The 57,671-nt window shown below is 65.1% G+C and carries 46 protein-coding genes and 1 pseudogene (2 of these 47 cut by a window edge); 29 read left to right on the top strand and 18 right to left on the bottom strand.

Translation table 11 applies throughout. The features are described 5' to 3' along the window. From C5B91_RS16890 to C5B91_RS16840, 11 genes are all read left to right on the top strand, one after another. A protein-coding gene (locus C5B91_RS16890) for an ABC transporter ATP-binding protein (RefSeq protein ID WP_115820028.1) crosses the window boundary here: on the top strand, positions 1-788 show its end. It extends 1,030 nt beyond the left edge of the window; the window shows 788 of its 1,818 coding nt (coding positions 1,031-1,818); its start codon lies beyond the left edge, outside the window; the stop codon is at positions 786-788. After that, positions 785-1,744, top strand: coding sequence for an energy-coupling factor transporter transmembrane protein EcfT (locus tag C5B91_RS16885; RefSeq protein WP_049968662.1), 960 nt, complete (start codon positions 785-787; stop codon positions 1,742-1,744). The genes C5B91_RS16890 and C5B91_RS16885 overlap by 4 nt, the downstream gene beginning before the upstream one ends. Positions 1,745-1,948: 204 nt before the next feature. Then, on the top strand, positions 1,949-3,238 hold the full coding sequence (locus tag C5B91_RS16880; protein ID WP_115820029.1) for a sensor histidine kinase KdpD: 1,290 nt from the start codon (positions 1,949-1,951) through the stop codon (positions 3,236-3,238). A 102-nt stretch (positions 3,239-3,340) separates the two neighbouring features. Then, positions 3,341-3,982 (top strand): rod-determining factor RdfA, encoded by a 642-nt coding sequence (gene rdfA / locus C5B91_RS16875; RefSeq protein ID WP_008096795.1) that lies wholly within the window; start codon positions 3,341-3,343, stop codon positions 3,980-3,982. Between the two features lie 204 nt (positions 3,983-4,186). After that, positions 4,187-6,130 carry an archaea-specific SMC-related protein gene (locus C5B91_RS16870; RefSeq protein WP_115820030.1) on the top strand — a complete coding sequence of 648 codons (1,944 nt, stop codon included), beginning with the start codon at positions 4,187-4,189 and terminating at the stop codon, positions 6,128-6,130. 570 nt (positions 6,131-6,700) lie between these two features. Then, entirely contained in the window at positions 6,701-7,474 is a 774-nt protein-coding gene (locus tag C5B91_RS16865) for an IclR family transcriptional regulator (RefSeq protein ID WP_008096797.1), read from the top strand. A gap of 196 nt (positions 7,475-7,670) precedes the next feature. Continuing rightward, positions 7,671-8,624: a mannonate dehydratase gene (locus C5B91_RS16860; protein ID WP_233514282.1), complete on the top strand. Its 954-nt coding sequence runs from the start codon at positions 7,671-7,673 to the stop codon at positions 8,622-8,624. A 170-nt stretch (positions 8,625-8,794) separates the two neighbouring features. Further along, complete coding sequence (locus C5B91_RS16855) at positions 8,795-9,865, top strand: TRAP transporter substrate-binding protein (RefSeq protein ID WP_233514283.1); 1,071 nt, start codon at positions 8,795-8,797, stop codon at positions 9,863-9,865. Positions 9,866-9,890: 25 nt separating this feature from the next. Beyond that, positions 9,891-10,442, top strand: coding sequence for a TRAP transporter small permease (locus tag C5B91_RS16850; RefSeq protein ID WP_008096800.1), 552 nt, complete (start codon positions 9,891-9,893; stop codon positions 10,440-10,442). A gap of 48 nt (positions 10,443-10,490) precedes the next feature. After that, positions 10,491-11,789, top strand: a complete 1,299-nt coding sequence (locus C5B91_RS16845; RefSeq protein ID WP_008096801.1) for a TRAP transporter large permease — start codon at positions 10,491-10,493, stop codon at positions 11,787-11,789. 126 nt (positions 11,790-11,915) lie between these two features. Next, the gene (locus C5B91_RS16840; protein WP_115820031.1) at positions 11,916-12,683 is read left to right on the top strand and encodes an SDR family NAD(P)-dependent oxidoreductase; all 768 of its coding nucleotides are present in this window, start codon (positions 11,916-11,918) and stop codon (positions 12,681-12,683) included. Here the strand turns inward: C5B91_RS16840 and C5B91_RS16835 are convergent. The 3 genes from C5B91_RS16835 to C5B91_RS16825 all read right to left on the bottom strand — a co-directional run bounded on the left by C5B91_RS16835 (position 12,678) and on the right by C5B91_RS16825 (position 19,665). Further along, entirely contained in the window at positions 12,678-13,718 is a 1,041-nt protein-coding gene (locus tag C5B91_RS16835; RefSeq protein WP_115820032.1) for an NAD(P)-dependent alcohol dehydrogenase, read from the bottom strand. The genes C5B91_RS16840 and C5B91_RS16835 overlap by 6 nt on opposite strands. Positions 13,719-14,205: 487 nt before the next feature. Beyond that, positions 14,206-17,379: a right-handed parallel beta-helix repeat-containing protein gene (locus C5B91_RS16830; RefSeq protein WP_115820033.1), complete on the bottom strand. Its 3,174-nt coding sequence runs from the start codon at positions 17,377-17,379 to the stop codon at positions 14,206-14,208. 717 nt (positions 17,380-18,096) lie between these two features. Continuing rightward, entirely contained in the window at positions 18,097-19,665 is a 1,569-nt protein-coding gene (locus C5B91_RS16825) for a glycoside hydrolase 43 family protein (protein ID WP_008096806.1), read from the bottom strand. 166 nt (positions 19,666-19,831) lie between these two features. Here C5B91_RS16825 and C5B91_RS16820 point away from each other — a divergent pair. Beyond that, positions 19,832-20,335: pseudogene (locus C5B91_RS16820) on the top strand (inorganic phosphate transporter); the annotation flags it as partial. Here the strand turns inward: C5B91_RS16820 and C5B91_RS16815 are convergent. Together C5B91_RS16815 and C5B91_RS16810 are read right to left on the bottom strand one after the other, a co-directional pair. After that, a complete protein-coding gene (locus C5B91_RS16815; protein WP_008096810.1) occupies positions 20,336-20,659 on the bottom strand; it encodes a hypothetical protein in 324 nt (107 codons plus the stop codon). It lies immediately after the preceding pseudogene. 155 nt (positions 20,660-20,814) lie between these two features. After that, positions 20,815-21,468, bottom strand: coding sequence for a ribonuclease HI family protein (locus tag C5B91_RS16810; RefSeq protein ID WP_115820072.1), 654 nt, complete (start codon positions 21,466-21,468; stop codon positions 20,815-20,817). Positions 21,469-22,385: 917 nt separating this feature from the next. Here C5B91_RS16810 and trkA point away from each other — a divergent pair. The 4 genes from trkA (at position 22,386) to C5B91_RS16790 (ending at position 28,155) form a co-directional block, all read left to right on the top strand. After that, positions 22,386-23,723, top strand: coding sequence for a Trk system potassium transporter TrkA (gene trkA, locus C5B91_RS16805; protein ID WP_008096857.1), 1,338 nt, complete (start codon positions 22,386-22,388; stop codon positions 23,721-23,723). After that, the gene (locus tag C5B91_RS16800) at positions 23,720-25,216 is read left to right on the top strand and encodes a TrkH family potassium uptake protein (protein WP_008096858.1); all 1,497 of its coding nucleotides are present in this window, start codon (positions 23,720-23,722) and stop codon (positions 25,214-25,216) included. Before trkA ends, C5B91_RS16800 begins: the two co-directional genes overlap by 4 nt. A gap of 188 nt (positions 25,217-25,404) precedes the next feature. Beyond that, on the top strand, positions 25,405-27,210 hold the full coding sequence (locus C5B91_RS16795) for a PAS domain S-box protein (protein ID WP_004971942.1): 1,806 nt from the start codon (positions 25,405-25,407) through the stop codon (positions 27,208-27,210). A gap of 90 nt (positions 27,211-27,300) precedes the next feature. After that, the gene (locus C5B91_RS16790; protein WP_004971943.1) at positions 27,301-28,155 is read left to right on the top strand and encodes an MBL fold metallo-hydrolase; all 855 of its coding nucleotides are present in this window, start codon (positions 27,301-27,303) and stop codon (positions 28,153-28,155) included. A 101-nt stretch (positions 28,156-28,256) separates the two neighbouring features. On the opposite strand, the gene C5B91_RS16785 is transcribed toward C5B91_RS16790, so the two are convergent. From C5B91_RS16785 to C5B91_RS16775, 3 genes are all read right to left on the bottom strand, one after another. Beyond that, positions 28,257-29,303, bottom strand: coding sequence for a PAS domain-containing sensor histidine kinase (locus tag C5B91_RS16785; RefSeq protein ID WP_008096861.1), 1,047 nt, complete (start codon positions 29,301-29,303; stop codon positions 28,257-28,259). A gap of 234 nt (positions 29,304-29,537) precedes the next feature. Beyond that, positions 29,538-30,602 carry a TrmB family transcriptional regulator gene (locus C5B91_RS16780; protein WP_008096863.1) on the bottom strand — a complete coding sequence of 355 codons (1,065 nt, stop codon included), beginning with the start codon at positions 30,600-30,602 and terminating at the stop codon, positions 29,538-29,540. A 204-nt stretch (positions 30,603-30,806) separates the two neighbouring features. Continuing rightward, entirely contained in the window at positions 30,807-32,816 is a 2,010-nt protein-coding gene (locus tag C5B91_RS16775) for a glycoside hydrolase family 15 protein (protein ID WP_199519541.1), read from the bottom strand. Between the two features lie 97 nt (positions 32,817-32,913). On the opposite strand from C5B91_RS16775, the gene C5B91_RS16770 reads away from it, so the two are divergent. The 4 genes from C5B91_RS16770 (at position 32,914) to C5B91_RS16755 (ending at position 37,639) form a co-directional block, all read left to right on the top strand. Further along, entirely contained in the window at positions 32,914-34,404 is a 1,491-nt protein-coding gene (locus C5B91_RS16770) for an extracellular solute-binding protein (RefSeq protein WP_115820034.1), read from the top strand. Positions 34,405-34,467: 63 nt separating this feature from the next. Continuing rightward, positions 34,468-35,460: a carbohydrate ABC transporter permease gene (locus tag C5B91_RS16765; RefSeq protein WP_008096891.1), complete on the top strand. Its 993-nt coding sequence runs from the start codon at positions 34,468-34,470 to the stop codon at positions 35,458-35,460. Then, positions 35,460-36,458, top strand: coding sequence for a carbohydrate ABC transporter permease (locus C5B91_RS16760; protein WP_049968680.1), 999 nt, complete (start codon positions 35,460-35,462; stop codon positions 36,456-36,458). Before C5B91_RS16765 ends, C5B91_RS16760 begins: the two co-directional genes overlap by 1 nt. A gap of 2 nt (positions 36,459-36,460) precedes the next feature. Continuing rightward, entirely contained in the window at positions 36,461-37,639 is a 1,179-nt protein-coding gene (locus C5B91_RS16755) for an ABC transporter ATP-binding protein (protein ID WP_115820035.1), read from the top strand. Between the two features lie 80 nt (positions 37,640-37,719). On the opposite strand, the gene C5B91_RS16750 is transcribed toward C5B91_RS16755, so the two are convergent. Beyond that, the gene (locus C5B91_RS16750) at positions 37,720-38,730 is read right to left on the bottom strand and encodes a HEAT repeat domain-containing protein (protein WP_115820036.1); all 1,011 of its coding nucleotides are present in this window, start codon (positions 38,728-38,730) and stop codon (positions 37,720-37,722) included. 124 nt (positions 38,731-38,854) lie between these two features. On the opposite strand from C5B91_RS16750, the gene C5B91_RS16745 reads away from it, so the two are divergent. Beyond that, the gene (locus C5B91_RS16745) at positions 38,855-39,169 is read left to right on the top strand and encodes a hypothetical protein (protein ID WP_233514284.1); all 315 of its coding nucleotides are present in this window, start codon (positions 38,855-38,857) and stop codon (positions 39,167-39,169) included. Between the two features lie 45 nt (positions 39,170-39,214). Here C5B91_RS16745 and C5B91_RS16740 read toward each other — a convergent pair whose 3' ends face one another. Then, positions 39,215-40,471: a PQQ-binding-like beta-propeller repeat protein gene (locus C5B91_RS16740; RefSeq protein ID WP_115820037.1), complete on the bottom strand. Its 1,257-nt coding sequence runs from the start codon at positions 40,469-40,471 to the stop codon at positions 39,215-39,217. Beyond that, a complete protein-coding gene (locus tag C5B91_RS16735) occupies positions 40,461-41,651 on the bottom strand; it encodes a PQQ-binding-like beta-propeller repeat protein (protein ID WP_049968684.1) in 1,191 nt (396 codons plus the stop codon). Before C5B91_RS16735 ends, C5B91_RS16740 begins: the two co-directional genes overlap by 11 nt. A 127-nt stretch (positions 41,652-41,778) precedes the next feature. On the opposite strand from C5B91_RS16735, the gene C5B91_RS16730 reads away from it, so the two are divergent. Continuing rightward, positions 41,779-43,068: a PQQ-binding-like beta-propeller repeat protein gene (locus C5B91_RS16730; RefSeq protein WP_115820038.1), complete on the top strand. Its 1,290-nt coding sequence runs from the start codon at positions 41,779-41,781 to the stop codon at positions 43,066-43,068. Then, entirely contained in the window at positions 43,065-44,285 is a 1,221-nt protein-coding gene (locus tag C5B91_RS16725) for a PQQ-binding-like beta-propeller repeat protein (RefSeq protein ID WP_115820039.1), read from the top strand. The genes C5B91_RS16730 and C5B91_RS16725 overlap by 4 nt, the downstream gene beginning before the upstream one ends. 80 nt (positions 44,286-44,365) lie before the next feature. On the opposite strand, the gene C5B91_RS16720 is transcribed toward C5B91_RS16725, so the two are convergent. Then, positions 44,366-45,052, bottom strand: a complete 687-nt coding sequence (locus C5B91_RS16720) for a helix-turn-helix domain-containing protein (RefSeq protein ID WP_115820074.1) — start codon at positions 45,050-45,052, stop codon at positions 44,366-44,368. Positions 45,053-45,185: 133 nt separating this feature from the next. On the opposite strand from C5B91_RS16720, the gene C5B91_RS16715 reads away from it, so the two are divergent. The 4 genes from C5B91_RS16715 (at position 45,186) to C5B91_RS16700 (ending at position 49,511) form a co-directional block, all read left to right on the top strand. Next, complete coding sequence (locus C5B91_RS16715) at positions 45,186-46,004, top strand: alpha/beta fold hydrolase (protein WP_115805507.1); 819 nt, start codon at positions 45,186-45,188, stop codon at positions 46,002-46,004. A 152-nt stretch (positions 46,005-46,156) separates the two neighbouring features. Continuing rightward, on the top strand, positions 46,157-47,023 hold the full coding sequence (locus C5B91_RS16710; protein WP_008096903.1) for a hypothetical protein: 867 nt from the start codon (positions 46,157-46,159) through the stop codon (positions 47,021-47,023). An 86-nt stretch (positions 47,024-47,109) separates the two neighbouring features. Beyond that, on the top strand, positions 47,110-47,886 hold the full coding sequence (locus C5B91_RS16705; protein ID WP_008096905.1) for an ABC transporter ATP-binding protein: 777 nt from the start codon (positions 47,110-47,112) through the stop codon (positions 47,884-47,886). Beyond that, positions 47,883-49,511: a hypothetical protein gene (locus C5B91_RS16700; protein WP_115820040.1), complete on the top strand. Its 1,629-nt coding sequence runs from the start codon at positions 47,883-47,885 to the stop codon at positions 49,509-49,511. Before C5B91_RS16705 ends, C5B91_RS16700 begins: the two co-directional genes overlap by 4 nt. A 66-nt stretch (positions 49,512-49,577) precedes the next feature. Here C5B91_RS16700 and C5B91_RS16695 read toward each other — a convergent pair whose 3' ends face one another. The 5 genes from C5B91_RS16695 to C5B91_RS16680 all read right to left on the bottom strand — a co-directional run bounded on the left by C5B91_RS16695 (position 49,578) and on the right by C5B91_RS16680 (position 54,043). Beyond that, positions 49,578-50,807, bottom strand: coding sequence for a PQQ-binding-like beta-propeller repeat protein (locus C5B91_RS16695; RefSeq protein WP_115820041.1), 1,230 nt, complete (start codon positions 50,805-50,807; stop codon positions 49,578-49,580). Between the two features lie 101 nt (positions 50,808-50,908). Then, positions 50,909-51,772 carry a DUF6293 family protein gene (locus C5B91_RS16690; protein WP_115805504.1) on the bottom strand — a complete coding sequence of 288 codons (864 nt, stop codon included), beginning with the start codon at positions 51,770-51,772 and terminating at the stop codon, positions 50,909-50,911. Between the two features lie 170 nt (positions 51,773-51,942). Next, a complete protein-coding gene (locus C5B91_RS21950; protein ID WP_147374888.1) occupies positions 51,943-52,146 on the bottom strand; it encodes a hypothetical protein in 204 nt (67 codons plus the stop codon). A 159-nt stretch (positions 52,147-52,305) separates the two neighbouring features. After that, positions 52,306-52,713 carry a PPC domain-containing DNA-binding protein gene (locus C5B91_RS16685; RefSeq protein WP_004971991.1) on the bottom strand — a complete coding sequence of 136 codons (408 nt, stop codon included), beginning with the start codon at positions 52,711-52,713 and terminating at the stop codon, positions 52,306-52,308. A gap of 604 nt (positions 52,714-53,317) precedes the next feature. Further along, the gene (locus C5B91_RS16680; protein ID WP_008096918.1) at positions 53,318-54,043 is read right to left on the bottom strand and encodes an SDR family NAD(P)-dependent oxidoreductase; all 726 of its coding nucleotides are present in this window, start codon (positions 54,041-54,043) and stop codon (positions 53,318-53,320) included. A gap of 138 nt (positions 54,044-54,181) precedes the next feature. On the opposite strand from C5B91_RS16680, the gene C5B91_RS16675 reads away from it, so the two are divergent. Together C5B91_RS16675 and C5B91_RS16670 are read left to right on the top strand one after the other, a co-directional pair. After that, positions 54,182-55,135 (top strand): TIGR03560 family F420-dependent LLM class oxidoreductase, encoded by a 954-nt coding sequence (locus tag C5B91_RS16675; protein WP_008096920.1) that lies wholly within the window; start codon positions 54,182-54,184, stop codon positions 55,133-55,135. A 96-nt stretch (positions 55,136-55,231) separates the two neighbouring features. Then, positions 55,232-56,056, top strand: coding sequence for a polysaccharide deacetylase (locus C5B91_RS16670; protein ID WP_115820042.1), 825 nt, complete (start codon positions 55,232-55,234; stop codon positions 56,054-56,056). Between the two features lie 27 nt (positions 56,057-56,083). On the opposite strand, the gene C5B91_RS23025 is transcribed toward C5B91_RS16670, so the two are convergent. Further along, a protein-coding gene (locus C5B91_RS23025) for an ABC transporter ATP-binding protein (protein WP_008096924.1) crosses the window boundary here: on the bottom strand, positions 56,084-57,671 show its 3' portion. Its footprint extends 884 nt past the window's final position; the window shows 1,588 of its 2,472 coding nt (coding positions 885-2,472); its start codon lies beyond the right edge, outside the window; it ends in the stop codon at positions 56,084-56,086.

Raw genomic sequence — 57,671 nt, 5'->3', positions numbered from 1 at the left:
AGGGCGACCGGGTCGCATTGGTCGGTGCCAACGGGTCCGGGAAGTCGACGCTGTTGCGGTTGATTACGGGGTTAGCGTCCCCGGACCGAGGGACGGTGACGGTCCTCGGGCGCGACACGAGCGAGACGCTCCCCGAGCAACTGGCCGACGACACCGTCTACATCCACCAGAACCCCGAGGAGATGTTCGTCGAGGACACCGTCCGCAAGGACGTCGCCTACTACCTCGAGAACCGCGACGCCCCGAACGTGGACGAACGCGTCGACGAGATTCTCGCGTATCTGGACCTCGAACACCTCGCGGACCGCGACGGCCGCCTGATGAGCCTCGGCCAACAGCGCCGCGCGTCGCTGGGAATCGGGCTTGCGACCGACCCGACGGTCGTCCTCTTGGACGAGCCCACGGGCAGTCTCGACCTCCAGAGCCGCCGCGAGGTGACCGGAATGCTCCGGAAGGCCGAGAGCCGCGTCGAAACTGTCGTCGTCGCCTCCCACGACCTGCAACTGGTCGCGGCGTGGGCCAATCGCGTCCTCGTCATGGGCGAGGGCGAAGTGCTCGCGGACGCACCGCCGGAGGCTGTGTTCTCCGACCCGAACCTCCTCGCAGCGACCGATTTGCGACAGCCGCAGGTGGTCGAACTGAGCCGGCGACTCGGGCTGAAATCCCCCGCGCTTAGCACCGAATCGATGTGTGAGACGCTAGCCCGGTCGTTCGAGGACGACGCACTCGCCGACGGCGGTGTCGCCGATGTCAGCCCCGGAGGCGAGTCGAGCGGAGGGACGCGATGAAGTACGTCGACGCGCTCACCGACATCTCGGTCGCCGACATCAAGGTCGACTTGATGCGGACCGCCTACGACAACGAGGACGCGCTGTTGAACAGCTTCGACCCGCGAGTCGTCCTGCTGTGGACCGTACTGTTCATGATTATCCCGTGGCTGTTCTACGACACGCTTCCGCTGGCCATCCTGCTCGCGGCGGCCTTCGTGCTCGCCGCGCTCTCGCAGGTCAGCAAGTACCTGCTCGCGTTGCTCCTGTTCGGCCAAGTCACCAACGTCGGCTTTTTCGTGGTGTTGGTCCCGCTCATCGGCGGGACGATTCGGGCGGTCGGTCACTTGGGTGAGAACGCCGGTCGGGTCGTCGCGGGCGTCATGGCGGGCGACGCGAGCGTGTTCGCCGAGACCGGGACCATCGTCGCGGCCGCGGTCGGCCGGGGTATCCATACCGCCACGACCAGCCAGGAGGTCGGCATCGACGCCGTCGGGGCGCTCGTCCCGTTCTTCCTCAAGCTCACGATTATCTCGGTCATCAGCCTCGCCGTCTTCTCGGCGATGAGCCCGCAGAAACTCAGCAAGGGGATGTTGCGCTTGGGCGTCCCCCGACAGCTCACGTTCGCAATCGCGTACGGCTACCGGATGATGCCGCTTCTCGTCGAGGAGTACCACGCGCTCATCAACTCCTTCCGCCTTCGAAGTAAGGTACCCGAAAAGCAGGGGCTGTTCAGGTGGCGCTACTTCTACTACCTGCTGACGCTCTCCGTCAAGGCGTTCTACCCGCTGATTTTCAACGTGGCGAAGCGCGCGCGGGTCACCGTGGAGGCGATGGAGACGAAGGGGTTCTCGCGCTCGCTGGGCGACGAACAGAGTCAGTCCCTCCGGACCGAGGGCATGATGGTTCGGACGCGAGACGTCACCTTCGTCTTCGGATCGCTGCTGTTCGTCGCCGCAGTCTGGGTGTTTACCTGACCGACGCTCGGCGACCCCGGACTATTTTCGACTCTGTACGGCTCCGTACGACTACCGAACACAGTGTGTCGCTACCGAACGGAAAGTGAGGCAGACAATCCACATAGCAACCACTTCGTCGGTCATCGCCGTCGACGAGAGTATGCGAACGAAACAGAAGCCGACGGTCGTCCGCGGGAGGCGCTCGGGGCGTGGTGTCCCGAGATGAACTCCGAAGCTCGGACGGAGAGAATACCCGCTACCGAACCGGAATCGACGGGCGAGAAACCCATCGGAGCAGCACAGCGATTCCTCCCGTGGGTAGTCGCCGTCGGGTCGGTTATCCCGGTCGGCGCGCAGGTCGTGGTGCTCCCGCCGGACCCGACGACGACAGCGCTCGACCTCGTCGGCGAGGGCGTCGTCGTCGCCGTCCTCTTCGCGTGCCTATTCGTGGTCCGACGAGTACACGCACCGTCTGTCTTCTACCCGCTGGCGGGCGGCGTCGCGGCCTCGTACCTGTTCGCGCTGACCGACTTCCTCGACGAGTTCGTCGAACAGCCCGTCTGGTTCAGCTATCTGTTCGAAGACGGTGCACAGGCGGTCGGCGCGGCGCTCCTCGTGTTCGGCATCTACCGGTGGACCGTCGCGCGTCAGCGACGGGAGACCGAACTCCGCCAACAGCGCGAACAGCTCGCCGTCCTCAACCGTGTCCTCCACCACGACATCCGAAACGACGCGCTGGTCATCCGCGGGTGGGCGTCGGTCGTTCGGAAGGAGGCGGGGTCGGCGGCCGACGAGCGGCTGGAGAACATCGTCGCCGCGAGCAACGGCATCATCGACCTCACCGAGAGTACGGCGCAGTTCACCGACGTGCTCACCTCGGAGCGGACCGCCGACCTCGAACCGAAGCCGCTGGCTGAGACCATCGAGACGGAGCTTCGGAAGGCTCGCGCCGCGCACGACGCCGACGTGGTCGTCTCCGGAGACCTCCCCGACGTGGACGTCCTCGCCCACAGCATGCTCTCCGCGGTCTTCCGAAACCTCCTCGTCACGGCCGTTGAGCGGGCGGACGCCGAGCGTCCGCGAATCCGCCTGCGCGCCGAGCGCGGCGCGGAGACCGTGACTGTTCGCATCTCCGACGACGGCCCGCCGTTCCCGGAAGACGCCTTCCCGGACGCGGGCGAGACCGTCGCGGGCTCTCCCGAGTCTCGGTCCGGTCTCTCGCTCGTCGCCGCGCTCGTCGAGCAGTTCGACGGAACCGTCGCGGTCGAAAACGACCCCGACGGCGGTGTCACCGTCGCCGTCAGGCTCAAACTCGCCGAACACGCCGCGACCTCCCCCGCCGACCGAGTCACTGAGGGGGTCAGTGACACCGAATCCTCGTCCTCGGCGTCGCGCCCGGTGACGGACGTCGACGCGGACGACCGAGAGGACTTCGCCGCCGTGCACTCGGACCGCGAATCGCCGGCCGGTCGGGGGGCGTCGACCGGCCGCGGCGACGCCGCTAACTACTGACCACCCATCTCAACTCGCCGTTGTACCCTCTTTAGGCCCTCATCCGGTACCCCGTCTCACCGCGCGTCAAGCATATGTGTACTCCCCGAATAGCAGTCGGCAGTGAGCGACTCACACGACTCCCCGGGTGGAAAGCGCGGCCCCGAGAGCAAGGTCAGCCGACTACTCCGCGAGCGCGACCTCGACGGGTTCGGCGCGGAGCTCGAACGGCGGTGGACCGCCGAGGCGGACGCGCGGTCGAGCCTCCGTGACCTCGCCGACGCGTTCAACCGACGGCTCCTCCGCGCGGCGCTCGACGAGCGGAACGAGCGCGTCATCGACGGCGAGGTCGAGAATCTGTACCGCGTGCTCACCGACGACGGCGTTTCGAGCGGGGCGCGAACGGAGGCGGTCCGCCGACTCGAACGCGCCGGCGTCGACGTAGAGCGACTCGAGACCGATTTCGTCTCGCACCGGGCGATGCGGACGTATCTCACCTCGTACCGCGGCGTGACGCCGCCGTCGGAGACCGACCGCGACAACGGTGACCTCAGCGAGCGCCGGTCCCAAACCATTCGACGCCTGCTGGGTCGCGTCGAGCGCGTCACCGACAGGTCGCTGTCCGACCTCGCGGCCGCCGGCGAACTCGACGTCGACCCCGAGACCGCCGAGGTGTACGTCGACGTTCGCGTCCATTGCCCGGGCTGTAACTCCCAGTACACGGTCGACGACCTCATCGACCGGGGCGGTTGCGACTGCGAGTAGTCCGTTTCGCGCTTTCCGAACCGCGGTATGGAGCGACCAGTGACGACCGAACTCTCGCGAGCTCTCGGGTCGAAAAGCGTTCCATCGATAGCTTTGGAACGTGTTTGTGGCACCCGGGACAAGAGACACGTTCCAATGATAGTAATGGAACGAGTTTTGGAAGCGTCACCAACTGTTTTCACGGACCCCCGTGTCGAACATCGTATGGCCACGACGAACGGACCGGCCCGCCTGACCGTCACGCGATTCGCCGGTCTCGACGACGCGACCGTCGAGTTCGAGCCCGGCGTCTCCGTCGTCGCGGGACGGAACGCGGCCGACCGAACACCGCTCATGTGGGGTCTCGCGGCCGCGCTGGGAAGCGATGAACCTCCGTTCGAGGAGAGTGCTGACGGCGGTCGGGTCGAACTCGCCGTCGGGAGCGAGGTGTGCACGCGGGCGTTCGTGAGGGAGGGAGACCGCGTCGTCGCGTCCGGCGACCCGTATCTCGAAGACTCGACGACCGCAGACCTGTTCGCGTTCCTGCTCGGTTCCAACGAGACCCGGCAGGCGGTGACCGGCGACCGCGACCTGCGGGAGTTCGTCACGCACTCGGTCGACACCGACGCCGTCAGCGAGGAAATCGCCGACCTCCGCGCCGAGCGCGCCGAGTTAGACGACCGAATCGCGGAGCTGTCCGCGCTCGAATCCGAGCGCCCGCGACTCCGCGAGCGCCGCGACGAACTGAACGCGGCTGTCGAGCGCTTGGAAGCCGAGTTGGCAGACCGACGAGAAGCGCTCGCTCGCATCGAGCCGTCGGCGGTCGACGCCGACGCTGACGCGCGGAGGGAAACCGACACCGATACGCCGGACGCGGAGGCGCGAGCGGACCGATTACGGGAGTTGAACGCGACGCTCGACAACGCCCAGTTCGAACTCGAGGCCCAGCGGGAGTCACTTGACGCGCTCGACGCCGAACTCGGCGAGGTCGAATCGGAACTCGCGTCGTGTCCCGCCGACCCCGCCGGCGAACTCGACGGTCTGACCGACGAACTCTCCGAGTCGCGCGTGCGAAAACGACGGTTAGACGCGGATATCACCGACGTTCAGCGAACGCTACGGTTCAACGAGCAGTTCCTCACGTCGGGGACATCGCCCGTCGCCACGAGCGCGGGCGAAGACGGCGGGCCCGACGGCGACGGCCGGGTCGTCTGCTGGACGTGCGGGACCTCCGTCCCCGAAGCGAGCATCGAATCGACGCTCGACCAACTCCGGACGCTCCGCGACGACCGTCGCGAGGAGCGCGCCGAACTCACCGAGCGTCTCGAACGACTGCAAGAACGCCGGTCGGAACTCGAAGACCAGCGACGACGGCGACGCGACCTCGAAACACGACGCGAGGAGTTACGCCGCGAGCGCACCGAGCGCCGGGCGCGAGTCGAGGACCTCGAAGCCCGACGCGACGACCTCGAATCGGATATCGCCGACCTGAGACGTGACGCCGGGGCCGCGGAGGCGGACGACCGCGCCGCGGTCCTCGCTGCCCACCGGGAGGTCACCCGGGTCGAGTTCGAGTTGGAACGGCGACGCGAGGAGCGCGCCGCCGTCGTCGATGACCTCGATTCCCTCGAAGCCCAACTCGACCGACGGGCGGACCTCGAAGCGCGGCAGGACGGAATTGACGACCGAATCGGCGAGCTTCGCGGTCGTATCGAACGACTCGAACGCGCGGCCGTCTCGGCGTTCAACGACCGAATGGCGGACGTTCTCGACGCCCTCGAATACGACCGCCTCGCCCGTCTCTGGATCGAGCGACGGAACGACGGAGACTCTCTCGATGACGCGGACGCGGCTCCCGCGGGGCGGTTCGTCCCGCACATCGAGCGCCGGACGGACGATGGTACCGTCTACGAGGACGTTATCGACCACCTCCCGGCCTCCGAGCGCGAGCTTATCGGTCTCGTGTTCGCCGTCGCCGGCTACCTCGTCCACGAGGTGTCCGACGAGGTCCCGTTCTTCGTTCTCGACTCGGTCGAGGCCATCGACGCCGAGCACGTTCGCAGGCTCCTCGCCTACGTCGGTCGGGATGCCGACTACGTCGTCGTCGGCCTGTCCGGAGAGAACGCGCAGGGTCTCCCGGACTCGTACCGACGACTTCGGGCTCCGTGACCACGAGTTGCGGTCCGAAACGACCCGTCTGTGACAGACATAGCTCTGTAATTACAATCCGATAAAACCGAATTGCTCGAGGAGGTACCCGAGCCCACCAAGAGTTACACGGGTAGGCCTGTTATGCACGGCAGGTCCCCATCCGAAGCAACATCACAGGGACCGCATGTAGCCGGGACGCGAGCGGCGGAGTTCGCGCGCCCCGTCGGCTCGTTTCGTGCTGGTGAACCCGTCCGAAACGGGAATCGGCGACAGAGCCTGGTTGTTCGCGACGGATCGCGATTCTACTAATAGTAGAGTCAAGTGACGCGGACGAGCGCCTCTGTTCTCGGTGTGGCGCGTGGGCACACGTGACTAATTGAACGGGAATCGAACCTCACGTATCGAATCACTCACCGATTTGGATTAATTATGAACATTCGTCAATCGCCAGAGAGCCACCCCACGGTATCGGTACGACGGCAGCGAGGGCAAACCCGCGTGCGACGGCGTCGGTCGCGGTCGCTCCCGACTTCGTGGGACGCTTCCACCATCAGTAGAATTTATCTGTCCCGCTCCGAAAGGCGAACCATGGCACCTAACGAAAGCGAAGGCGGCGGCAAGCGCGTGAAGGCGGTCATGCGCTCGTACCGGGTAATCGGCGTTCTGCGAGAGCAGGGAACGGTGCGGATTAACGACGTCGCGGACGCGCTCGGGGTGCCGACCAGTACCGCGCACGTGCATCTGAAAACGCTCGAGGCGGCGGGGTACGTCGTCAAGGACGAACACGGGTACCGACTCGGCCTTCGGTTCCTCCGCGACGGAAGCATCACCCGGGGGCGCTTGGACGTGTACGGCGCGTCGCGGTCCGAAATCAAGGACCTCGCGGAGTCGACCGGTGAGGTGGCGAATCTCGGCGTCGAGGAGAACGGACAGCGGGTCATCGTCTACCAGGCTGAGGGCGACAAGGCGGTGTACGACAACGCGCCGATCGGTGAGTTCACCCACATGCATTGGACCGCGCTCGGAAAGGCGATTCTCGCGGAACTCCCCGGCGAGCGGGTGACCGAAATCGTCGACGAGTACGGGCTCCCGACGAAGACCGACCACACGATCAGCGACCGGGACGCGCTCCTCGAAGAACTCGAGACGATACGGGAGCGAGGGTACGCGCTCGAAGACGAAGAGCGGAGAGACGGGATTCGGTCCATCGCGGTTCCGCTGGTCAGCGACGGGTCGGTCATCGGCGCGGTGTCGCTTTCCGGACCGAAAGAGCGGTTCAACGACGACCGAATCGTAGACGAACTGTTCCCGGCACTCAGAGACCGGAAGAACGTCATCGAGGTCAAGTACGCGTACGACTGAGCGCCATCCCCCGGTCGTTTCATCGAGTCGAACGAAACCGTTCCACTATGAGTGGATTACAACTTCACGAAGATACGTTATGGATTCGAAACTGGCTATAGAGTGGCTCTAGAGGCTGATTCGGTGGTTCGCCGGACGACGACGCCGACATCTGTGCGAAACGCTTTTACTTGGAGTGAGTCTGGGATGTGAGTGTATGAATCCAGCAGTGATGCTGCCTCCCTCCCCGGACAGACGGTGGACCCTCGCCAAGCAACTCGGCGTCGAAAGCGCCGTCGTACGGTTCTGGGGCGTCGACGACTGGTGGGAGTACGAGACGTTACTCGAAACCCGAAACCGGTTCGCAGACCACGGATTCTCACTGGACGTCGTCGAGGACCGCCCGCCCATGGAGCGAACGGTCCTCGGTCAGGAGGGTCGAGACGAGGAGATCGAGACGGTGAAACGGCTGCTTCGGAACATGGGACGCCTCGGCATCGACGTGTACTGCTGGGTGTGGACCGAAAACCCCGTCGGCGTCCTCAGAACCTCCGATTCGATTCCGGACCGCGGTGACTCGCTCGTCACCGGGTACGACCACGAGTGGATAGAGCGCGCCGAGGACCACCCTGCGGCGGGTATCACCGAGGAGGAACTGTGGGACAACCTCCAGTACTTCCTGGACGAGGTCGTGCCGGTCGCCGAGGAGGCGGGCGTCAAGATGGCGCTCCACCCGGACGACCCGCCGGTCGAGGAGCTTCGGGGAGTTCCCCGCCTCGTCACATCGCTCGAACGGTACGAGCGCGTCTTGGAACTCCACGAGAGCCCCAACCACGGCGTCACGTTCTGCCAGGGGAACTTCGCCGCGATGGGCGAAGACGTCCCGTCGGCGATTCGACGTCTCGGAGAGCGGATTCACTTCGTCCACTTCCGCGACGTCGAAGGGACGCCCGAGTCGTTCGTGGAGACGTGGCACGACGACGGGCCCACCGACATGGCGGCGGCGATGGAAGCGTACCAAGACATCGGCTTCGACGGGGCGATTCGCCCCGACCACGTCCCCAAGATGCTCGGCGAGGAGGACCGAGCGGAAGCCCACGCGGGGTACACCGACATGGGCCGGCTGTTCGCAATCGGCTACATGAAGGGCCTCATCGAACGCGGACAGTAACGCTGTAGCCCGACCGGTCGGCCTCGCCTCGACTCGATCGGTGACTGCCGGCGACTGCGGCGAGTGACGAGTCGAACTACCCGGAGCAGATGACATCTACCCTATGATATATTATTAAAATGAATTATTGCGATAGATATAAGTGCCAGTGTAGAATCGTTGTGAATGGTATGCGTAGACAAAGCCGACGGAGCTTCATGGAACAGCTCGGGCTACTCACTGGCACCGGGGCAATCGCATCGATGGCTGGCTGCATGGGCGGCGGTTCCGGCTCCGGAACCGACGGCACGACCGGTTCGGACGACTCAGACACCGATACGACGGAGAGCGGTGGCGGCGGTCAGAGCCAATCGCTCATCATCGGGAGCGTCTTCCCCAGCGGGCACGTCATCAACGAGATGGCCAAGGAGTGGGCCTCTTCCGTCGAAGCGGAGACCGAGGGGCGAGTGGCGATCACCATCGAGGAGTCCTTCGGTGGCGAAAAGGAGGTCATGGAACAGACGCAAATCGGCTCCATCGACGGGACCATCATCGGGACGCGCTGGGTCATCGACTACGACCCCAAGAACTTCTGGGTCGAGTCGCCGTTCGTCTTCGAGGGCTGGGAACAGCAGCGGCGCGCCTTCCAGACGGAGTTCTTCGACGACGGCCGACAGCGCCTCCGCGAGCAGGGTAAACAGATGCTCGTGAACGAACCGGTGTACCGCGGCTACCGACACACGACCGGGAACAAGGCCTTCGAGACGCCCGAGGACATTCAGGGAACCAACCTGCGGGTGCCCGACCTCACCCCGTGGGTGAACATCTGGAGCGGCATCGGCGCGAGTCCGACCACCGTCGCCTTCGACGAACTCTACAGCGCGCTGCAGCAGGGCGTCGTCGACGCTCAAGAGAACCCCGCCGAGACCGTCCGGTCGTCCTCGCTGTACGAGGTGCAGGACTACTACACGCTGACCAAGCACCTCGCGTCGACGGGGTGGTTCACGCTCGGCACCCAGGCGCTGTCGAACATCTCCGACGAGGACCAGACGACGATGGTCGACTCGTTGACGTCCAGCATCCAAGAGCTCAGCAGCAGCATCGCTGAATCGGAGTCACAGGCCATCGAAGCGCTGAAAGAACAGGGAATGAACGTGGTCGAACCCGACCGAGACGCGTGGTTAGAGGCGGCGAAAGAGCCGCTCCAAACGCAGTTCGAGGAGAACTGGGAACCGTCGCTCGAAGAAGTGCGAAACATTTGAGCGGACGCTTACTCGTAGAGCACCCATGGAAGAAGTAAATCTCGCAACGAAACTCGGCCGGCTTTTCGACGGGTTGGTCACATCCATCGCGTTAGCACTCTACGTGCTGATGATACTCGTCGTCGGGTTACAGATTCTGACCCGCTGGGTCCTGGGTTCGATACTCGGGTCGAGTCTCCCGTGGACGGTCAATCTCTCGCAGATGCTGCTCGTGTACATCACGTTCTTCGGCGCGGCGGTCGCCAGTCGAAAGCGACAGCACATCTCGCTCGACCTCCTCGTCTCGCGGCTCTCCGACGGCGTCATCCGGGTGCTAACCGGTCTTCGGACGCTCCTCATCCTCGCGTTCGTCGGCGTCATGGTCTCCGGAGCGTACCCGTTGTACCTACAGAACCGGGGATTCGGGATGGGAGCGCTCCCGTCGCACCCGCCGTTCACCGAAGCGTGGCTGTACGTTCCCGCCGTCGTCGGCGGTGTCTGTATCGCGATCTACGCGCTTCGCGACCTGTGGCTCGTCGCCGTCGCGCCAGAAACGATTATCGAGGACATCAAAGGAGAAGACGAAAATGCAGAGTGAGCACCGCCTCCGCGCCGAGACGCGTCCGCTTCAGGGAGGGACCCGATAATGGCCGATGTCGTTCTGCTCGGACTGTTCATCGGCGTCCTGCTCGTCCTGTACCTGTTCGAAGTCCCCGTCGTGTACGCGCTGGGGCTGACGAGTCTCATCCTCATGTGGACCACGTCGATTCCGTTCGAGCCGCTTCTGGTCGCCCAGACGATGGTCTCCGGGACCAACTCGTTCGTGCTGTTGGCGATTCCGCTGTTCCTCCAGACGGGGCTGTTGATGAACAAGCTCGGCCTGACGGACGTCATCTTCGACTTCGCGAAGGCCATCGTCGGCCCGATTCGCGGCGGGCTCGCTCACGTCAACATCGTCGCCAGTATCATCTTCTCCGGAATGACGGGGACCGCCGCAGCGGACGCCGCGGGCCTCGGCGCTATCGAGTACCGCGCGATGCGCGAGGAAGGATACGACCAGGGATTCAGCGTCGCCGTCACCGGGTCGTCGTCCATCATCGGCCCGATTATCCCGCCGAGCGTCCCGCTCATCATCTACGGGATTCTCGCGCAGGTCTCCATTGGCACGCTGTTCATCGCCGGACTCGTCCCGGGGCTGGTGATGGGCGTCGGACTGATGGCGCTGTGTAGTTTCTACGCCCATCGGAACGGCTACGAGAAGGGCGACTGGTGGTCGCTCGGCGAACTCGGCCGGACCTGTTACCGGGCGCTGCCCGCGCTCGGCACCCCGGCGCTCATCATCGGCGGGATTCTGGGCGGCTGGTTCACCGCGACCGAGGCGGGCGCAGTCGCGCTGTTCTACACGCTCATCATCGGGACCGTCTTCTACGACGGCCTCTCTCGGGAGGAACTCGTCGCGTCGTTCGACGAGGGGATGACCCACACCGCGACGCTCACGTTCATCGTCGCGGCGGCGTCCCTGTACGGCTTTCTCATCCGTCGCGCACAGCTCCCGGAGATTCTCGCACAGGCCATCACGGGCGTCTCGACGGACCCGCTCGTGCTCATGTTGCTCATCGCGGGCGTTCTGTTCATCGTCGGGCTGATGTTGGAGACGATTGCGGCGATAACCATCCTCACGCCGGTGTTCCTCCCCATCGTCGAGCAGACCGCTATCAGCCCGATTCACTTCGGCGTCGTGATGATCGTCACGCTGATGATCGGCCTGCTCACGCCGCCGTTCGGCGTCATCCTGTTCGTGCTCAACGCCGTCACCGGCGTCTCGCTCGAACGGATTACTCGGCACATGGTCCCGTTCTACCTGCCGCTTCTGTTGACCCTCCTGTCGATTATCGTCTTCCCGGAGCTCGTCCTCTGGCTGCCGCGCGCGATAGGGCTCGCCTGAGCGGCGCTCCAATCTCTTTTTACAACGGCTACCGCCGGCGCGTAGATGACGGTCCGGGAGCGATTCGCTTCGCGAGTTCGTCTGTCGACCGCAAGAGTTAGCATGTCGTAGTCGGTGGAATCGGATATGGTGGAGAAATCACCCACGGTTACCGTATCGGATAGCGCTGCGGTCGTCATCGGCGGCACGAGCGGCATCGGTCGGGCCATCGCGCTCGCCTTCGCCGACGACGGTGCCGACGTTGTGGCGACGAGTCGCAGCGCGGACGCCGTCGAGGAGACCGCCGAGGAGCTCCGCGACCGCGGCGCGAAGACCGCCGAGGTGACGTGTGACGTCCGAGACGACGAGTCGATAGAGAACCTCTACGAGGTCGCCAGCGACGCCATCGGAGACGTCGACATCCTCGTGAACTCGGCGGGGTCGGTCGCGAGAGCGTCCGTCTCGGAGATGAGCGACGACCAGTGGAGTCAAGACATCGACGTGAACCTGTCGGGCGTCTTTCGGGCGTGCCGCGTCTTCGGCCGCGAGATGGAGTCCGGGAGCATCGTGAACATCTCCTCGATGTCAGCACGGCAGGCCCGCGAGGAGCGCCCGGCCTACTGCGCCGCGAAGAGCGGCGTGAACGGGCTCACGCGCGCCGCGGCGGCCGACCTCGCGCCCGACGTGCGCGTCAACGCAATCGAGCCGGGGTTCGTCAATACCCCGCTCGCGGGCGACGGCTTCAACGAGGGAACCGAACTGCGAAAGAAGATAGACGAGGGAACGCCGATGGAACGCGTCGCGACGCCGGACGAAATCGCGGGCGCGGCCGTCTACCTCGCCAGCGACGCGGCGTCGTTCACGACGGGCGCGGTCATCACCGTCGACGGCGGCTACAACGACAACGCGTTATAGCTCGTCGCTGACGCGGATTACGCCTTTTACTTCTTCGGGCTCGGCCGCGCGGTCAAACGCGGCCTGCGTGTCCTCGAACGACGACTCGAAGGTCACGATACTGTCGACGTCGAACCGACCCGTCTCGATTCCCTCGATGGCCTTCGGGTACGTGTTACTGAATCTGAACGAGCCCTTCAGGTCGTACTCTTGCCCGATGGTCTCGACGATGTCGGTGGGGAACTCGGGTTCGAGGGGGATACCGACGAAGACGACGGTGCCGCCGCGTTTGACGGCCTCGGTCGTCGTCTCGATGGCGCCGCCGAAGCCGGAACTCTCGAGGACCACGTCGACGCCGCGTTCGTCGACGTGTTCGCGAATCGTCTCGACGGGGTCGGACTCCGTCACGTCGACCGCGTAGTCGACGCCGCGGGACTCGGCCAGTGCGAGCTTTTCGGGGACGACGTCGGTCAGGACGACCGTCTCGGCCCCGCGGGCCATCGCGACTTCCGAGACGAGCTGACCGATGGGGCCGCCGCCGGTGACCAACACCGTGTCCCCGTCGGAGACGCCGCCGCGCTGACAGGCGTGCATCGCGACGCTCAGCGGTTCCGCGAGCGCCCCTTCGCGGAGCGACACCGAGTCCGGAAGCGCGTACAGGTATTCGGCGGGCCACGCGACGTACTCGGTCAGCGCGCCCTCGACCGGCGGCGAAGACATGTACTCCATATCCTCACAGAGGTGGTAGGTGTCGTCGCCGGCGCAGTACCCGCACTCTCCGCACGGGAGACCGGGTTCGATTGCCACGCGGTCGTCGGGACCGACGCGGGAGACCCCGTCGCCAACCTCGACGACGGTACCGGCGGCCTCGTGACCGAGGACGTGGGGGAACTCGACGACGTTGCCCCCGTTTTCCCCGTGTTGGTAGTAGTGTAAGTCGGACCCGCAGATGCCGACGCGGTCGATTCGAACCAGAACTTCGTCGGGGGCGATTGTCGGGAGGTCTCGCTCGACAAGTGTGAATTCACTAACAGCTGTGAGCTCGCAGGTTCGCATGCTTGTACCGAAGAGAATTACGGTTATATTCCTTTTGCCGCGTGGGTCACGATGGGCGATAGCGTGGAGCGTATTCACCGCGCTCGACCGGTGAGTTCGCCCTCTCAGAGGATAGTTAACAGAGACAGACTAATCCTGCTATCGTTCTATAAACGCACATCTTCACGTAGAGACTATAATCTGAATTATTTGAGTTATTTATTATTCATATACTATATCCGACTTTGAGGACTATACCTCCACAAAATAGCAGATATGAATTTCAAACAGAATTAGTTCTAACAACCCAACGAGGACCCGAGTGTCAGAATTGTTCAATTTGAACACTAATATCGGCCCATTACCGCTACGGTTTTACACTGATAGAGGTGGAACACACGACAGAACCACGGCGCGACACGCCCTCGGCCGCGGGGCCGAACGTCACGATACGCCGTCGCGTGGCGGGACTCTCCCCGCGGCGGTCGTCGTGGGGCGCGTTGGGCGTTCATCCTCGCATCGCCAAGACGTACGCGACGCCGGTGAGGCCGGCCCACGCGACACCCGCGGCGAGGCCGACGCCGATCAGCGAAGCGGTGCCGACGAGGCCGCCGATGAGCCAGACGAGGACGGCCGCGCCCGCCAACAGCTGTATTCGAAGGCCGCTCACCGGGGGCGACCGACGCTGAAGGGTCAGCGCCATCCCGTAGCCGCCGAGACCCAGCGCACCCACGTAGAGCCCGCTTCCGAGAAGCCCCCACACCGAGGCCAGTCCGCCGAGGAACCCGTCGTCGGTCGAATCGTTCGTCGGCGAGTGAGACGTGGTCGTCGCCCCCGCCGTGTTCGGCGAGGTCGCTGTCGTCACCGATGGAGTCGCTTCGGGCGGCGCGACACCAACCGTCGCCCTGACGGTGTCGCTGTCGATACCGAGCCGACTCTCGACGGCTAACCCGACGTCGAGAGGCTGTTCGCTCATCGTGACGCTGAGTTCGGGGGTCGACTGCACCGCTCGCTCGGTCCCGTTCACGAAGAAGTGATAGCGACCGACTGGGGAGGTGTCGCTCGTCGAGCCGGCCCCGGACAGTCGGAGTTCGTCCGCGGCTGTCGCTGTCGCCGGGGCGTCGATTCGGGCAGTCGGCCGAGTGTACAACTCGTCGGGTGCTGCGGTTCGGAACGGCGTGAAATCGACCCAGCCGCGCTCGGTGACGACGGGGTTCCCCTCTCCGGACGGAAGAATCGACGAGTGATACGGACCGCTGGCAGCGCCCCAGTAGTTGGACTCGGCGTCGACGGTCCGAATCGGGTCCACCACGATTCGGGCGGTCGCGTTCGCGCTGACCAGCCGCTCGATGTCGACCGTCAGACCCCGGTCTTGGCCGTAGATACTGTTGTTGACGACGTGGTGGGTCCTGGTTCCCTCGCCGGCCGTTTGGACCCCGATGCCGGTCGGAAGCGCGCCGCTCACGCGACGAATCGTCAGGGCGCTGGCTTCCGCGCTCCGCGTCTCACTCTCGCCGTCCGTCCGTAGGACGACGACCGTGTCGTCCCAGAGCCGAGCGACCGTGAGCCGCTGTGTCAACTCGGGATTGGCGACGAGTTCTTCCAGCGGAACCGTCGACTCTGCTTGGTTGATGATCGCACCGGACGCCCCCTCCGCGACGTACACCCCCGTTCCCGGCGTCACTCCCGAAACGGGAACCGGGTCCGCAAAGGCGTTCGTGTTGAACACGATGTCGTTGTCTCGAACGTCGGTCTCGACGACCCCGCGGACGACGACGCCGTAGGAGTTGGCGGCGATAGTGTTGTTGGCGACCGAAAGCTCGCCGCGGTGCGTTATCGGGCTGGCGACGAGCAGCCCCGCGCCGGCGTTGTTCGCCAGTCGGTTCTCGCTGACGTTCGTCCGGTGAATAATCAGGTCCGAGCGGACCGAAACGGCGTGGCCCCCGTTATCGCGGACGGTGTTATTCCGGACGGCGACCCCGCGTGCCGCCGCTCCCGTCCGGAGCTCCAGTCCCGCTCCTCCGTTGTCCCGGACAGCGTTATCCGCCAGTGTGAGACCCGATACGACGGTCCCATCGAGGGCGAAGCCGTCGCCGCCGTTCTCGACGAGGCGGTTCCCGCGAACGTCGCTCCCCCGCGTCAGCCAGTTATCGACGTGGACGGCGTCCCCGCCGTTACCGCGAATCGCGTTGTCGGTGAGTTGCAGATTCAGTTCGAGACTGCGAGCGGTGAGGTCGACGCCGTGGCCGACGTTGTCCGCCAGCGTGTTGTCACGGATGGTGACCGCGCCGGGTTGCGGGAGTTGGGTCCCAGACTGGCGGATACGGATGCCGGTCTGAGCGCCGCGAACCTCGTTTCCGACCACGGTCGCCGTCGTTTCGTCGCGAGCGTCGAGTTGGATGCCGGCGTCACCGGCGGTGATTTCGTTGTGCAGCAGCGTCGTGTCGCTCCGGGCCGCACGAACCGCGATTCCGCTGCCCGCGGTCGCCGAAATCTCGTTGTTCAACAGCCAGAGCCGGCCGATACCGTCGGCGGCGACGAAGACCCCGTTCCCGTTGATATCGCGGAACGACGACTCGCGAACGGTGAGCTGTCGCACGCGCGTCGTAGACGCGGCGCGCTCGTCGACCGGCGACGTGACGTTTCCGACGGTGAGCGAGCCCCGAACGCCGTCCGAGAGCTGTGAGACTGTCCCCTTGCGGAGGTCGACCGCAACGGGATAGAACCCGCGTGTCTCCGGGTTGACGACGTCCTCGTACTCCACGAGGAGTCGGCCGTCGCTCGGAATGCTGACCGGCCTCGACAGCGAGATTCGCACGCGACCGTCCCGCGCCGAGACGTCCGTGACGAACGAGTCGAACGACCGCTCTATCGTTCCGTTTCGGTTGCTATCGAGACCGATGCGTTCGATGCTCTCCGCGTCGACGTCGTCGACGGAGCCGGCATCGGCGTACCGGAGTTCCACCGCGTCGAAGGTCACACCGACGCCGGCATCGAGCGACAGCGTGTGGACCGACCGCTCTTCGCGCTCCGCGGGTGACGCCGTAATCGAGGTCTCGCCGGTCGCGCCCGACAGGGGCGTCGCCCGAATCGCGTGCCCGTCGATGCGTCGGAACGCCGACCGCTCGATGGTGATCCGCGGCGTCTCCGCGGCGTCGTCGACAGACAGCCCGGCCTTCGAGAAGTCTCGGAACGTCGAGTCGGTAATCGTAATCGACCCGTCTGCGCGGGACACGGTGACGCCGCTCGTCCCGCCCTGCAGGGTCGTGTTGCGCACGACGAGTCGGGACTCACTCGTCCCGTTGTAGCGGATGCTCGCCCACCGGCGGTCGGCCGCGGCACCCGCGGACCGCGAAACCGTCACCGGTCGGGCCGCCGTGCCGTCGACGACGAGTGAGCCGTCGACGGAGAGCGTGATTCCCTCGGCGAGTTGAACGTCGGTCCCGGGTCGTATCGTCAGCGTCGTCCCGGGGTCGATGTGGACGCTCTGGATGATTCGGTAGGGGCCATCCTCCGGCGTCCACGTCGTGTCCGCGGCGATGTCCGATTCCACGAACGTCGTGCTGGTCTCGTTTTCGACGGCCGCGACCGGGCCGGCGAGGGGGACGAACAGCGCCGCGACGACGAGTACGACGAGCGCCTGTCGAGTCCGAGTGAGATGGGAGGGAGTAGAGAACGTCATGCGTCGGTCGAAGATACGGTATAAGTGCCTTCCGCGTGGTATAAATGAAGTGGTACTCGGCTCTGAAATCGACGGCGGTCTGCCAGCGGGCGTCACGACCTAACGTTCACGCGACGAGACGCCGACCGTGACTCGAATCATTGGCTGAGTAGATAATAAAATAATATTGAACTTACCTCGTAAGTATAAGAATAACAACCTATTTTCGAGACCACCGGCGAGACAGCGAACGCGAACAGTACCAGGCGCTTGGTGACGAGCGCACGCAGACAAGAACGCTCTCAGCTTGCGAGTGAGATCGCATGGCGAGCGAAGAAGTAGTGGGCGAGAAATAGGGATAGTATAGAATAGAAGGCATATATCGTCCCAATCGCCTATTATGAACGTAGAACGTACAAAATACGAAATCTATAATCTGTCGTAGAGCACGTCTCAACGATATATGAGAGAGTGTGAGGGAACGGCCCGGGATGTCTTAGAGTAACTGCCTTATATCACAAAATATTTATAAATTTAACAGAATGAATCTATTTCGTATATGTTATTTAAATCAACATGAAATGGGTTCCAAGACACCAGAACGCTGTGCGTTCTGGGAGCGCCTATCAGGTGTTCGCGGTCCAGCACTACGTGACCGGGTGTCCACTCGCAAAGCGTCTCGTCAACGCTGTACAGTTCTCGTACACAATTCGGTAGCAAGCCTACAAGCCCACGACTTCAGTCGTGGGTCGCTGACTCGCTGACCTCGAAGTACTCGAAGTCGCAGTACCCACCGTCGACCGCAGATTCGCTCGACTGCGCGACGAACAAACCGATTTTGGCACCGATCCAGCGTCCCTGCTGGGCTTGGAACGGCTCTCCAATCGACTCGAAGCCGGCATCGTCGGTCGCGTACGCGAACTGGACGCGCCCCCCGTCTTCGACAGTCGCCCGCAGTCGTGCGGACGAGCCCCGGAGGGGTACTCGTTCAACGACCGTGTCAAGGTCACCCTCTGATGGGCTGGTGTTACGAGCCTGTATCAGATTGACTCCGTCCGTGGTCTTACGGACACTGAGGTAGGCGTACTCGGAGCCCATGACGAGAAGCCCTCCGTGTCCGGTTCCTTCTTCGAGGCCGCACCGGACTTCCGTCGTCGCCGTGAACGCCGGGGCGGGGAACTTCTGGAGGAGGAGGCTCGGGACGGACCACAGATTCTCAGACGCATCGACACGCTGTTGGAATAAACGGAGTGCGTCGGGGCGGTCAGTAAGCGAGTGCCAACCGAACTTCGGGTTCCCGTGCCACTGCCACTGGAGCCCTAAGCGGGCCGCTTCGAAGTCGTCGGAGGTCTGCGGGACCATCGTCGGAAGCGTCTCAGCGGCGACGTCGGGCTTTTCGTGCGTTCGGACCGGCTCGCCGGTCCCATCGCCGTCCTCGTCACGACCGATGACGGGCCACCCGTCGGCCCAAGCGACCGGCTGGAGGTGGACGATGCGGCCGTACGGGTCGACCTCTTGGAAGTGGACGAACCAGTCCTCGCCGCTGTCCAAGCCCACCAGTGCTCCCTGGTGCGGCCCGTTAATCGGTGTCTCCCCCTGGGCGAGGACGATTCGGTCGTCGTACGGGCCGTAGATGTCGTCCGAGCGCAGGACCGTCTGCCACCCATCGCTAACGCCGCCGGCGGGCGCGAAGATGTAATAACTCCCGCCCCGCTTGTACAGCTTCGGCCCCTCGATTGTCGGGTGGTCGTCGTGGCCGTCGAACACCTGTCGGCTTTCGCCGGTGATGTGTGTCCCGTCGGGTGCCATCGGGGCGATGTTGAGCACGCTGTTGAATCCGGCACGGCTCTTCGCGAACGCGTGAGCGAGATACGCGTTCCCGTCGTCGTCCCACAGCGGTGCCGTGTCGATCCACCCCTCGACCTCGTGCACGAGCGTCAGATCGGACCACCGACCCCGGGGGTCGTCGGTCTTGGTCATGTAGACGCCGCGGTCGGGGTCGCCGTAGAAGATGTAGAACGTCCCCTCGTGGTAGTTGATCGAGGGCGCCCAGACACCGTTCCCGTGCTGCGGACGGTCGAAATCTGGTGGTAACTCGTCGATGGCGTGATTGATGAGTCGCCAGTTCACGAGGTCGCGCGAGTGGAGTATCGGAAGCCCCGGGACGGCGTTGAAGCTCGAAGCGGTCATGAAGAAGTCATCACCCACGCGAACCACGTCGGGGTCGGAGTAATCCGCGTAGATGATCGGGTTCCGATACCGGCCGTCGTCGAGGGTCGGTCCCCAGACTGCTGCGGTGTGTTTCATGATAGCTGACAACAAGTAACGCATGAATAAACGTTGTGTTCAGGTCTCTCGATTGCACGGCGTTGAACGCTCTCACCAGACATTCGGTACTGGGGGCATCGGGTGGTTGACGACGGACGCGTCCCGCGTGAGACGAACCATATCGAGTTGCAGTCGACGAACCCGCCGCGACGAGACCGCCGGTATCAATCAGTTTCTGGTCACGCTGGGACTCATCGTCGTGTTCACGAGCGGTGGCACGCAGATCGGCTTGGCGACCGGCCCGCTAGAGGCCGTGTTCGAAACGGACCTCCAGCTCTCGTCGATTTCCCTGCTCGCACTCGGCGGCGGTGGGATTCTCCTCGGGGCGTGGATCAGAGGGCCGCGGCTCGTCCGAGCCGTCTCGAACGAATACGCCACGCTCGGGGCGAGACGGTCGATCGCCGCCCTGATTCCCACCTTCCTGATCGCACAGCTCGCAATCGTACTGGGAATCCCGATCTCGTTCAACAAAGTGATGATCGCGAGCATCGTCGGGAGTGGTCTCGCCGCCAGCTCGTCGGACGGAAGCGGCGTCTCACCGCGGAAAGTCGGCATCGCGCTCGGGTCGTGGCTCGGGTCGATACCGGGTGCAGGCGTCATCAGCTACGGCCTGTACAATCTGTTGAACGCGGTTCCGGGCGTGGGGTGATCAGGAGACGATTTGGTCGATAATCTCTTCTTCGGCGGCCCGAGTCTTCATCTCCTCCCACGTCTCGAAATCAGTTCTGTCGGCGACGTACTCGTCGAGTCGGGCACGCGAGATGTCCCGTGCGTCGGCAACGTCGTCGAACGCCCACGGGCTCTGATCGCAGAACGCGGCAAACGAGTCGAACTCGGTGTGGTCGCGCATGAACGGTTGCGAGAAGAAGACGTCCGAGTGGACCCGGGTACCCGCTTGCAGTTCGCCGATTCGGTTGAGGGCGTTCCCGACTCGTTCCTCGAGATCCTCCAGTCCAGCAATCTGAAGGTCCATACCGGAGGTGATGTCTCGATGCGGGTAAAAGCCACGACCACCCACTGGCGTCGGTTCGAAACGAGATGGCACACGGTGACCGGATGGGTTGCGACTCGCACGAGCGGAATGGACACGTCACCGACGGGAATTCGGCACACCCGCGACGAGACGAGCTATCCCGGCCCCAAGGCTGCGATGTCGGCACCGACTGTCGCCAGCGCATCGGCGGGGTTCGGGTCGCAGTCAGCCAGATGCGTGTACCGGTGGTTCGGAACGCTCGATAGCGCTGCGGCGATAGCCTCGCTGTACGTCTCGACGCCCGGTTCTGTCGGGTCGTTACCTCCCCAAACATCGCGAATGACTGTCATCGAGTCGATTCGGACTTCGAGGCTGTGTGGCTCGTAGCGTGACACCAGTTCGGATAGTCCGAGTTGGAGGGCGCCGTACTCGGCGGTGTTGTTCCCCGTCCGAGACCCGACGGGACGGCCGAGCCGTGCGAGTTGGTTCTCTTCTGCGTCCATGATGACCGCGCCCGCGCCCGCCGGACCGGGGTTGCCGCGCGAACTGCCATCGACGTACAGGATGAACGAATCGTCGGTCGGTGCGAGGACTGGCGGGTGAGTGAGTTCCGACGACAGTAGATCATCGAGCGCACGCCGCAACTCGCCCGAGGTCGTCGCGGGGTCGAACAGGCCGCCGTAGCCGGGGACGGCGTCGTCGATGATGTCGGTGGCGGCTGCCATCTCGTAACCGACGCCCGCGAGAACCTCGTCGACGAGCGTGGCGAGCGGTGAGAGGTGCCCGGCGGGACGCGGCTCTTCGGTCACGTCGCCGACACCTTCCTCGGGTTCTCGCTCCGGTCCCTCACCACGTCGCACCTCGCTGCTCTCGCAAGCTCGTCGAACAGCTGCATATCAGCACTCGGTCGTTGAACGAGATAATTCCTTCAGGTTGGTTGGCGAGGGACGTCGGTAAGACACCCTCCTCGGGTGGAACAGCGATGGCACTTCACCAGACGGCACTGTCTAGTTAAAGAAGAAGCCTCACGTCTGGTTCGCACCTCGCCGGACCGAAGGGCCCGCGGACTCGTCGGGGTCGGACAGCTTCCGAGACACCGAAATGCACTACGTTCTGTGGACACCGCTCGGGGCGTTTGTCGTCCACCTCTACGGGATCGCGTATCTACTAAGAGAAACAACACAACTGCCTCGAACTCTCGACATAGGACACTCTCATCAAGCAGTCTATCGATAGCATTCGTTCTGTCAGAAACATATCTCAAACCGCCTGAGCAAACGCCAAATTGGGTTGTGTCGAGGAGGCTGCTGTCGGAATCGATCACAGTTCAGAGACCGCATCAAGCGCTCGATGGACGAACGCCAGTCGAGGAGGTTACTAACTAGACAGTGCCGAATGGACATAAATACTGACCGTTGATATGTGACCGGTCTACGTAGCCAACCCGACCGGTCAACGATAATCGAAAGAATGCAGTCCGATAACCAGAGACATCAGCCAGAAGCACAGTCGCCGGAACAGCCCCGTAGTGCTTGAACAGCGCGACGTCGACACTCACTTTTGTGAGAGGCCTATTGTGTCTCACAACCAAGACTACTCGCCCATTCCTTATCTGGACAGTACCCAAGAATGTTCCATCTCAGAAGACCAGACCCGAAATGTCGTGAACGGCTTTTAGTAGGCCCCATCCGTTAGGTATCCCAATGGTTACGTCGAGAGGACAGCCATGCGCGTGATCGTCGTCGGGGCCGGTGAAGTCGGAGCGAACATTGCGGTCAGTCTCGCTGAGAGTCACGACGTCATCGTCATCGATATTGATCCAGAGAAAGTCGAGGACCTCACGTATTCGAGTGATATATTGGCGATTAAAGGGGATGGGACCTCGCTGAGAATACTCGAAGAGGCAGGCATCGCCGAGGCAGATATGCTCATCGCCAGCACGGACGACGACGAGACGAACTTAGTCACCTGCGGGACGGCGAAGACAACGGGCGATGTCTTCACTATTGCTCGGGTCCGGAACGCGAACTTCCTCGATACGTGGACGCGATCAGAGAGGGCGTTCGGGGTTGATTTCATGGTCTCGACGAACCTACTGACGGCCAACGATATCGTCCGCGTCGTCGGGCTTCCGGCCGCCGTCGACGTCGACCCGTTCGCCGGTGGACTCGTCCAGATGGCCGAGTTCGAGGTGGCGGCAGATTGTGAAATCGTAGGACAGACCGTCGAAGAGGCGGACAAGTTCGATGCGCTCACGTTCGCAGCACTAGTTCAGGAGGGCGATGTCGTAATCGCCCGTGGACAGACACGAATCGAAGCCGGAAACAGAGTGATCGTCATCGGCAGTCCAGAGAGCGTCCAAGCGTTTTCGAAAACTGTTGCCTCAGCTGAAACCTCAGATGAGGCTCGTGATATCGTCGTCGTTGGTGGGAGTGACATCGGGTACCACACGGCTAGGTTGCTCGAAGAGCGCGGCCTCGAACCTCGTCTGATCGAACAAGACGCGGATCGCGGCCGTCAACTCGCCGAAGACCTTCCCGGAACAATCGTGATGGTACACGACGCGACGGACGTGGACTTCCTTGTCGGTGAACACATCGACCGGGCGGACGCAGTCATCGCAGCGACCGACAGCGACGAAAAGAATCTCTTGGTCTCGTTGCTCGCAAAGAACATCGGTGTCGCTCGTACGGTCGCCGTCGTCGAACAAGGGCAGTACGCAAGCTTATTCGAAGCGGTCGGAACCGACGTCGCGATCAACCCCCGTGAAGCGACCGCGGAGGAAATCGTCCGCTTCACACAGGAGGGACAGGTCGAAAACCTCTCGCTCATCGAAGGTCGCCAGGCAGAAGTGCTAGAGATCGAGGTCGACGAGGCAAGCGTCCTCGCAGGACGCCCCATCCACGAGAGCATTACTGAGCTTCCATCCGGTGTGGTTATCGGTGCGATCACTCGCAATCAGGAGTTCATCGTTCCCCGTGGCGAGACCGTGATCAAAGCAGGTGACCACGTCGTTCTCTTCGTAGCTGCAGATGTCCTCTCTCCCGTTATGGAGCTCGTATGAGAATTCGCGTCGATTGGCGGGTTAGCTGTCGACTGGTCGGGACGATTCTCAAATGGCTGTGGGTACCACTCCTCCTTCCGCTTGGAATCGCCCTCTACGACGGAACGGCGCTGCTCCCGTTCATCTTCCCGATACTTGGGACAGCACTCCTCGGGGTCGGGCTCGAACAGCTCACCGACAAGCGTGACCTCCGAGCGCGGGAAGCGTTTCTGATGGTCTCGCTGACGTGGTTGAGCATTGCGCTCGTCGGTGCGGTCCCATTTGTTCTTGCCGGCGAGGGAATGCTTGTAACGCCGGTGAACGCCCTATTCGAGAGTATGAGCGGAATCACGACGACCGGAGCGACGGTCATCGTGGATTTCGAACGCCACTCACGGGCCATCCTCATGTGGCGAGCGGTCCTGCAATGGCTCGGTGGACTCGGAATTCTGGTTCTGGCGACGGCTGTCCTCTCCCAACTGTCCGTCGGTGGTGCACAGCTCATGGAGACCGAAACCCAGATTCAGGACGTCAACAAGCTCACGCCCCGAATTTCGGAAACAGCAGCCCTTCTCTGGAAGATCTATATCGGCCTGACCGGGCTCCAGGTGGCAGTTCTCTACGGACTCCATTTGATCGGATACGCGCCGGAGATGACGCTGTACGACGCTGTAGCGCATGCGTTTACGACCATCTCGACGAGTGGCTTTTCACCCCGTGGCGACAGCATCGCTGCCTTCTCGCCCGCCGTTCAGTGGGCGATTATCCCGTTCATGGCAATCGGTGCCACGAGTTTCATTCTACTGTACTTCGCCTTTCAGGGGAACTTCGACCGACTCCGCAATAGTGACGAATTCCGCTTTTACGTCGGACTGCTCGGGTTCTTCACGGTCGGTGTCGGGGGGGTGTTGTTGGTTGACGGTGCTCCCTATACAAGCCTCGAACAGATAGCTCGGCACGCACTCTTTCAGGTCGTTTCGATAATGACGACGACAGGTTACGCGAGTACGGATTTCAACCTCTGGTCGGCAGCGGCCAAACATCTCCTGTTCGTCTGTATGTTCATCGGTGGGATGGCCGGTAGTACGACCTGTTCGATCAAGACGCTCCGGTGGCTCGTCGTTGTGAAAGCGTTCAGTCGAGACCTGTTTACCGCCTCGAATCCGAGCGCGGTCCGACCAGTCCGCCACAGTGGGAACGTCGTCGACGAAGAGACGGTTCGGGACATCTACGCCTACACACTGGTTAGTCTCGTGTTCTTCATCGTCGCGACAATCTTCGTCGTCGTCGACGCATCCCGAGTACAGCTGTCAGTCACCGAATTCGAGGCCATGAGCGCTGCGGCAGCCACGTTCTTCAATGTCGGGCCGGCGTTCGGAATCGCGGGACCACTCGAGAGCTACGAGCCGTTCCCGCAGTCGACGAAGATCGTGATGACCTTCCTCATGTGGGTCGGTCGGATCGAAATCATTCCGGTGCTGGTGTTACTGACGCCGTCCTACTGGCGGTCGTGAAAAGCGAGGTGAAATGACACTAGTTTACTTGCGTTCCACTTCTCGATGTCCGGGCGCTCATCACCCTCTTGGGACTCGTCGGGTCACGCTGAGCGTGGAGGTCAACTACTCCGACACGGGAGAGTCGTGTTCCTCCGACCGCGCCCACCCTTAAGTATCTACTTAGCGAACATTCAAGCGGGATAGATATGAGCGAGTTAGTGGATGAGGTGGTCGTCTTGTACGTCGACGACGACGAGGACTTCACCGAACTAACGGCGACGTTCCTCGAACGGGAACACGACCGGTTCCGGGTCGAGACGGCCACCTCGGTCGCCGAGGGGCTCGACCGCGTGGCAGACACGGAGTTCGACTGCGTCGTCTCGGACTACGACATGCCCGAGCGCGACGGATTGGATTTCCTCGAAGCCCTCCGCGAGGACGCGCCGGACCTCCCCTTCATCCTCTTTACTGGCAAGGGAAGCGAGGAGGTCGCGAGCGACGCAATCTCCGCGGGCGTCACCGAGTACCTCCAGAAGGAACACGGGACCAGCCAGTACACCGTACTCGCCAACCGTATCGAAAACGCGGTCGAGCAGTACCGCTCACAGCGCGCGCTCGAGACGAGCGAACAACGCCTCTCCCTGTTCATCGAACAGTCTCCGCTCGGCGTCCTCGAGTACGACAGCGACTTCCAAATCGTCGGGCTCAACGAGCGCGGCGAGGAGATTCTGGGCTATACCGAAGCGGAACTCCGCGGCCACAGCTGGGAACTCATCGTCGCGGACGATAGTTACGACAACGTCGACGCCGTGACAGACCAGCTTGCAGTCGCGGAGGGCGGCTACCACAGCATCGACGAGAACGTCCGAAAGGACGGCGAACACATCCGCTGTGAGTGGCACAACCGAACCATCACTAACGACGACGGTGCGGTCGTCGGCATCATCTCGTTGTTCCAGGACGTGACCGAACGAACCCACCGTGAGGACGAACTCGAACGGACCAACGCCCTGCTCTCGACGCTCATTCGGTCGCTCCCGGTCGGCGTCCTCGCCGAAAACAGCGACCGAACCGTCCTCGCCATTAACGAGCGACTGCTCGAACTGTTCGATGTCTCGGAACCGTCGACGGAACTCATCGGCGCAGACTGTCGGGAACTGGCGCAGATGGCCAGCGAACTCGCGGTTGACTCGGAGGGCTTCGTCGAGCGCGTCGACGAACTGATCGCCGGGACAGAGTCGATCCACAACGAGACAGTCGCTCTGACGAACGGTCGGACGCTCAACCGAAGCTACGAACCGATCGAACTCCCCGAGGGGACCGGCCACCTCTGGATGTATCGCGACACGACCGAACAGCGAAAGCGAGAGCAACAGCTCCAGCGCCAAAACGAGCGGCTGAGCGAGTTTGCGAGCGTCGTCAGCCACGACCTCCGGAACCCGCTGAACGTGGCTGCTGGGAACGTGGAACTGGCCCGCCAAGACCACGAAAGCGACCGTCTTGCGACCGCCGCGCGGGCGTTGAACCGCATCGACGACCTCATCGAAGACCTGCTCACGCTCGCCCGAAAGGGCGACAACGTCGGTGAACTGGAACCGGTGTCCTTGGGTCCGCTCGTCTCCGACTGCTGGGAGACCATCGAAACGGCCGGCGCTGAACTCCAGACGGACGTGACGGCGACGGTCATCGCTGACCGAAGTCGGCTCCAACAGCTCGTCGAGAACCTCGTCAGGAACAGCATCGAACACGGTGGAGACGGCGTGGCGGTGACAGTTGGTGAACTTCCGGACGGCTTCTACGTCGAGGACGACGGTGTCGGCATCCCAGCCGAGCGCCGCGACACCATCTTCGAAGCCGGCCGCACAACCTCGCGTACGGGTACCGGATTCGGGCTCGCAATCGTCAAGCAGGTCGCCGAGGCCCACGGATGGGACGTTAGCGTCGCCGACTCTGACGCCGGCGGGGCACGATTCGAGATTACGGGAGTCACGTTCGCTGATGTCGACGACTGAGCCCCACGCCGGAAGCTTTTACAGGCCCCGTGCGGACCGCTGTCACATGTACTATCACGGCGAATCCGGCAGCGCGGCGCGGAGCGTACGATGACGATTACGAGCGATTGGGGCGAATGGTGGGCCCGGGAGGAACTCAACGGCGTCGACGTCGAGGAGGGAGTCTCGCTGTGGTATCTCGGCGTCGCCGGCTGGGCGATACGGACGCCGGAGACCGCCATCTACATCGACCCCTACTTCAGTACCGAGCGGGACCGCGAGTACGTCGCTCGGATGTCGCCGGTGCCGATGGAGCCGCAGTGGGCGGACGCCTGCGACGCGGTCTTCTGCACCCACGACCACCGCGACCACTTCTGGCCGCCCTCGTTCGGCCCGCTTCTCGACCACGGCGGCGACGTCCACGCGCCCGTCGAGTGCTACGAGAACTTCGACGTGAGCGCGATCGACGAGGACAAGCGGACGGCCGTCGAACCCGGCGACAGCTACGAGGTCGGCGACCTCACCGTCCACGTCAGAGGCGGGTACGACCCGGACGCGACCGGCACGGTGACGTACGTTATCGAGCACGAGACGGGAACCATCTTCCACGGCGGCGACAACCGGCCCTGCGAGGCGTTCCACGAGATCGGTGCGGAGTTCGACATCGACCTCGGGATGCTCTCCTACGGAACCGACGCCCGCGTCGTCCAAGACGGCGAGGTCATCACGCGCAAGCTCTACAACGACGCGGACGAAATCATCGAGGCCACGAACGCGCTCGGCATCGACCGCCTGATTCCCGAGCACTGGCGGCGCTGGCGGTCGATTCACGCGGACCCCGGCGCGCTCTCGAAGGCCGCGACGACGTTCGAGTACCCGCACGTGATCGAGGAGGTCGAAGTCGGCGACCGCTTCCGACTCGGCCGGCCGGGCGTCGTCCCACCGGCGCGCCTCGGCGGTGAGTAACTCTCCAACTCGTCACCGAACTCTTCTGCCCCACAGGCGACGTCGCGCGGCGCTCCCATTCAACGGCGATGTCGTACTGTACCACAGAAACCGCAGTCGAGTCAGTCGGTGCGCGGGAGTTCGACGACGAAGACGGCACCCGTCGGTTCGTTGTCTTCGACCCGGACCGAACCGCCGTACCGCGTGACCAGGGTGTCGACGAGGTAGAGTCCGATACCCGTGCCGGGGCTCCCGAGACCTCGCTCACCTTTTCCGAACGCGAGTTCTTTCCTGTCGTCCGGGATGCCCGGCCCGTTGTCGGCGATTCGAATCTCGACATCGTCGTCTCGGGCCGTACACGAGATCTCGACGCGAGGCGCGTCCTTGTCGTTGTGTTGGACGGCGTTGTTCAGGAGGTTCCGAAACACCGAACTGAGCATGCTATTTCCGGCGACCTCGACATCGGGGAGCGCTCCCGCCACCACGAACGCGGCCTCCGGGAAAGACTCCTTGCGAATCGATAGCTCGGTTTCGAGAATCGAGCGAATCGGTACCGACGCGATAGTGACACTCTCGTTCGATGCAATCGTCTCCACGTAGTCGCGTGCGACCTCGGTCAGTTCGACGACGTGCTCACCGCTGTCGAGGATTTTCTGGAGGTACTCGCTCCTGTCATCATCGACGTGGTCTTCGAGCATCTCTGCCCACCCGAGTACGACCCCCATATCGTTGCGGATATCGTGGCGGACGATTCGGTTCAGCAGTTCGAGTTCTCGCTCCCGGCGTTTCTGCTCCGTGATGTCCGTACAGATACCGACGACCTCCGAGACGTCACCGTCGTCATCGCGGAGGAGCACCTGCCGCGTCAGCACCCAGCGAACCGACCCATCGGGTCGGACGACGCGACCCTCGTACGCCTCGTCGTGGGCCCCCTGGGCTGAGGCCTCGATATTCTGTCGCACCCGGTCGCGGTCTTCGGGATGGATGGCGTCGAGCAGCCGTGTGATGTCGTCCATGACCGCCTCGGGGGGAATCCCCCAGATGTCTTCGAAGCCAGCGCTAATGTAGTCGAACTCGCCGGGCGCGGATACCGTCCAAAGCGCGACCCCATCAAGCTGGTCGAACAGGTCCTGGAAATCGGGCCGTTGGCCAAGCGAGCTGTTACTCATACGGGGGTGTTTCGAGGCGAGTGAGATAAGTACCAGTCCCGGAGTCCGACGGCGGAGCAGCCGGCGTCAAAGCTGCGTTCTGAAGGGTGAGTCTCGTTCGTGGACGAGCAAACCGGACGTTAGTGCTAATCGAGTGACGTCGAAGGAGGTCGGCTCGAGCCGACGGAAGGATAACCGAGGAGTCCCACGCGGGGCAGTCCACTGCGACTGGTCGGTGAGTACGTGCAGGAAACGCTATTCCTGTTCTGTATCGCTGACCGACCGGAAGACGACGCGCCGGGCCTCGAAATCCTCCAAGAACGCCTTCGAGCCACCGACGGTAAACGTGTCGTCAGGCGTCTCAACGACGAACGACTCCTGGGTCGGGAAGTCGTTCGAGAAGGGCCGAACGAGGCTCTGTTTCACCGCCACGATCGTCCCAGTCGTCGTCTCGAACGCCGCGTTACTCTGGGTGGGACGGATGTCCATCTCGGCCGTGACGACAGATCCGTCCATCAGATGTAGCGTCGCGTCGAACACCGCGTGGCGGAAACTCGTGAACGTCGCCGGAAGTTGACTTTTTGACCCGACATGCACCTGCTCGCCCATCGGCCAGTAGTTCGCGATAAACGAGTCGAACAACGAGGAGACGATATGCTCCTCAGCGTGGTAGATGGCATATTCATCGGAGTTCGAGTTCAGTATCGCATCTGCCGAGGCGATGATACCGTCACCCCGGTCAACAGTAAGCGTCACCGGGGCCGGGGCGCTCCACGTCTGGATGATACTCGCGGTCGCACCGTCGATCGAACTCGTGCCGTCATACTCCGTGACGAGAAGCATACAAAATACGCCCCGACTCCGCGCCTCTCTGAGCGAGTCTTCGACCCGATGAAGCACCGATGCGGGAAGTGCGAGAACGAGTTCCGATTCGGCGGCGTCGATCAGCTTATTGAGCTGAGCGAGTATCGTCCGTCGAGATTTGATGATACTGAACTTCTGCTGTTCGTAGCTCTCGGAGTCAAACAGGTCCTCTAACTGGGACTCGACGGTCTGTAGTTGGGAAACGAGGTTGTCGATGCCCTCTGCGGGCGGAATCGCTCGCAACTGCGTCGGTTGGACGTGGTCGTCGATTTCGATGAGGTCGCGCTCCTCGAGTTTTCCGACGATATCGTACGCGTAACTCTTAGAGATGTCAGCCTCTTCAGAGACGACTCGGATTGTCGTCGCCCCGTTACGGAGTATCGTCACGTACGCCCGCGACTCCTTGTCCGAGAGCCCAATCCGCATGAGGCTGTCCACCACCTCGTCTTCCACCATATCCAAGTGTTCGGCCAAGGCGGGGGATAAATCTTAGTAAAGCGTTGGACACCGAGAGGCCATTGTAGGCCGACAGACCAGTATGATGAACGTGATTCCTCCCCGGCGTAAACGGCGGGGTCCCCTCACTACAGAAAGATGAGAGGACAGGCAGGGAGCTGTCCGACGCGTGACCGCCCCGAACCCGTTTCGAACGATAACTCTCTACTCGGTGCAAGTACCTCGGGTGACACGGGACGCGTGCGTGGCTAGTCGAATGGCGTGAGACCAACCCAACGGCGTTGCGCTGTCCGGCGCACCGGTGTCGAAGAACTGCTCTGGGAGGTAGCCCGATGGAAGGCACAGACTACCGTCGAGATCTATTTCGTCGAACAACCGATCCGCCCACGTTTCGGGGTCGTACTCGTCAGTCGACGAGAAGAGTCGAATCGACTTCTCGGCCGCGTACGCGCCCCAGCCAGTCGAGACGGTCCAAACCTTCTCGCTTCCCTGCCCCCGCCGCCGCCACGTATCGCCCTCGAATCGCGTGAGTCCGGAGATGTCGCCGGTCTCTTTCCAGAGCCTGGAGAACGCGGTTTGGAGGTGACACTCGAGTCGCCGCAATCGCGTGTCGCCGATATCCTCGATGGCTCGGTAGGCGAGGTAGGCGTCGACGAGCGAGAACGTCGTGCTGTCGACTCGGTCGTCCAAGTCACCGTCCCCGTCGTCTAATCGGAGCGCGTAGATACCCTTGTCGGCGGCCCACGCCATGTCGAGCGCGTCAAAGACCTCCGTTGCCCGCGTCGCTGCGCGCTCGCTGGTGGCGGTATCGTACGTGACCGACGCAATCGTACTGTAGGCCTGAACGAACTTCGCGGCGGTGTGCGTGAAACGACCATTCGTATTCTCCCACGCGTTTTCGCATACCGTCGGAAAGCCATCGTCTTTCAGCGAACTGTCGAGCCCATCGACTCCCGACTGTAACGCGTTCTCGATGGCCTCGACCGTGACGTTTCGGAGCGACTGTCGGTATGTCGAGAGGTACTCGGCGAGGAAGACGAGGACACTCGCAGTCTGGTCGGCTTGGTACTGCGTTTCCGTGCCCTCGATGTGGCCGTTCGCCCACCCCGGCGCAAGCCGGCCGTTCATCGGCCACACCCGATGAGGCCACCGGCCGTCAGGTAACTGCGTCTGCAAGTAAAACTCGGCGCTCTGTCGGTGTGCCTCGGCTGCGCCGAACCCGAGCGATTCGTCGGCTTCCAAGAGAAACGTCGAAACTTCTCCGTCGTCTCGAAACCACGTGTAGCCATAGCCGCCGGAGTACTGGTAGTATGGGTCGAAATCCGGCCCCGCAATTCGGGCCCCAGTCGGTGCGGAGAGCAACTCAAGGACCGAAAGGTCAGTCGCGACGAGTCGGTCCGTGACCGTGGGATACTGTCCTGCCTGCCGTGCCGTCGCGAGGAGCGCGGCTGAAGCGCTGTTGGTTCGTCGCGTCCGGGTCGCGACCGCAGAGAGCGCATCCGAGCGCGACTGCGTTTCGATGTCCGACAGCAGGGTGACGAGACTGGTCTCACCGTCCTCGAAAGCGACGCGGACGCCAACACCACCGGTGAGGCGACTCTCCTCGTACTCTTCGGACGCACCGAACTCCGGAAACGACCGCGATTCCGCGGCGAGTATCTCGTCGAACCGCTCGAGTACTTGGGGCGTACACTCCACGAACTCAGTCGAGGCGCCGAGGTAGTCGTGTTCTCGGTTGTGGTACACCTCGATGGCGTCGTCGTGGACTAGCTGCCCGACGCGCCCATCTCGCCCCTCCGGGCTGATCTCGATGAACGCGGCCAGTTCGATATCCTCCGGTGCACCGTCGCCAAGCTCAAACGCCGTCGTGTGGGCGAGCCCGTCGGTAACGTCGCGTTGTACCACGTCGAACCCATCGAGACGGTGCGTCGTCTCGACGAGCGACCGACCCGCTCGGTACGTCTGAATCCCCGTGTCGAGCGCATCGAACCACTCGATGGTGTCACCGAAACGGATGCCGAAACGCGAGGACACGATGCCGCCGAATCCCGAAAGTGGGTACGAGTAGTCCCGTAGTGACCCGGCCGGTGACACGTGAACGAGGCGTTGGTCCGACCCGCTGAATCTGCCTCGCCGCGTGCGCCGTTCGCCCGGAAATACGTCGGTCGCGTCTTCGTTCTGCTTGTAATCGTCGAGTGACCGTCGGAGTCCCATACACCTACTGGCCACAGAGTCCAGATAAAGTTCTTGTGATATCTCAAAGCTAATCCCTAAATTATAAGTGACCCTATTTTGATGAACAATTTGGACGATGACAGCGAACCCAGAGACGAGCAAGACGGCGAAGAAGAGCGTCTCACGACGGCGGTTTATCGCCGCTGCAGGTGCGACGGGAGTCACAGCGGGCCTCTCCGGCTGTGCGAGTATGTTCGGCAACGGCTCCGACACCGGTGGACAGGTCGGTGAGTCCGAAAGCGGCGGAACGACCGTCGTCTGGGGCTTTGACGCGACTGTCGCACAGGACCACGCGGACCAGCTCCGTACTGCGCTACACGAGAAAGGGGGACTCTCGGACGACATCCGCGTCGAGTTCCAGCCGGGCCAGCCGGACAGCGGGAAGCGTCGCTCGACGTACAACCGGCTCTTGAGCTCTCAGGAGACGACGCCGGACATGTTCATGATGGACAACGGCTGGGTGAACATCTTCATCCAGCGGGGACAGCTCGCTAACCTCTCGGAGGTGCTCCCCGAGAGTGCGCTTTCGACCATCGAAAGCGAGTACTTCGGCGGGTTCACTGAGACGGCCATCGACCCCGCCAGCGGGGACCTGTTCGGTGTTCCGCTGTACCCCGACTACCCGACGATGTTGTACCGGAAAGACCTCGTCGAAGAGGCCGGCTACAATCCGACCGAGGAGAACTGGGCCACCGAGCCGATGACGTGGAAACGGTGGTCGAACATCGCCGCCGAAACACAGGACGTCTCGGGCGTCGATTACGGCTTCACCACCCAGTGGGATATCTACGTCGGCACCGCCTGCTGTACCTTCAACGAGGTGCTGTCCTCGTGGGGCGGCGCCTACTTCGGTGGTCGAGAGAACCTATTCGGCCCCGTCGGCGAACGACCCGTCACCGTCGACTCGGACCCGGTCGTCAACTCGTTGAATATGATGCGAAAGTTCGTCCACGACGAGAGCTTCGACGGGCAGTTTAGCGACTACGGCGGCGGCTTCACGCCGACGAACATCCTCGGGTGGATCGAAGACAGTTCACTCGCACCGTTCGTCGACGGGAACGCCGTGTTCCACCGCAACTGGCCGTACGCGATTAATCAAGCAGCGTCGGAGTTCGGCGACGACCTCGGGACGATGCCGCTTCCCTACGGTGTCCCTGAAAGCGAGGCGCAGTTCCCCGGGACCGGTGGGTCCACCTCCGCACTCGGTGGCTGGCACATTACTGTCAACCCGAACAGTCAGAAGCTCGACGCAGTCACACAGGTCATCCAAGCGTCGATGCGCGAGGAATTCCAATTGTTCCTTCTGGAGGTCGAGGGGTGGCTACCGCCGCGGGCGAGTCTGTTTAACTCCGAGACGGCTGCGGAGCTCGAACCGGCCGGTGACTACATGGACACGCTCCGCGTCGCCGGTGAGAACACAATGGCTCGACCGGTGACGGCAGTCTGGAACAACCAATCGAGTAAAATCGCGGAGCAGGCCAATCGCGCGGTCGGACAAGAGGTGTCTTCGTCCGAGGCGATGGCGACGCTCCAGTCCAGTCTCGAAGAGACTGAGAGAGACAACTGACGAGCTGAGAGCTTTACACTCAACAGATCAAATCATGAGTTCCACACCTCTCAGAGGGGTAGTATGAGCGCCGATACGACTGCAAAGTCGGTACGCGAGTCACGGCAGTCGGGGCCAGTCGTCGCCTTCTTGCGGTGGCTGGAGAACCTGAGCGACACGCAGTACGCGTACCTGCTGTTGACCCCGGTATTCGTCCTGCTCGGTATCGTGGCCATCTACCCGCTCTTGCGGACGTTCGAGCTGTCACTATACGCCGTCTCGACCGACCTCTCTAGTGTCCGTTTCGTCGGTCTCGACAACTACGTCGCGCTGTTCACCGGGGAGAAAAACCGGTTCCTTCCCGGTGGGACGACGTTCCTCCCGACTGGGTTCGACGCCGCGAGTCTCCTCGATAGCGCCCTCGTAATTACCCTCATCTTCGCCGTGGCCAGCGTACTGTTCGAGACCCTCATCGGACTGGGGCAAGCGCTCGTCTTAGATCAAGACTTCTATGGCCGGCGGTGGGTCCGTGCGGCGATTATCATTCCGTGGGCCGTCCCAATCGTCATTCAGGGGATGATGTTCTTTTTAATGTTCGACTCAAACGTCGGGTTCGCCACGCCGATTCTCGCCGACCTCGGAGTAGTGGCGCCGACCAACACATTGAACGACACGGTCAGCGCGACGTTCATCATTATCGTCGCCGACATCTGGAAGACCTCGGCGTTCATGGCGCTACTCATCCTTGCCGGGCTCCAGAGCATCAATCGTAGCCTGTACGACGTGGCTCGTGTCGCCGGTGCGAGCAAGTGGCAGCAGTTCAGATACATCACGCTCCCGCTCATCCTGCCGACCATCGGGGTTGCGGTGTTATTCCGCTCGGTGCAGGCGATGCGCGTGTACGGTATCATCGATACTGTCTCGAGTTGTACCGTCGTCCCCTCACTCTCCTGCATGGTCGTCTCGACGTTCAACACGCACGAGGGGACGTCGGCCGCCATCGCGTTCGTTACGGCGGCCATCATCGGCGTCGTCGTGATGGGAATCATCCTGTGGCAGGGGGAGGACGCGATATAATGTCCAGCGAAATCGAGGATACGTCAGACGATACCGGGCCGCTCGCACGGTGGGCGCGGAATGCGATCCACAACCCACGACGCGTGTACCGAGCGTTGTTCTACGTCGCGATGGCGTTTTTTATGGTCACGACAGTGTTCCCGTTCTACTGGTTACTCGTCCTCGCGGTGACACCACAAGAGAATCTACTTTCCGGGAGTTTCCTCCCAACTGTCGACCTGTTCGGCGTCAGCGGTACGTTTCCGCTCCCCGTTCCGAAGGGATTCAATCCGACAGCGTTCGTTACCGTCTTCGAGCAGGTTCCGTTCCATCTGTACGTGCTGAATAGCTTCGTGCTAGCTGCCACGACGACAGTTATCGTCCTCGTCGTCGCGAGCCTCGCAGGTTACGTGTTCGGACGGATCGAGTTTCCCGGGCGCGCGCTGTTGATGCTCGGTATCCTCGCCATCAGTTACTTCCCGCCGGCAGCGTTCGTCATCCCGCTGTTTCAGGCGTTCGCCGGTAACGCCCCGATAACGATTCCGTTCGTGGGTATCCCGCTCTTCACACCACCCCGACTGCTGAACACCCCGGGGTCGATGGTCATGCCGTTCAGCGCGCTGTTCCTGCCGCTGTCGATATTCATCCTCACGACCTTCTACGGGCAGATTCCCGACGGGTTGGAGGACGCGGCGCGGGTGGAGGGAACGACCCGACTGGGCGCGCTGTTCCGCGTCATCGTGCCGCTTTCGGCACCCGGCGTGGCGACCGCGGGCGTCCTCACGTTCATCAGCGTCTACAACGAGTACTTTTTCAGCTCGATTATGGCGACGTCGCCCGAAGCGTCCAAGTGGTCGCCAATCGTCGGCGGGATTCTCAGCTACCAGACCCAGTACACGACGCAGTACAACCTCATGGCCGCAGCGAGCGTTGTGGGGGTCATCCCGGTCGTCGTCCTCGTCATCATCGCACAGGAACGCATCGTCAGCGGACTGACCGCAGGAGCACTTAAAGAATAACAATGGCACGACTACGACTCGAACACGTAAGCAAGCACTACGACGACGTAACGGCGGTCGACGACATGAACCTCGACATCGACCACGGCGAATTCATCTGCTTTGTCGGCCCATCGGGGTGTGGGAAGTCGACGACGATGGAAAGCATCGCTGGACTTACGAAGCCGAGTGAGGGCGAAATCCACATCGGCGACCGCGAGGTGACGAACCTCCCGCCGAAGGACCGCGGGGTCGCGATGGTGTTCCAGAACATCGCGCTGTTTCCCCACATGGACGTCTACGACAACATTTCCTTCGGGCTTCGCCTCCGCAACTACGACAAGGAGGAAATCGAGCGCCGCGTCGAGCGCGCCGCCGAAATCGTCCAACTGGAGGGAATGCTCGAACGCATGCCCGACGAGATGTCCGGCGGGCAGCGACAGCGCGTCGCCATCGCCCGCGCCATCGTCCGTGAGCCCGATGTCTTCCTCATGGACGAGCCGCTAGCGAACCTCGACGCGAAGCTCAAGGTGCACATGCGGACTGAACTCCAGCGCCTGCACAAGGAACTGGACACGACCATCATCTACGTCACCCACGACCAGGAGGAAGCGATGACGCTCTCGGACCGTATCGCGGTCATCGACGCCGGCCAGCTCCAGCAGATCGACCCGCCGCTCGTCTGTTACAACGAGCCGGCGAACCTGTTCGTCGCCGGCTTCATCGGCTCGCCGTCGATGAACTTCGCTGAGGCGACAGTCACAGAAGACTCGCTTTCGACGGCGAACTTCTCGCTCGCGTTCGATCCGGCGTCTGTCGAGGCTGTGGACGTGGGTGACGAGGTAACCATCGGGATTCGTCCCGAAGACATCTATCCCAGCGGAGCGCGCGTCGAAGTCGAAGACCCCTCTTCGCTCATCGCCACGCGCGTCGATATTCTCGAACCGATGGGCGACGAGATATTCGCGTACATGCTGTTGGGCGAAGGCCGAACCTCGATGGACCAGTCAGGGGCTGATGACCAGTTGCTGATGAGCGTTGAGCCCGACTCGACGATTCGAGAAGACACGGCCGTCGAAGTGGTGATAGACCGGGGGAACGTCCACCTCTTCGATACGGCGTCAGGAAACGCACTCGTCCACGGCCTCCCCCCCGTTTCAGCCGAGTTAGAGACCGAGACGACGGCCGACGCAGACGACTGAAGCGACCCGGCAACCTCGCCGTCGGCGACGGCGAGACGCAGTAACTCCCGGAGGCTACCGGAAGTAACCGCGCGCTCGACTCAGTACGGAGCGCCACAGCTCGGACACATCGGCGGCGCGCCCTCGGGAAGGTCGATACCGCAATGGGGGCACTCCCCGTCCACGTCTGGCGACGTCATCTCGTCGACTGCGTCGTCGGTCGTGCTCCGAACGCCGGCCAGCGACCCAACGCCTTCGGCCGGTGACTCCAGTGATTCTCCCTCCGACGCCGCCCGGAGAAATCGGACCCGTTCGGCGACGAACTCGGCCGCTTCGTCGGATTCCGCGTCGAGAACCGAATCCGGTACGCGAACCGCCTCGCCGCTCCCGCGGGCCGACAGTCCGAGCGCCTCGGCGGCGCGGCCCCGGACGAAGGCGTTCTCGTCGGCGAGTCGAGCCGAGAGCGCCGCCCGAGCCTCGGCGAGCGAATCCGGCGCGTCGCAGCCGACGACCGCCACCGCCGTACAGAGGTGGTAGCGAACGAGTTCGTCCCGGTCGTCGAGGTGGTCTGCGAGCGTCGAGACGCGGTGGCGAAGTCGACCGGGGTCGCCGAGCGCCACGCATTCGAGCGCCTTGGCCAGCTTCTGTTTCACCTCGGGTTCGTCGAACGAGAGACCGACGCGGAGGTCCGCGAGCACCTCCGGCGAGGCGACCGCATCGGAGTGTTCGAGCGCGACGTAGCCCAGCGCCTCGGCCGACCGGGCGCGGACGTAGTAGAACTCGTCCTCGTCGGCGAGTCGCTCGGCGAGCGACGGAACGGCGGGAGCGACCGCGTCGGGAGCGGCCTCCGCGACCGCGACGAGCGCTTTCGCGGTCAACAGCCGGGCGGCGCGGTCGTCGTCGGTGAGAAACGGCGTGACAGCGGGGAGGAGCGACCCGAACGCAGTCGGCCGGTCGTCGGCGAGGCGTCGAAGCTCTCGGAGCGCCCGTTTTCGGTCCTCGGTCGACGCCGTTCGGAGCTCCCCGAGCGACCCGCTCACCGCCTCGTAGGCGCGGTTTTCGACTGCTTCGACGAGGCGCTCCAGCGGGGGCGCGTGACGTGTGTCGTCCATCGGTTCGTGCTCCTCGTTAGCGAAGTATCTCCTCGGTACGTCAATAAGTTGGTGGGAGACCGCGTCGTCGACACCGAACAGAACAGACAAAAAGACTACATTTTCGCGGAGCGACGACAGAACCGTGAGCCCGATTACGCTTGCCGCGGCGGCGCTCCTTGGGAGTGTGGCCGCGGCCGCGACGTATCGACACGCGAGACGCCGCGACCGAAACCCGACGAGGTGGAGCGCGGAGGTCGGAGCGACGTTCCTGCTCGCGCCACTTCTCGCGGCCGAAGTGGGACTCGACGCCGTCCGAACAACGCTGGTCGCCACGTCCTCGGCTGGGGTCGTCGAGGCGGTCCCTCCGGTGGCGTTCCACGGCGTGACTATCGCTGTTGGGCTGGTCGCCGGTGCGGCGGCACTCGTCCACTACCGGCGTGCCGCGGTGGCCGGGTAGTCGAGTCGAAGCGACGCGAGGCAACGAACCACGTCGTCCTCGCGGTCACTCCAGCGGGAACCGCGCGACTGCGCCGTCGTCGACGTACGAGACGAACACCGACGCCGGCTCGACGCGGAGGGAAAGCCGGCTGTGCGATTCGGGTTCGTACGACCACCGCGTCTCGCCCGTCTTCCGGGAAAGCACCTCGAAGCCCCGGTCCCAGACGGCGACGACGCGGGAACCCGTGACGGCGAGCGAGTCCAGCGACGGGAGTCCGGTTACGGTCTGCCACCGCCGCGTGCCGTCGAGGTCGAATCGGTCGATTCGGCCGAGAATCCCGCCGTCGGGGTCGTCGACACGGCTCCCGACGAACACCGCGTCGTCCGTGGCCTCGACCGCCCGAATCTGATAGCCCACGGGGTTCGCCCACCGCTTCTTGCCCGTCTCGCGGTCGAACGCGAGCAGTCCCTGACGGCCGTCCGGTCGGTCGTGGGAGAGATACACCTGCGACCCGAGGACAAGCGTACGTCCCACGTCACCGATGGAAATTCGCCACCGAACACTCCCGTCCGACGGTCCGTAGGCCGTCAGCGTCCCGTCCCACGCGGCGACGACGAGCTGGGAGTCCGCGACGGCCCTCGGGTACCACCGCTGGGTGTCGGTCCGCCACCGGACGCTCCCGTCCGCCGGCGAGAGCGAGACGACGCGCGATTCGGTCTCGCTCACCGGTACGCGAACCACGACCGAGTCGTCGGCGACACCGTCGAGGGAGTACGACGAAACCGCCCGTTCGAAGCGTCGGTCGCCAGTCTGTGGGTCGTATCCGGTGAGCGTGCTCTCGGGGCCGGCGAAGTCGAGTTCGGCGACGAGTGACCCGGTGCGGACGAGTCTCGCTCGATGGGCCGTACCCTCGTCGCGCCACAGTTCGTCGCCCGAAGAATCGACCGCGTAGAGGTCGCCGTCGGTGCTGTGGACGTGGTACGGGCCGCCGGACGCCGGGGCGACGGGTCGCGTCTCTATCGGGCCGCCGGTCTCGAACCGGACGGCGGTCGACCCGTCCTCGCGCCGCAGGCCGTACAACGCCTTGTCCTGCATCCCGGCGAGGACCAGTCCGTCGGTGACGGCGGGCGGGCCGGCCATGAACGCCCCGTCGATATCGCGTCGCCAGACCGGTCGTGGCCCGCCGAGCCCCGGAATCGAGCTACAGCCGGCGACGGAGAGCGAGCTGACGGCCGCGAGCGTCCCGAGCACCTCGCGGCGGGTGACGGTTTGCTCCCGGCTTCCGGCCGAACCCGTCCGCTCCGGAGGCTCACTCGGCATCGAGCACCTCCGCGTCGAGGCGAGCGAGTTGCCATTCCTGTCCGACGTAGACGCCGTCGCCCGCGGCGACGACCCAGTTCACCGTGCCGCCGTCGAGGTAGCCCTCGAACCGGTATTCACCGAGGAGAGCGCCGTCGGTCGCGTGGACGTACAGCGCGGTCGGGTCGAACGGGACGGTCCCGCTGTGCCCCCGGACGAGGATGTCCGCCCCCACGACGGTCACCAGTCGGTCGCCGACGCGGGTCGGTCCGCAGGTCACGGGGCCAGCCAGTTCGCGCCGCCACAGTCGGGTTCCCGTCTCGGCGTCGAAGGCGTACAGGAAGTAGTCCGCACCCCCGACGTACACGCGGCCGTCGGAGACGAGCGGCCGGGCGAACACGGTGTTTCGGAGCGACCCACGCCAGCGAACCTCGCCGGTCGCCGCGTCGAGCGCCAGTAGCTCCTCGGTCGCGCTCCCGACGAAGACGGTGTCCCCGGCGACTGCCACCGACGACGGCGACGGACCCACGTCGACGCGCCACGATTCGGAGCCATCCGTGGCGAACCGGCGAAGCGTTCCGTCGAGGACGGGCGCGACGACGCCGGCTTGGGAACCGTCTCCGGCGGGTACGGAGGCGGGCGCGCCGGCGAGCGACGCCGGAAGTTCGGCGCGAAAACGCCGCTCGCCGTCCTCGCGGGACAGCCCGAGCAGTCGGTCTACAACGTCGTTTTCGGTGCCCGAGATGGGGAAGACGACAGTGTCGTCGGCGACGACCGGCGGGTACTGAACGACGCCCGGGTCGGCTCTGTCGACGCCCGTCAGTCCGGTGTCCCACACTCGCTCGCCCGCCTCGTAATCGACCGCCGTGGCTCGCCCCGCCTTCGAGAACAGGTACGCGTGCCGGTCGTCGACGCCGAGGGGTGAGCGGTAGCCCTTCCGGCCGGTCACCGTCCAGCGCTCCTCGCCGGTCTCGGGGTCGAGCGCGGACACCATCGGGTCGGCGTGAAACGGACTTCCAGTCCCGACGAGCAAGGGGCCGGACGACGGGCGCAGGGCGCGGGTCGGAGTTCGCACGCCCGCCGTCCACGCGGTCGGCATCGGGAGCGAGTCGTCGTGGCCCGTGAGGCTCGCACAGCCGGCGAGGCCGGCGGCGAGCGCCGGAATCGTCTTCAGCGCGTCGCGTCGCGAATAGGAGGGCATCAGCGAGGACGTGTGGTCCGGCTGATAATACTCCTGTTGGTTCGGACGGAGGCGGGACCGGTCGCGAGGGCGGGTCTCCGAGCGGGGAGCCACGAAGGTTTTTATCTCGCGCCGAGACGGCGGTCGTATGCTCTCCAGACGCGAGGTACTGGCCGCCGGCGGAGTCGCACTCGCGGGCGGAGTCGCCGGGTGCGGCGGCTCCCCACCGGCTCCGGACGCGACGTTCGACGCGCCGACGACGGCGTGGCCGACCACCGGCTACGACCCACAGGCGACGGGCCACGCACCGGCCGGCCCGTCCGAGGGAACCGTCTCGTGGAGCGTCTCGCGGGGGAGCCTCGACCCGCCGCTCTACGGCGCGCTCGTCCCGCCGGTCGTCGCCGACGGCACCGTCTACGTCACCGGAGTCGCTACCCACTATTACAGGCCGGACGACTTCGTGAGCCCGCTGGCCGCGATTGACGCCGCGTCCGGGTCGGTCCGCTGGGTCGAAGGCTTCGCGGACGGGCTCGGCGGCGGCCCCGCGGTCGTCGGCGACGACCACGAAACCGTCGTCGTCGGCAGTTACGACGGCACGCTCCACGCCGTCGGTGCCGACGGGTCGAGCGAGTGGACTGCGGACCTCGGCGGCCGGCTGGGAACCCCGACGGCGTACGGGAACAGACTGTACGTCGAAAGCGGGAGCGGCCGCCTGCACGCCGTCGGAAGCGACGGGAGTCGGCTGTGGGCCGCCGACCGGCCGGGGGCGCTCGAACTCCTCGTCGGCCCGGACGAGCCGGTCGAGACGACGATGCCCGTCGCCGACGACCGCGGCGTCTACGCCGCCTTCACGCCGTTCGAGCGGGAGCGCGAGGCGGTCGTCGTCCTCGGCTACGACCACGGCGGCGGGCGGCGCTGGCGGACGGTGCTCGACGGTCGGTACGGCCGGTCGCCCAACGGCCTCGCCGTCACCGACGACGCGCTGTACGCGACCGTCGGCGGAACCGTCTACGCGCTCGCCCCCGACACCGGCAAGGAGCGCTGGCGGTTCGTGACCGGCTCAGAGGCCGCCGGCCCGCCGACGGTCGACGGCGAGCGAGTCTACGTCGGCGCGAAGAACCTCTACGCGCTCTCCCGGACCGATGGCGTCGAGCGCTGGCGCGTGGTGAACGAAGCGCCGCCGAGCCACGACCGCGACCCGACGACCCTCCCGTATCTCGCTCGCCCGCCCGTCGCCGACGGGCGAGTCTACCTCCGAACCGGAGCCGTCGACGCCGCCGACGGGACGCGGCTGTGGGGCGGCGACGCCGACGAGTGGCTCCAGTCGGGGAACTACTTCGCCGAACCGTACTACAGGCGGCCGATGGCGTCGCCGGTCATCACCGAGGAGGCGATGTATCTGACCCACGCGCACCGCGGGGTGGTGAAGGTCGCATGACCGACACCGGCCAGCGACCGACTCGGCGGCGACTCTTGGCGAGTCTCGGAAGCGCCGCCGTCGGCGCGGCGGGCTGTCTCGGAACGCGGTCGGAGCACAACCCGACGAGCGGGGAGTGTCCCGAGTACGACCCCGTCGAGCCGGCGACCGCGGACTGGCGCGGCGTAATGGGTCCGACGACGAACACCGGGGCCGTCGCGTCCGAGGCTGTCCCCGAAGGTGACCTCACTGTCGATTGGACGGTGCCCGTGGAGACCCACGTGGGCCACCACGTCCCGGTTGTCGCCGACGGCACCGTCTACGTCCACGACATGGACGACGAACTCTCCGCGGTCGACGCCGACACGGGCGAGCGAGTGTGGACCAGACCGCTCACCGACCCCGAACCCGCGCCCGCAGTCGGCGACGGAACGCTCGTCGTCGTGACCCGCGAGGAGACCCACGCCTTCGACGCGGCGACGGGTGACCGACGCTGGAAACGGGAGGGACTCGGCGGCGGCATCTTCGGTGCGAGCCCCATCGTCGCGGGCGACACCGTCTACGTCCAAGCGGGCGTCGCGACTCACGCGCTGTCACGTTCGACCGGCGAGACCCGCTGGCGGGCCGCGACCGGGTTCCCCTCCGACTCGACGCCTGCCGTCGCCGACGACACCGTCTACACCGCCGGCGACGACACCTACGTCCGGGCACTGGCGGCGGCCGATGGGACGGAGCGCTGGCGTGCGAAGACGAGCGCCCGAATCGCGTGCAACGTCTCGGTGGTCGAGGGGACCGTCCTCGTCGGGACCGGTGCCGGGAGCGTGCTCGGACTCGACGCCGAGACGGGTGAGGAGCGCTGGCGCTATCGACTCGAACCGCAGCGAGCGGGCGGCGAGAGTCGACCGAGGCAGCCCGAGACCATCGCGACCGACGGTAGCCGGGTGTACGTCGCGACCGACGACCGGTTGGTCACGCTCGCGTTGGCCGACGGGACCCGCTGCTGGGACAACCGAAACTACGCCGGAAGCTACGCGAGCGGCATCGCCGTCGGCGCGGGGAACGTGTTCGTCCCGACGCACGACGACAGCGGGGGAGCGGTAACCGTCCTCGACGCCCCCACCGGAAACACGCGACAAGAGCTGGCCGCGGGCAAACGCCAGCGCTTCGACATCGGTCCGTGCATCGCCGAAGGCGGCGTCTACTTCGCCGGCCGGAGCGCCGTCGTCCGACTCAGTTAGGGCGGTCTTCGGGCGTGACCGACCCGAGTGGTTCGTCGAGTTCGTCAGTTCCGGCTCGTCAGTTCCGGTTCGTCGACCCGTCAGTTCGGAAGCGGCGGCCACGTCGTCGCCACCGTCTCGGCGATGAGCCGGGTCTGCGCCCGTCGGAGTCGCTCGGAGGTCGAAGAAGCGGCGATGCCGAGTTCGTCGGCGACCTCCCGCAGGGTTGCCCCGCGGGGGATGTCGAAGTAGCCAAGTTCGTACGCCGTCCGGAGCGCTTCGTCCTGTCGGTCGGTGAGCCCCTCCCCCGGTGGTTCGGGGTCGCCGTCGCGGGCGAGGCGCCGGAGTCCGAAGCCGGCGTTCCGCCGCCAGAACGATGCGAATCGCCCGAATGCGTCGCGGTCCGCGAACCAGCCGGTCTGCCGCCAACCACCCGGTTGGGCCTCGATGCGCTCGATGATGGCGTCGGCGGTGGCGAGGGCCTCCAGTCCGGCGAGGTCGTCGAGGCTGTCCCCGAGCTGTTCTTCGAAGCTCAGCGCCGGGACGGCCTGATACCGGCGGGTCTCGCCCGACTCGCCGATTCGTGTCCAGTCGGCCACGTCGACGGCGTCGTCCATAGCGGTTTCGAGTGCCTGGTGTGCCCCGCCGGTGGCCGTCACGATGAACATCGGCCGCTCGCCGTGGTTGTACTGGAGTTCCAACGCGAGCGTCGCCTCCGGAACCGCCGCCGCGACCCCTGTCAGCGGGAGCGCGTCGCAGTCGATGTCGAACTCGGCGATGAGACCCATACGTCCGCCGTCTCGGCGGTCGGTCATGGGCGTGTCGAAGCGGCCGAGACGGTCGCCCGCCCTCGGAGGCCACTTAAACGACCGCACGCCTGAGAGTGCGACTTAGCTGCCGCCGGCGACAAGCGAGGCCGCGATGCAACCGATTCGATTCGAACGCGGAACAGAACTGTCCGACGAACGATTCGGGAGCGGCGCGCCGCTTCTGTGCTGCCACGGCGGGATGGCACCGCCGGCGTACTGGGACGCGGTCGTCCCGCACCTCGACGGCTACGAGGTCGTCGTCCCGGAGCGACCCGGCTTCGGTACCTGCCTGGACGACGCCGAGACGACGCCCGCCGAGGCGGTGCTGGAGCGCGAGGTCGAGTACGTCCGGGAAGTCGTCGACGAGATTCGCGAGGCGACCGGACGCGACCCGGCGCTGTTCGGTCACTCCTACGGCGCGCTCACGGCTCTCGAAGCGGCGACCGACGCGCGGGTGGCCGCCGTCGCCGCCTACGAGCCGGCGGTGCTCCCGGAGGCGTACCGGAGAGAGGCGGACCTCTCGGAGCGCATGGCCGCGCTCGTCGAGGCGGGAGAGCGGCGCGAGGCGGTCAAACGCTACGTCGAGCAGGTACTCCACCCCGACGGCATCGACGACCTCGACGCGTGGCTCGACGAGTGGCCCGTCTGGCCCGACTGCGTGGCCCTCGCCGAGGAGGTCGTCCGGATGAACCGCGCCGTCGAACGCTACCGGCTTCCGGCCCGCTTGGACGTTGACGCACCCACCGTGGTCATGGCCGGCACCGGGGGTCCGGACTTCCTCCGCGAGAGCGCCCGAAACGTCCACGACGCTCTGCCGACCAGCCGGTTCGTCGAGTTCGACGCGCTCGGCCACGGCGGCCCCGGTGACGACCCCAAACGGGTCGCGGCCGCGGTCGATTCGTTCCTCCGAGACAGGGGCAGTCACGCGTGAAAACATCGATTACACGGGTACAGGTGTAATCACAGTCTCGGCGATACGAGCCGTCTCGCGTTCGTTCGCGACCGAATCTCGGGTCTGAGACCGGACGCGCGAGACGACCTGTCAACCCAACATTCTTTGCTCGGTGCGGAGACGTGGTCGGTATGGCAGCCCTCCAATCCATCGGCACAGCCGCCGGGTCCCTCAGACGGAACCCGATACTGTTCGTCGTCGCCGCGGCGTTCAGCCTCGTCCAACTCCCGTCGCTGTTCGCGCAGACGGTCAGCCCGCTCATCGGAAGCATCGTCTCGCTGGGATTCAGCGGCCTCACCGTGTTCGTCGTCCCGTTCTTCCTCGGTGGCGTCCTCGGCATGGCCAACGAGGCCATCGACGGTCACACCTCGCTCGGGACGCTCGTCAACGAGGGGAAGTCGCACTACGTCTCGCTGCTCGCGGTCTACTTCAGCCTGCTCGCGGTCAACCTCGTGTTGGCATTCATCGGCGTCTTCGCAACGCTGTTCTTTGGCCTCCTCGTCATCGGGAGTGGCAGCCAACCGGGGACCGCCACGCTCGCGATTCTGGGCGTCATCGTCCTCGCCGTGACTCTCACCTACCTCGCCGTGGTGTTCGTCTCGCAGTTCTTCGGCCACGCCATCGTTATCGACGACCTCGGCGCGGTCGACGGCGTCAAGCGCAGCATCTCATGCGTCAGGAACAACCTCGTGTCGGTCTTCGGCTACTCGGTCATCGTCGGACTCGGGGGCCTTCTGGCCGGCGTGGTCGGCGGCGTGGCCTCGCTCCTACTCACCCCGTCGCTCCAGCATCAGGGGGCCGCAGTGGCAGGGTCGGAACCCGGCGCGACCGCCGCGTCGGCGTTTTCGGGACTCCCGACCGTCGGCGTCGTCGGCATGGTCGCCATCGCGGTCGGACTCGTGCTCGTCAGTGGTCTCGTCGGCGGTTTCTTCGCCGCCTACTCGACCGCGTTCTACCGGTCGATTCGACCGGCGAACTCCGAGGGAGTAAACGCCTGACGACGCTGCGAACCGCCGCCATTTCTGTCGGTCGTGTATCAATTCGCAACCGTTAGGCGTCCGGGGGGCGAAACGCGGGCCGTCCCATGCCCTCCACCAACGCGGACGTCGCCGTCGAAGCGACTGACCTCAGGAAGTCCTACGGCTCCGAGGTCGCGCTCGACGGCGTTTCGCTGTCGATTCCGAGCGGAACGGTGTACGGATTCCTCGGGCCGAACGGCGCGGGGAAGACGACGACGATGCGCATCCTGACGGGGCTCTCACAGCCCACCTCGGGGTCGGTCCGCATCTGCGGGCTCGACGTGAGCGACCGCAGGAAACTCGCGCCGCACGTCGGCTACCTCCCGGAGACGCCGCCGCTGTACGACGAGTTCAGCGCCCGCGAGCAGCTCGATTACGTCGCCGATCTCCGCGACATCCCGTCGGAGACCGCCGAGGCGCGCATCGACGACCTGCTCGACCGGTTCGGCCTCGTCGGCGACGCGAACAAGCGCATCGGCACGTACTCGAAGGGGATGAAACAGAAGACCGCGTTCATCCAGAGCGTGCTCCACGAGCCGGACGTGCTGTTTCTCGACGAGCCGACCTCCGGGCTCGACCCCCGCGCGGCGAGACAGATTCGGACCTCCATCGGCGACGTGGCCGACTCGGGGGCGACGGTCTTCCTCTCGACGCACATCCTCCCCGTGGTCGAGGCCGTCGCCGACGAGGTCGGCGTCCTGTTCGACGGCCGCGTCGTCGCCGAAGGGACGCCCGACGAGGTGAAATCGCGCGCCCAGACGGGCGGCGAGGGCTCGCTCGAAGACGCGTTCCTCGCGGTCACGAGCGACGAGACGCAACTGTCGGGTGTCGCCGACGAATGAGCCTCCGACGAGACGTTCGCCACGGCCTGCGAATCGGGCGCGCCGAGTTCGTGCGAAGCCTCCGAGGGTACGCCTCCGAGACGCGCCGAATCATCGGTCTTCTGTTGCTCTTGCTGTTCTTCGGCGGCAGCCTCCTGTTTTCGCTCCCGGCCGTCTACGTCGTCGGCCGGGGCGCGCAGTCCGTGACCGAGATTCCCTTCTTCGACCTCGTCGCCACCGCGATACCGGTGGGGCTCGCGCTCCTCGCGACGTTCCGAACGCTCGAACGCATCGGCCGCGTCGAAAACGAGTCGCTCGTGCTCACGACGGTCCATCCGCAGGCTGTCGTTATCGGGCTCATTACCGCCGAGATCGCTCGAATTGGACTCTGGTTCGGGCTCCCGCTCGCGGTCGTCGCCGCGACGTTCACGGCCGGCCTCGGCGCGCCGTCGCTGTTGTTCACGACGGCCGTCGTCGTGGCCCCGCTGGCGTGCTGTACGACCGTCTGGGGCTACGCGGCCGGCGTCGCCGTACTCCGCGCGTTCAAGCGCCTGCCCGGCGTCCGGCGCACGCTCAAGGTCGTCGGCTTCGTCGCGATGGTTGGACTCGTCCTCGTCTCGCAGTCGTTCGGTCGGTTGCTGGCCGAGGGGTCGCTCCCGCTCGAGTGGCTGGCGGCGACGCTGACGTTCGGCCCGCTCGCAGACTACCTCGCGCTCGCATTCGTCGGGACCCCGCTCGCCCGACCGTTCTCGGCGGCCGCCGTCGTCACCTTCGCGGCCATCGTCGCGCTCACGCCCGTCGGCCTCGTCGTCGCCACCCGACAGGCGAGCGCCCTCTGGTTCACCGACCGCGCGACCGGGGGCGACCAGGGTTCGTCGGCGGCGAGCGCGGAGGCGAACGGCTCGCCCGGCGGCTTCTCGACGCCGAAACCGCTGGCGGCGACGAGCGGCGGCCACGTCGCGTGGGGCCTGCTCGTCCGCGGCGTCCGCCACCCCCAGAAGTTCACGCACCTCGTGATGCTGGCGTTCTTCCTCGGCCCGCTCGGCACGACCATCGTCCAGTCCTCCGCCGACGGCCTCGGCCCGCTGCTCGCCGCGAGCGGGGCCGGCCTCGGCACTTACCTCGCGGGCGCGACGTTCGGTCTCAACCCCATCGGCGACGACCGACCGCAGTTCCCGATGTTGCTGTTGACTCCGACTGCGCCGCGGGAACTGGTTCGCGGTCGCGTGCTCGCCGGCGTGATTCTCGGCGTGCCGGTCGCCGCGGCGCTCCCGCTGGCGGCCGTCGCCCTCGGCACATCGCCGCTGTCAGCGGTCGGGTTCGCGCTCGTCGGCGCCCTCATGTGCGTCGCCGCGGCGGCCTTCTCGGTCGGCATCGGCGCGGCGTACCCGATATACGAGGAACGCGAGTTCTGGGGCGCGACGACCGTCGTCCCCTCGACGCTCGTGTTGATGGCGTTCATGTTCGTCGTCGGCCCCGGCACCGTCATCGGCCTCGTCGCCACGTGGTTCGGCGTCACCGGGCACCTCTCCGCGACGCCGCTTCTCGCCGCCGGGCTCGGACTGTACCTCCTCGTGACCGTCGGCGTCTCCTACGGTTCGTACCGGTACGCGGTTCGACGGTACCGGACGTACACGTTCGAGTGACGGCGAGCGCGTCGTGAGGTATGAACTCGGCGTCACGTCGGCAACCGCGGCGACGGCCCGCTGGCCTCAGTCCGCTACGCGGAACACGCCGGGGTTCCTTCCCGTCCCGGCGAAGTAGAGTTCCGACCCGCGGACCGACAGACCGCCGGTGGGTCGGGCGTCGAGCGCCGTCACCCACAGTTCGTCGCCGGACGCCGCCGAGACGGCGTAGAGTCGGTCGTCGCTCGCCACGAAGCGAGTATCGCCGGCGACGACCGGCGGCCGGGCGAACGTGTCGGCGTCGAGCGACAGCGTCCACTTCGTCGCGCCGTCGGCGGCGTCGAACGCGGCGAGGCTCCCCCGCGAGGACTGGACGTGGACCGTGTCGCCCGCGACGGCGGTCTGCGGGCTTCCGTTCTCCGGGAGCGGAACCGACGCCCGCCACTGCGTCGACCCGTCTTCGAGAGCGAGGGCGAACACGTTCCCGCGGTGGGCGTTGTAGTAGAGGTGAGAGTCGCCTATCGCGAGCGGGACGCCGGTCTGCGGGAGGTCCTCGCGCCGCCACCGCTCCTCGCCGGTCGCGGCGTCGAGTGCGGCGACGCCGGTCTGCTCGTGGTCGGCACCAACGGTCGTGTAGACGACGCCTTCGCCAGCGGCGAGAACGGTAGACACCTCACCCGGGTCGTACGTCCACCGCTCCTCTCCGGTCGCAGGGTCGCGCCCGAAGACGGGCGCGCTCCCACCATCGACGAGCGTCCCCGCGGCGAGTATCGGCGCGTTCGCGGAGGTCCCGTACCCGCCCTCGCTCGTCCGCCAGCACCGCTCGCCGGTCCGGGCGTCGTAGGCCGCGACGAACTCCGCGGTCGAGACGAACATCGCGTCGCCGGCGAGCGTGGGCGTGGATTTCCCGTGGGCGTAGTCGACGGTCCACGCGTCGTCGGAGTCCGCGGGAGCGGCCTCGGCGTCGAGGTCGAGCGCGCGATACACGCCGTCCTCACCGTCGCCGTCGCTGTATCCGAGGACGCCGCGCCCGCCGGCGAGCGCGACCGAGGTGGCGAGCGCCGCGTCGCCGGACGCGATTCGCTCGACGCTCGCGTCCGCCGAGGGGCCGGAGTCGGTGGTGTAACCGGTGTTGGCGAAGTCGCGCTGGTAGGTCGGCCACGCACCAGTCACGTCGCCGACCGGCGCGTCACGTCGGTAGTCGCGCTCGACATCGAGGGCACCGATTGCGCGGGCGACACAGCCTGAGAGCGACGCGAGGGCGGTCGCGCAGCCGGCCGCGAGGACGGCTCTGCGCGTGTGCATGTTGGAGGGCATACATGTCTGCGTCCCGTCGCTACCGTACTAACAGTTGCCCTTGGAGCGACAGGGATAGGCGGTGGCGTCGGGGGCGGTGACGGCGGGAGTCGCGACTCGTCCTACCGATTCTCGACGAGTGCGTCGACCGGGTTGTCGAGGGCGAAGTCGACGTTCTCGGACGGGTCGTCGGTCCGGGCTTCGAGGTCCGAGACGACCGACTCGGCGCGGTGGCGGAACGCGCGGAGCGTCTGTCTGCCCTCCTCCGTGAGTTCGAGGTAGCGGCGGGTTCCGCGCTGGGTGACGGTGACGTAGCCCTGATGTTCGAGCGTCGCGGTGACGCGGTTGTCGAGGACGTTGTAGTCGCCGGTGACGGGTTCGTAGTCGGCCGCCTCGCCGTCGACGCGGCCGCGCATGAACTCGAGGCCGTAGCGGGCCGCCTCGGTGATGAGCGTCTTCTTCTTCGCGTGTTTGGCGTCGGTGTCGTGGGCCTCGATGATGGCGAGCGCGGCGACCTGGTCGGGAGAGGGCGAGTCGATTTGGTAGGTCGTCAGGAGCGACGCCTGCGCGAAGCCCTCGGTGACCGGCGCGTCGAGGCCGTGCGGCCGGACCTCCGGGTCGACGACGTACGGTTCGGCGTCGGTGCGTTCGTCCATGCAGGCCATCGTCGCGCCGACCGCCGCGCGTTTGGTGCCGGCGGTGACGTTGACGCGGACGAAGTCGTCGGGGTGCCAATCGGCGATTGTCGTAATCGCGCCCATCACCTCGTACATGTCGAAGAGGTCGAGGTACTCGACGTCGGGCGGGGTGCCGACCACGTCGGCGATGCGGTCGACGACCGCATCGTGGTAGGTCGGGCGCTCGACCGCGGGGTCCTCGTGTTCGAGGAGGTAGACCTTGTCCGGCCGGTCGTCCTCGATGGGGCCGACGATGCGGTCGTGTTCGCGCCACAGGGGGACGATGTGAACGCGGAGGTGTCGTTTCATCTGTCACTCTCGGCCACGACCCCCCGCGTCGAAAGTCATTCGGTTGGGAGATTCACCCGTAAGTGAACGATAGAGCGCCCATAAACGCCGAATGGCGAACAATACACGCTATTCATGCTACTCACGTAACTTACGGTAGTTACTGGGGAACCGCCAATATGGGTTGTCGACTACGAATAGTTGCCGCCGGCCGCGCTCCAACGGACCGGCGGTTGCGACCCGCCGACGGCGGCGCGACCACCGGTCCCCGGTCGCGTCCCCGCGGCGGACCCCGCGTCGGCGGACGACCCCCCGAAACCCTCGTTCGGTGCGCTCGGGGCGTCGGCCAGTCCGCCGACCACGCGCCCTCCAGCCCCCTCGCTTCGGCCCTCCACCGCCGGCCGACGCCCCGACAGCACCGTCTTTTTCTCCGAACCTCACTCGTCGCCCGACGAGCGCGGCGCTCTCGACCCGCGGCGGGCGCACAAAAAACGACCGAGTGTCCGCACCGCGATTCACGCGGGTCAGGCCGGTTCAGTTCGGTCCGGCCCGGTTCAGATGTCGAACACGTCGAGACCGGTCCGCTCGTCGAGGTGGTGGGTCAGCGGCGTCTCGCCGAGGTGGATGACGACCTCGAACGTCCCGGAGACGCGCGCGCCGGAACAGTGGCCGCCGAGCGTCTCGAAGTCGCGCGTGCCGACCTGAATGTGCGTGTGAATCTTGTCGGGGCCGATGTTGCCGAGGAAGCTCGTCACCTCGAACTGGCCCGTGAACTCCTCTTCGAGGTACTCCTGGTCGCCCACGTCGTAGTGGCCGAGCGTGACGGAGTCGACCGCGCCGATACCCGTGAGAAAGCCGTGTTCGATGTCGAACTCGTCGCGCACCGTCGCGAGCGAGTCGAGGACCTGTTCGCCGGGGTCCAGCCTGACGACGACCGTGTCGTCTTCTTTGACGTAGTCCATGGTTGTGCCCGAGCGTCCGGTACAGGGCCGGCGGCGTAATATGTTTTGAAAGGCTCAACGTTGCGGGACGAACGGGGTTCCAAATTGTTAGACGTCCGGATAATCACAAGAATAGTCGGTTCAGACGTATGTTAGTCGAGTCTCGTTCTCGACTCCCGCCCGCCCACTTTCACACCAAATCGATGACCGCGGCCCCCTTCCTATTCGCCAGTATCCCCAGAGTACCGGCCCGTAATAGACGGTCTCGCTCTCGAATAGACAGATTCGGTCGGCGGAGTGGTCGTCGAAATCGCGGATGACCACGGACACGACAACCAATCCGACCGCGCTCGTCCGGTCGTCGTCTCGGACGCACAGAAAGTGGGGAGAATCCGTCACAGAGGCGAAATAACGCGTTTTCTCGCGGGGCAGCATTATCGCGACCGACGGGCGAGGCGTGTCGAACCGACGGAGAGACCGACCGACGGCGAATCGCTCGAAGGTATTCGGACGAGCGACGTTAATTCTGTTATTTGATATATATTTGTTTTTGTCATATTTGACCACCAACTCGGTTCGGCCCGGTGCAACTCGGCACTGTCCGTGACCGCGGTCGGCCGGCGCGTCACCGGAGCATCGACCCGCCGTCGACCGTCAGCACCGTGCCCGTCACGTAGCCCGCGCCGTCGCAGAGGAACGCGACCACGTCGGCGACCTCCTCGGGCGTCCCGATGCGTTCGAGCGGGAGATCGGCGGCGTACTCGGCGAGCGCCTCTTCGGTCCAGAGGTTCGACTCGGTGAGAAGCGGCGTCTCGACGAGCCCCGGCGCGACGCAGTTGACGCGCACCTCGGGGCCGAGCTGTTTCGCCAGCCCCTTCGTGAGCCCGAAGACGCCCGCCTTCGACGAGGAGTAGTGGACGCCGCCGGTCGCGCTTCCGCGGAGGCCAGCGACGCTCGACACGTTGACGATGGCGCCCTCGCCGCGCTCGACCATGGCCGGCGCGACGGCGCGGGCGACGACGTACTGCCCCTTGAGATTCACGTCGAGGACGCGGTCCCACTCGTCTGGGCCGAGGTCCGCGAGAGAGACGGCCCGCGAGATGCCCGCGTTGTTCACGAGCGCCGCCACGTCGGCAACCGATTCGACCGCCGCCACGGCGTCCGCGACCGCGTCGGGGTCGCGAACGTCGACCGCGAACTCGTGGACGCGCTCGTCGCCCCAGTCCGTCTCGCCGGCCTCGATATCGAAGCAAGCGACGTAGTCGTACTCCGCTCGGAGTCGCTCGACGACCGCCCGACCGATACCGCTGGACGCGCCGGTCACGACTGCCGCGCGCTGATTGTCCGTCATGTGGTTCGGGAGGACGCGAACCGTAGTACGTGTTGGGGTGGCGGCGAGCGGTACTGTCGCGGTCGAGAGTGGTTCGAGCGACGTGGTCGAGGCGAGTGGAGTGGTAACTGTTTTCGTGGTTGCGCGTGAGCCGTTCGTATGCAGTTCGCAGTCAACGTTCCGACCAGCGCCGGCGACTCCGTTCACTCTCAGTTGGCGTTCTGCGACGAGATTTCGTGGGACGCGCAGGTCGAGTTCGCCGTGGCGATGGAGAACCTCGGCTTCGACGGCGTCGCCGTCCCCGACCACGTCATGACCGGCAGCGGCCCCACGACGGAGTGTTTCGTCACGCTGGCCGCCATCGCCCGCGAGACGGAGAACGTGTACCTCTACCCGAAGACGGTGAACAACCACTTCCGAAACCCCGCGCTCCTCGCCAAGCAGGCCGCGACGCTCGACGCCGTGAGCGACGGCCGACTGAAACTCGGCATGGGTGCCGGCTGGAAGGAGAGCGAGGCGCGGGCCTACGGCTACGACTGGCCGGACGCGCCGACCCGCCTCCGGATGCTCGAGGAGTCGATTCGGATGCTCAAGCGCCTGTGGACCGAGGAGACGGTCAGTTTCGACGGCGACTACTACACCCTCGACGAGGCGATGTGCCGGCCCCACCCCGTCCGAGACCCGCATCCGCCCATCATGGTCGGCGGCGGCGGCGAGTCGTTCACGCTCCGAATCACCGCACAGTTCGCCGACTCGTGGAACTTCTGGGGGCCGCCGGAGGTGATGCAACACAAACTGGACGTGCTCGAACGCCACTGCGAGGGCTACGGCCGGCCGTTCGAGGAGATAGAGCGCTCGTGGTTCGCGCGGTGTCTGCTCCGCGAGGACGAGGCGGAACTCGACGCCCTGCTCGACGAGCACTTCCCGCGGTTCAAACCCGAGAACGTCGCCGACAGCGAGTACCCGCTCGTCGGCACGCCGGAGCAGGTCCGCGAGCGACTGGAGACGTTCGACGAGATGGGCTTCGGCGAGGTCGTCGTGGAGTTCGTGGACTTCCCCGAGACCACGAGCGCCGAGCTGTTCGCCGAGCGCGTCGCGCCGGCGTTCCGGTAAACTGCGGGTCGGGAGTCCCCGAAGCGCTCCGCGCGGGTCGCACCCCGAGAGTGCGGCATGGAAACAGCTATCACATCTATTTTCGTACGTCGAAGCGTGACTCACCACAGCGTCTGCCTCACCTTCGACTTCGACGGCGTCTCGTCGTGGATACACTCGTTCGAATCGCCGGACAGTCCGACGAAACTGTCGAGAGGACTCTTCGGCGTCGACGTGGGCGCGCCCCGCGTCCTCGACCTCTTGGACGAGTTCGGCGTCGAGACCACCTGGTTCACGCCGGGCCACACCATCGATAGCTTCCCCGAGGCCGCCGAGGAGGTGTGGAGCCGCGGCCACGACGTCCAACACCACGGCTGGTCGCACACCCGCCCGCGACAGTACGAGTCGCGAGAGGCCGAGTACAACGACGTGAAACGCGGCGTCGAGAGCATCGTGGACCTCACGGGTCGGCGGCCGACCGGCTACCGCTCGCCGTCGTGGGACTTTTCGACTCACACGCTCGGCATCCTCGACGAACTCGGCTTCGAGTGGGACTCAAGCCAGATGGCGACCGACTTCGAGCCGTACCGCGTCCGCGAGGAGTGGGCCGCGCCCGCCGACGCGCCGTTCGAACGCGGCACCGAGACCGACATCGTCGAGGTGCCCGTCTCGTGGCAACGCGACGACTTCCCGGCGTTCGCCTTCAACCGCGAGCGGGGCTACGCGAACGAGAAAGCGGTGTTCCGCCAGTGGCGCGAGCAGTTCGACTGGATGGTCGACAACGTCGACGGCGGCGTGTTCGTCCTCACGATGCACCCGCAGGTCATCGGGCAGTCCCATCGGCTCGCCCGGCTCGAATCGTTCGTCGAACACGTCGCCGACGCGCCGGGCGTCGCCTTCGAAACCGTGGACGAAGTCGCCGACCGATTCGGGTCGGCGTGAGGGCGAGATAAAGACGGCGGCGCTTTTTCAGGAGTAGTGGTGACAGCTGACGATACGGTCGAGTTCGTCGGGCGAGTCCAGCGCCGGCACCTCGGAGGTACAGACGCTGGGCTCGACGAACGCCTCGGTTAGGAGCGACGCGGCGTCGCGCCACGCGCCGTCGGCCGCGAGCGAGAGCGCGCGCTCCACGGTCGTACCGGCGTCGCCGGCGGGGAGGCCGTCTGGGAAGTAGGTCGCGCGAGCATCGTCGGCGACGACATCCGGGGACTCGCGCTGGACGGCTCTGACGAACCGGCGCACGCGGTCCCACTCCTCGTCGCCGAGGTCGAGTTCCGCCGGGGCGACGAGGCTCGGACACCGGGTGTGGAACCGGCAGCCGCTCGGCGGGTGAATCGGCGACGGAACGTCGCCGGACAGCGGGACGGTCTCGCGGGACACCCGGGGGTCAGGAACCGGAATCGACGAGAGTAACGCCCGCGTGTAGGGGTGTTTCGGCGACTCGAACAGGTCGTCCTTGTCGGCGAGTTCGACCAGTTCGCCGAGGTACATCACGGCCACGCGGTCGCAGACGTGGCGGATGACGCTCAGGTCGTGGCTGATGAAGAGGTACGTCAGCCCGAACTCGTCCTGAAGCTCTTTCATCGTGTTGAGCACCTGCGCCTGCACCGACGCGTCGAGCGCCGAGGTCGGCTCGTCGCAGACGATGAAGTCGGGGTCGACCGAGAGCGCCCGCGCGAGGTTGACCCGCTGGCGCTGGCCGCCGGAGAACTGGTGCGGGTAGCGGTTGTAGTGGTCGGCGTCGAGGCCGACCGTCTCCAGCAGTTCGCGCGCCCGCGCCTCGCGTTCGCCCTCGTAGAGCCCGTGGGCCTGCATCGGCTCCTCGACGATTTCGCCGACGGTCATCCGCGGGTCGAGCGACGCCTGCGGGTCCTGAAAGACGAACTGCATGCGCTTGCGGCGCTTGCGAAGCTCCTCTTTCGACAGTTCGGCGAGGTTCTCCCCGTCGAAGACGATGTCGCCGGAGGTCGGGTCGACCAGCCGAAGGAGCGTCCGCGCGAGCGTCGACTTCCCGCAGCCGGACTCGCCGACGAGGCCGAGCGTCTCGCCGGGCAGGATGTCGAACGAGACGCCGTCGACCGCGCGAACGTACTCGCGGTCGACCGAGAAGGGAAGCAGTCCCGCGTCGCGGTCGAACCGGAGGCGGTCGAGGAAGCCGTCGCTCGCGTCGAAGTACTTCCGCAGGTCGCGCACGCTGAGCAGTGGGTCGGCGTCGGGGTCGAAGGTGGAACCGGTACCGGTGTCGGCGGCGTCGTCGGCCGAAGCGGAATCCGACTCGGCGGCGGCCGACCCGGAGGCGGGCGCGGCGTCGTCGAGCGGGACGCTCTCCCAGTAGCCCGCCTCGGCGAACGAGTCGTTGCGCAGGCACGCCGCCCGGTGCGGCGCGGCGGCGACTTCGGTGACGGCGGTTCCGTCGCCGGCCTGTATCGCCACGTCACCGTCTCCCTCGCCGCCCTCGACGACGAGTCGGGCGTCGGGGTGGACCTGCAGACACGCCTCTCGGGCGTGCGGACACCGCGTGTGGAAGCGACAGCCGCTCGGCGGGTTGATGGCTTCC

Origin of the sequence: Haloferax sp. Atlit-10N, from assembly GCF_003586325.1 — an archaeon.
Classification (GTDB): domain Archaea; phylum Halobacteriota; class Halobacteria; order Halobacteriales; family Haloferacaceae; genus Haloferax; species Haloferax prahovense.
This window is presented reverse-complemented; position numbering and strand designations above follow the sequence as displayed.

Bases quoted from the DNA above. Each gene is read 5' to 3' on its own strand.
- C5B91_RS16865 (WP_008096797.1), top strand. From the start codon at position 6,701: ATGGCACCTAACGAAAGCGAAGGCGGCGGCAAGCGCGTGAAGGCGGTC.
- C5B91_RS16800 (WP_008096858.1), top strand. From the start codon at position 23,720: ATGAGAATTCGCGTCGATTGGCGGGTTAGCTGTCGACTGGTCGGGACG.
- C5B91_RS16675 (WP_008096920.1), top strand. From the start codon at position 54,182: ATGCAGTTCGCAGTCAACGTTCCGACCAGCGCCGGCGACTCCGTTCAC.
- C5B91_RS16695 (WP_115820041.1), bottom strand. From the start codon at position 50,807: ATGCCCTCCAACATGCACACGCGCAGAGCCGTCCTCGCGGCCGGCTGC.
- C5B91_RS16880 (WP_115820029.1), top strand. From the start codon at position 1,949: ATGAACTCCGAAGCTCGGACGGAGAGAATACCCGCTACCGAACCGGAA.
- C5B91_RS16715 (WP_115805507.1), top strand. From the start codon at position 45,186: ATGCAACCGATTCGATTCGAACGCGGAACAGAACTGTCCGACGAACGA.
- C5B91_RS16835 (WP_115820032.1), bottom strand. From the start codon at position 13,718: ATGCGAACCTGCGAGCTCACAGCTGTTAGTGAATTCACACTTGTCGAG.
- C5B91_RS16825 (WP_008096806.1), bottom strand. From the start codon at position 19,665: ATGAAACACACCGCAGCAGTCTGGGGACCGACCCTCGACGACGGCCGG.
- C5B91_RS16685 (WP_004971991.1), bottom strand. From the start codon at position 52,713: ATGGACTACGTCAAAGAAGACGACACGGTCGTCGTCAGGCTGGACCCC.
- C5B91_RS16705 (WP_008096905.1), top strand. From the start codon at position 47,110: ATGCCCTCCACCAACGCGGACGTCGCCGTCGAAGCGACTGACCTCAGG.
- C5B91_RS16755 (WP_115820035.1), top strand. From the start codon at position 36,461: ATGGCACGACTACGACTCGAACACGTAAGCAAGCACTACGACGACGTA.
- C5B91_RS16870 (WP_115820030.1), top strand. From the start codon at position 4,187: ATGGCCACGACGAACGGACCGGCCCGCCTGACCGTCACGCGATTCGCC.
- C5B91_RS16860 (WP_233514282.1), top strand. From the start codon at position 7,671: ATGAATCCAGCAGTGATGCTGCCTCCCTCCCCGGACAGACGGTGGACC.
- C5B91_RS16845 (WP_008096801.1), top strand. From the start codon at position 10,491: ATGGCCGATGTCGTTCTGCTCGGACTGTTCATCGGCGTCCTGCTCGTC.
- C5B91_RS16765 (WP_008096891.1), top strand. From the start codon at position 34,468: ATGAGCGCCGATACGACTGCAAAGTCGGTACGCGAGTCACGGCAGTCG.
- C5B91_RS16725 (WP_115820039.1), top strand. From the start codon at position 43,065: ATGACCGACACCGGCCAGCGACCGACTCGGCGGCGACTCTTGGCGAGT.
- C5B91_RS16770 (WP_115820034.1), top strand. From the start codon at position 32,914: ATGACAGCGAACCCAGAGACGAGCAAGACGGCGAAGAAGAGCGTCTCA.
- C5B91_RS16885 (WP_049968662.1), top strand. From the start codon at position 785: ATGAAGTACGTCGACGCGCTCACCGACATCTCGGTCGCCGACATCAAG.
- C5B91_RS16690 (WP_115805504.1), bottom strand. From the start codon at position 51,772: ATGAAACGACACCTCCGCGTTCACATCGTCCCCCTGTGGCGCGAACAC.
- C5B91_RS16735 (WP_049968684.1), bottom strand. From the start codon at position 41,651: ATGCCCTCCTATTCGCGACGCGACGCGCTGAAGACGATTCCGGCGCTC.
- C5B91_RS16815 (WP_008096810.1), bottom strand. From the start codon at position 20,659: ATGGACCTTCAGATTGCTGGACTGGAGGATCTCGAGGAACGAGTCGGG.
- C5B91_RS16840 (WP_115820031.1), top strand. From the start codon at position 11,916: ATGGTGGAGAAATCACCCACGGTTACCGTATCGGATAGCGCTGCGGTC.
- C5B91_RS16750 (WP_115820036.1), bottom strand. From the start codon at position 38,730: ATGGACGACACACGTCACGCGCCCCCGCTGGAGCGCCTCGTCGAAGCA.
- C5B91_RS16710 (WP_008096903.1), top strand. From the start codon at position 46,157: ATGGCAGCCCTCCAATCCATCGGCACAGCCGCCGGGTCCCTCAGACGG.
- C5B91_RS16680 (WP_008096918.1), bottom strand. From the start codon at position 54,043: ATGACGGACAATCAGCGCGCGGCAGTCGTGACCGGCGCGTCCAGCGGT.
- trkA (WP_008096857.1), top strand. From the start codon at position 22,386: ATGCGCGTGATCGTCGTCGGGGCCGGTGAAGTCGGAGCGAACATTGCG.
- C5B91_RS16855 (WP_233514283.1), top strand. From the start codon at position 8,795: ATGCGTAGACAAAGCCGACGGAGCTTCATGGAACAGCTCGGGCTACTC.
- C5B91_RS16760 (WP_049968680.1), top strand. From the start codon at position 35,460: ATGTCCAGCGAAATCGAGGATACGTCAGACGATACCGGGCCGCTCGCA.
- C5B91_RS16780 (WP_008096863.1), bottom strand. From the start codon at position 30,602: ATGGTGGAAGACGAGGTGGTGGACAGCCTCATGCGGATTGGGCTCTCG.
- C5B91_RS16795 (WP_004971942.1), top strand. From the start codon at position 25,405: ATGAGCGAGTTAGTGGATGAGGTGGTCGTCTTGTACGTCGACGACGAC.
- C5B91_RS16775 (WP_199519541.1), bottom strand. From the start codon at position 32,816: ATGGGACTCCGACGGTCACTCGACGATTACAAGCAGAACGAAGACGCG.
- C5B91_RS16700 (WP_115820040.1), top strand. From the start codon at position 47,883: ATGAGCCTCCGACGAGACGTTCGCCACGGCCTGCGAATCGGGCGCGCC.
- C5B91_RS16830 (WP_115820033.1), bottom strand. From the start codon at position 17,379: ATGACGTTCTCTACTCCCTCCCATCTCACTCGGACTCGACAGGCGCTC.
- C5B91_RS16790 (WP_004971943.1), top strand. From the start codon at position 27,301: ATGACGATTACGAGCGATTGGGGCGAATGGTGGGCCCGGGAGGAACTC.
- C5B91_RS16720 (WP_115820074.1), bottom strand. From the start codon at position 45,052: ATGGGTCTCATCGCCGAGTTCGACATCGACTGCGACGCGCTCCCGCTG.
- C5B91_RS16785 (WP_008096861.1), bottom strand. From the start codon at position 29,303: ATGAGTAACAGCTCGCTTGGCCAACGGCCCGATTTCCAGGACCTGTTC.
- C5B91_RS16850 (WP_008096800.1), top strand. From the start codon at position 9,891: ATGGAAGAAGTAAATCTCGCAACGAAACTCGGCCGGCTTTTCGACGGG.
- C5B91_RS16730 (WP_115820038.1), top strand. From the start codon at position 41,779: ATGCTCTCCAGACGCGAGGTACTGGCCGCCGGCGGAGTCGCACTCGCG.
- C5B91_RS16740 (WP_115820037.1), bottom strand. From the start codon at position 40,471: ATGCCGAGTGAGCCTCCGGAGCGGACGGGTTCGGCCGGAAGCCGGGAG.